The 57671-nt window shown below is 71.9% G+C and carries 50 protein-coding genes and 1 riboswitch (1 of these 51 running past the window's edge); of the genes, 32 read left to right on the forward strand and 18 right to left on the reverse strand.

The window, feature by feature from the left end; translation table 11 throughout:
* The 5 genes from K7787_RS20540 to K7787_RS20560 form a co-directional block, all read left to right on the forward strand.
* On the forward strand, positions 1-1011 hold a 1011-nt coding region (locus K7787_RS20540), incomplete at its 5' end, for a glutathionylspermidine synthase family protein (protein WP_223002487.1).
* Between the two features lie 259 nt (positions 1012-1270).
* Positions 1271-1468 (forward strand): hypothetical protein, encoded by a 198-nt coding sequence (locus K7787_RS20545; RefSeq protein ID WP_009190259.1) that lies wholly within the window; start codon positions 1271-1273, stop codon positions 1466-1468.
* Positions 1469-1525: 57 nt separating this feature from the next.
* Positions 1526-1636: riboswitch (ZMP/ZTP riboswitch) on the forward strand.
* A 34-nt stretch (positions 1637-1670) separates the two neighbouring features.
* On the forward strand, positions 1671-3116 hold the full coding sequence (locus tag K7787_RS20550) for a glycine hydroxymethyltransferase (protein WP_223002488.1): 1446 nt from the start codon (positions 1671-1673) through the stop codon (positions 3114-3116).
* Positions 3117-3532: 416 nt separating this feature from the next.
* Positions 3533-4546 (forward strand): tryptophan--tRNA ligase, encoded by a 1014-nt coding sequence (trpS, locus tag K7787_RS20555; RefSeq protein ID WP_223002489.1) that lies wholly within the window; start codon positions 3533-3535, stop codon positions 4544-4546.
* Positions 4547-4766: 220 nt separating this feature from the next.
* Positions 4767-5348, forward strand: coding sequence for a 2'-5' RNA ligase family protein (locus K7787_RS20560; protein ID WP_009190262.1), 582 nt, complete (start codon positions 4767-4769; stop codon positions 5346-5348).
* A 244-nt stretch (positions 5349-5592) separates the two neighbouring features.
* Here the strand turns inward: K7787_RS20560 and dprE2 are convergent, their stop codons facing one another.
* Positions 5593-6351, reverse strand: coding sequence for a decaprenylphospho-beta-D-erythro-pentofuranosid-2-ulose 2-reductase (gene dprE2, locus K7787_RS20565; protein ID WP_223002490.1), 759 nt, complete (start codon positions 6349-6351; stop codon positions 5593-5595).
* 85 nt (positions 6352-6436) lie between these two features.
* On the opposite strand from dprE2, the gene K7787_RS20570 reads away from it, so the two are divergent.
* Positions 6437-7360, forward strand: a complete 924-nt coding sequence (locus K7787_RS20570; protein ID WP_223002491.1) for a YihY/virulence factor BrkB family protein — start codon at positions 6437-6439, stop codon at positions 7358-7360.
* Here K7787_RS20570 and K7787_RS20575 read toward each other — a convergent pair.
* On the reverse strand, positions 7308-8591 hold the full coding sequence (locus K7787_RS20575) for a D-alanyl-D-alanine carboxypeptidase family protein (RefSeq protein ID WP_308036408.1): 1284 nt from the start codon (positions 8589-8591) through the stop codon (positions 7308-7310). The two genes, K7787_RS20570 and K7787_RS20575, sit on opposite strands and share 53 nt — an antisense overlap.
* Before the next feature lie 97 nt (positions 8592-8688).
* On the opposite strand from K7787_RS20575, the gene K7787_RS20580 reads away from it, so the two are divergent.
* Both K7787_RS20580 and K7787_RS20585 read left to right on the forward strand, forming a co-directional pair.
* Entirely contained in the window at positions 8689-8928 is a 240-nt protein-coding gene (locus K7787_RS20580; RefSeq protein WP_019981627.1) for an SCO4848 family membrane protein, read from the forward strand.
* A gap of 278 nt (positions 8929-9206) precedes the next feature.
* Positions 9207-10763, forward strand: a complete 1557-nt coding sequence (locus K7787_RS20585) for an ABC transporter substrate-binding protein (RefSeq protein WP_009190267.1) — start codon at positions 9207-9209, stop codon at positions 10761-10763.
* Here K7787_RS20585 and K7787_RS20590 read toward each other — a convergent pair.
* From K7787_RS20590 to K7787_RS20625, 8 genes are all read right to left on the reverse strand, one after another.
* Positions 10750-11490, reverse strand: coding sequence for a TetR family transcriptional regulator (locus tag K7787_RS20590; RefSeq protein WP_009190268.1), 741 nt, complete (start codon positions 11488-11490; stop codon positions 10750-10752). The genes K7787_RS20585 and K7787_RS20590 overlap by 14 nt on opposite strands.
* A gap of 30 nt (positions 11491-11520) precedes the next feature.
* Positions 11521-11931, reverse strand: coding sequence for a VOC family protein (locus tag K7787_RS20595; protein WP_009190269.1), 411 nt, complete (start codon positions 11929-11931; stop codon positions 11521-11523).
* A gap of 251 nt (positions 11932-12182) precedes the next feature.
* A complete protein-coding gene (locus tag K7787_RS20600) occupies positions 12183-12992 on the reverse strand; it encodes an alpha/beta fold hydrolase (RefSeq protein ID WP_043261202.1) in 810 nt (269 codons plus the stop codon).
* Positions 12993-13320: 328 nt separating this feature from the next.
* Entirely contained in the window at positions 13321-14100 is a 780-nt protein-coding gene (locus K7787_RS20605) for a succinate dehydrogenase iron-sulfur subunit (protein ID WP_009190272.1), read from the reverse strand.
* Entirely contained in the window at positions 14100-15854 is a 1755-nt protein-coding gene (gene sdhA / locus K7787_RS20610) for a succinate dehydrogenase flavoprotein subunit (protein ID WP_009190273.1), read from the reverse strand. Before sdhA ends, K7787_RS20605 begins: the two co-directional genes overlap by 1 nt.
* Positions 15855-15877: 23 nt before the next feature.
* On the reverse strand, positions 15878-16360 hold the full coding sequence (locus tag K7787_RS20615) for a succinate dehydrogenase hydrophobic membrane anchor subunit (RefSeq protein WP_009190274.1): 483 nt from the start codon (positions 16358-16360) through the stop codon (positions 15878-15880).
* Between the two features lie 5 nt (positions 16361-16365).
* Positions 16366-16746 carry a succinate dehydrogenase, cytochrome b556 subunit gene (gene sdhC, locus K7787_RS20620; RefSeq protein ID WP_009190275.1) on the reverse strand — a complete coding sequence of 127 codons (381 nt, stop codon included), beginning with the start codon at positions 16744-16746 and terminating at the stop codon, positions 16366-16368.
* Positions 16747-16914: 168 nt separating this feature from the next.
* Positions 16915-17502 carry a 2-oxo-4-hydroxy-4-carboxy-5-ureidoimidazoline decarboxylase gene (locus tag K7787_RS20625; protein ID WP_372456663.1) on the reverse strand — a complete coding sequence of 196 codons (588 nt, stop codon included), beginning with the start codon at positions 17500-17502 and terminating at the stop codon, positions 16915-16917.
* 199 nt (positions 17503-17701) lie between these two features.
* Here K7787_RS20625 and K7787_RS20630 point away from each other — a divergent pair, with 199 nt between their 5' ends.
* The 5 genes from K7787_RS20630 to K7787_RS20650 all read left to right on the forward strand — a co-directional run bounded on the left by K7787_RS20630 (position 17702) and on the right by K7787_RS20650 (position 23831).
* The gene (locus tag K7787_RS20630; RefSeq protein ID WP_308036409.1) at positions 17702-19324 is read left to right on the forward strand and encodes a beta-N-acetylhexosaminidase; all 1623 of its coding nucleotides are present in this window, start codon (positions 17702-17704) and stop codon (positions 19322-19324) included.
* Between the two features lie 235 nt (positions 19325-19559).
* Positions 19560-20165 carry a hypothetical protein gene (locus tag K7787_RS20635; RefSeq protein ID WP_223002493.1) on the forward strand — a complete coding sequence of 202 codons (606 nt, stop codon included), beginning with the start codon at positions 19560-19562 and terminating at the stop codon, positions 20163-20165.
* Positions 20166-20371: 206 nt separating this feature from the next.
* Positions 20372-20764, forward strand: a complete 393-nt coding sequence (locus K7787_RS20640) for a hypothetical protein (RefSeq protein ID WP_009190278.1) — start codon at positions 20372-20374, stop codon at positions 20762-20764.
* A 126-nt stretch (positions 20765-20890) separates the two neighbouring features.
* A complete protein-coding gene (locus tag K7787_RS20645) occupies positions 20891-21487 on the forward strand; it encodes an RNA polymerase sigma factor (protein WP_019981614.1) in 597 nt (198 codons plus the stop codon).
* Between the two features lie 838 nt (positions 21488-22325).
* Positions 22326-23831 (forward strand): ATP-binding protein, encoded by a 1506-nt coding sequence (locus K7787_RS20650; protein ID WP_019981613.1) that lies wholly within the window; start codon positions 22326-22328, stop codon positions 23829-23831.
* A 214-nt stretch (positions 23832-24045) separates the two neighbouring features.
* Here K7787_RS20650 and K7787_RS20655 read toward each other — a convergent pair whose 3' ends face one another.
* Positions 24046-25680: a UvrD-helicase domain-containing protein gene (locus K7787_RS20655; RefSeq protein WP_223002494.1), complete on the reverse strand. Its 1635-nt coding sequence runs from the start codon at positions 25678-25680 to the stop codon at positions 24046-24048.
* Positions 25668-27671 carry an ATP-dependent nuclease gene (locus tag K7787_RS20660; RefSeq protein ID WP_223002495.1) on the reverse strand — a complete coding sequence of 668 codons (2004 nt, stop codon included), beginning with the start codon at positions 27669-27671 and terminating at the stop codon, positions 25668-25670. Before K7787_RS20660 ends, K7787_RS20655 begins: the two co-directional genes overlap by 13 nt.
* A gap of 921 nt (positions 27672-28592) precedes the next feature.
* On the opposite strand from K7787_RS20660, the gene K7787_RS20665 reads away from it, so the two are divergent.
* Together K7787_RS20665 and K7787_RS20670 are read left to right on the forward strand one after the other, a co-directional pair.
* Entirely contained in the window at positions 28593-29255 is a 663-nt protein-coding gene (locus K7787_RS20665) for an RNA polymerase sigma factor (protein WP_164388606.1), read from the forward strand.
* On the forward strand, positions 29255-30406 hold the full coding sequence (locus K7787_RS20670; protein WP_223002496.1) for an extensin: 1152 nt from the start codon (positions 29255-29257) through the stop codon (positions 30404-30406). The genes K7787_RS20665 and K7787_RS20670 overlap by 1 nt, the downstream gene beginning before the upstream one ends.
* A gap of 280 nt (positions 30407-30686) precedes the next feature.
* On the opposite strand, the gene K7787_RS20675 is transcribed toward K7787_RS20670, so the two are convergent.
* Positions 30687-31583, reverse strand: a complete 897-nt coding sequence (locus K7787_RS20675) for a L,D-transpeptidase family protein (RefSeq protein WP_372456662.1) — start codon at positions 31581-31583, stop codon at positions 30687-30689.
* Between the two features lie 204 nt (positions 31584-31787).
* On the opposite strand from K7787_RS20675, the gene K7787_RS20680 reads away from it, so the two are divergent.
* From K7787_RS20680 to leuE, 3 genes are all read left to right on the forward strand, one after another.
* Positions 31788-33368 carry an acyl-CoA mutase large subunit family protein gene (locus K7787_RS20680; RefSeq protein WP_223002498.1) on the forward strand — a complete coding sequence of 527 codons (1581 nt, stop codon included), beginning with the start codon at positions 31788-31790 and terminating at the stop codon, positions 33366-33368.
* A 99-nt stretch (positions 33369-33467) separates the two neighbouring features.
* Positions 33468-34040 (forward strand): Uma2 family endonuclease, encoded by a 573-nt coding sequence (locus tag K7787_RS20685; RefSeq protein ID WP_247721124.1) that lies wholly within the window; start codon positions 33468-33470, stop codon positions 34038-34040.
* 77 nt (positions 34041-34117) lie between these two features.
* On the forward strand, positions 34118-34771 hold the full coding sequence (gene leuE, locus K7787_RS20690; protein ID WP_009190286.1) for a leucine efflux protein LeuE: 654 nt from the start codon (positions 34118-34120) through the stop codon (positions 34769-34771).
* A 171-nt stretch (positions 34772-34942) separates the two neighbouring features.
* Here the strand turns inward: leuE and K7787_RS20695 are convergent, their stop codons facing one another.
* Both K7787_RS20695 and K7787_RS20700 read right to left on the reverse strand, forming a co-directional pair.
* Positions 34943-36280, reverse strand: coding sequence for an alpha-2,8-polysialyltransferase family protein (locus tag K7787_RS20695; protein ID WP_223002500.1), 1338 nt, complete (start codon positions 36278-36280; stop codon positions 34943-34945).
* On the reverse strand, positions 36277-37254 hold the full coding sequence (locus tag K7787_RS20700) for a glycosyltransferase family 2 protein (RefSeq protein WP_223002501.1): 978 nt from the start codon (positions 37252-37254) through the stop codon (positions 36277-36279). Before K7787_RS20700 ends, K7787_RS20695 begins: the two co-directional genes overlap by 4 nt.
* 199 nt (positions 37255-37453) lie before the next feature.
* On the opposite strand from K7787_RS20700, the gene K7787_RS20705 reads away from it, so the two are divergent.
* From K7787_RS20705 to K7787_RS20760, 12 genes are all read left to right on the forward strand, one after another.
* A complete protein-coding gene (locus K7787_RS20705) occupies positions 37454-38857 on the forward strand; it encodes a DUF6716 putative glycosyltransferase (protein WP_223002502.1) in 1404 nt (467 codons plus the stop codon).
* Between the two features lie 503 nt (positions 38858-39360).
* A complete protein-coding gene (locus K7787_RS20710; protein WP_223002514.1) occupies positions 39361-40623 on the forward strand; it encodes an N-acylneuraminate cytidylyltransferase in 1263 nt (420 codons plus the stop codon).
* A gap of 10 nt (positions 40624-40633) precedes the next feature.
* Positions 40634-41572 (forward strand): N-acetylneuraminate synthase family protein, encoded by a 939-nt coding sequence (locus K7787_RS20715; RefSeq protein WP_223002503.1) that lies wholly within the window; start codon positions 40634-40636, stop codon positions 41570-41572.
* A gap of 425 nt (positions 41573-41997) precedes the next feature.
* The gene (locus K7787_RS20720; RefSeq protein WP_223002515.1) at positions 41998-43197 is read left to right on the forward strand and encodes a hypothetical protein; all 1200 of its coding nucleotides are present in this window, start codon (positions 41998-42000) and stop codon (positions 43195-43197) included.
* Positions 43198-43483: 286 nt separating this feature from the next.
* Positions 43484-44884, forward strand: a complete 1401-nt coding sequence (locus K7787_RS20725) for an amidohydrolase (RefSeq protein WP_223002516.1) — start codon at positions 43484-43486, stop codon at positions 44882-44884.
* A 557-nt stretch (positions 44885-45441) separates the two neighbouring features.
* On the forward strand, positions 45442-46500 hold the full coding sequence (locus K7787_RS20730; RefSeq protein ID WP_009190294.1) for a BMP family lipoprotein: 1059 nt from the start codon (positions 45442-45444) through the stop codon (positions 46498-46500).
* Positions 46501-46711: 211 nt separating this feature from the next.
* Entirely contained in the window at positions 46712-48238 is a 1527-nt protein-coding gene (locus K7787_RS20735) for an ABC transporter ATP-binding protein (RefSeq protein WP_199292928.1), read from the forward strand.
* Complete coding sequence (locus tag K7787_RS20740) at positions 48235-49365, forward strand: ABC transporter permease (RefSeq protein WP_019981594.1); 1131 nt, start codon at positions 48235-48237, stop codon at positions 49363-49365. The genes K7787_RS20735 and K7787_RS20740 overlap by 4 nt, the downstream gene beginning before the upstream one ends.
* On the forward strand, positions 49362-50648 hold the full coding sequence (locus tag K7787_RS20745; RefSeq protein WP_164388317.1) for an ABC transporter permease: 1287 nt from the start codon (positions 49362-49364) through the stop codon (positions 50646-50648). Before K7787_RS20740 ends, K7787_RS20745 begins: the two co-directional genes overlap by 4 nt.
* Positions 50645-51046, forward strand: coding sequence for a cytidine deaminase (locus tag K7787_RS20750; protein ID WP_164388318.1), 402 nt, complete (start codon positions 50645-50647; stop codon positions 51044-51046). Before K7787_RS20745 ends, K7787_RS20750 begins: the two co-directional genes overlap by 4 nt.
* A gap of 111 nt (positions 51047-51157) precedes the next feature.
* The gene (locus K7787_RS20755; protein ID WP_197073859.1) at positions 51158-52435 is read left to right on the forward strand and encodes a thymidine phosphorylase; all 1278 of its coding nucleotides are present in this window, start codon (positions 51158-51160) and stop codon (positions 52433-52435) included.
* 75 nt (positions 52436-52510) lie between these two features.
* Positions 52511-53101, forward strand: a complete 591-nt coding sequence (locus K7787_RS20760) for a Uma2 family endonuclease (protein WP_009190300.1) — start codon at positions 52511-52513, stop codon at positions 53099-53101.
* Positions 53102-53108: 7 nt separating this feature from the next.
* Here the strand turns inward: K7787_RS20760 and K7787_RS20765 are convergent, their stop codons facing one another.
* Positions 53109-54032: an AEC family transporter gene (locus tag K7787_RS20765; RefSeq protein WP_164388321.1), complete on the reverse strand. Its 924-nt coding sequence runs from the start codon at positions 54030-54032 to the stop codon at positions 53109-53111.
* Positions 54033-54357: 325 nt separating this feature from the next.
* Here K7787_RS20765 and K7787_RS20770 point away from each other — a divergent pair, with 325 nt between their 5' ends.
* Positions 54358-54741, forward strand: a complete 384-nt coding sequence (locus tag K7787_RS20770; RefSeq protein ID WP_308036410.1) for an STAS domain-containing protein — start codon at positions 54358-54360, stop codon at positions 54739-54741.
* On the opposite strand, the gene K7787_RS20775 is transcribed toward K7787_RS20770, so the two are convergent.
* Complete coding sequence (locus K7787_RS20775) at positions 54625-55641, reverse strand: sigma-70 family RNA polymerase sigma factor (RefSeq protein ID WP_009190302.1); 1017 nt, start codon at positions 55639-55641, stop codon at positions 54625-54627. The two genes, K7787_RS20770 and K7787_RS20775, sit on opposite strands and share 117 nt — an antisense overlap.
* Positions 55642-55773: 132 nt before the next feature.
* Complete coding sequence (locus K7787_RS20780) at positions 55774-57117, reverse strand: MFS transporter (RefSeq protein ID WP_223002504.1); 1344 nt, start codon at positions 57115-57117, stop codon at positions 55774-55776.
* Between the two features lie 63 nt (positions 57118-57180).
* Between K7787_RS20780 and K7787_RS20785 the strand changes: the two genes are divergently transcribed.
* Positions 57181-57671, forward strand: the 5' portion of a protein-coding gene (locus K7787_RS20785) for a LysR family transcriptional regulator (RefSeq protein ID WP_223002505.1). The gene runs 481 nt beyond the window's last position; the window shows 491 of its 972 coding nt (coding positions 1-491); its start codon is at positions 57181-57183; the stop codon falls past the right edge of the window.

The following is a 57671-nucleotide window of genomic DNA, read 5'->3' on the forward strand; positions in this document are numbered from 1 at the left end:
GAACTGCACCGCATGTGCCTGGCCGCGGCCGACCACATCGTCACCGCCGGCCGCTTCGCCGACCTCGGCATCACCGACCCGCACGTCGCCGGGGCGGTCGCCGAGGCCTGGCACCGCCGCGCCGAACTCCCCTCCGTCTACGGCAGGTTCGACCTGCGCTACGACGGCACGGGGCCGGCGAAGATGCTGGAGTACAACGCCGACACCCCCACCTCGCTGGTGGAGGCGGCCTCGCCGCAGTGGTTCTGGATGGAGGACCGCTTCCCCGGCGCCGACCAGTGGAACTCCCTGCACGAACGCCTCGTCGCCGCCTGGCGCAAGCAGGCCCCTCTCCTCCCGCCGGGCAGTCCGCTGCACTTCGCGCACTCCGCCGACGACGAACTCGGCGAGGATCTGATGACGGTCGCCTACCTCAAGGAGACCGCCGAGCAGGCCGGACTGGCCACCGACTGGATCTCCATGGAGGAGATCGGCTGGGACCCGCTGTCCGGCCGGTTCGTCGACAACGGCCTGCGGTTCATCCGGGCGATCTTCAAGCTCTACCCCTGGGAGTGGCTGACCACCGACCGCTTCGCCGACCACGTCCTGGACACCCTCGACAACGGCGGCGGCACCGGCTCCACCCTGTGGATCGAGCCCGCCTGGAAGATGCTGCTCAGCAACAAGGCGCTGCTGGCGATCCTGTGGGAGCTGTACCCGGGCCACCCCAACCTGCTCCCCGCCTATCTGGACGGCCCGCGCGAACTGGCGGCCGGCCCCGGCTACGTCGCCAAGCCGCTGCTCGGCCGGGAGGGCGCGGGAGTGACCGTGCACGAGCCGGGCGCCGGCCCGGCCGTGCGCGACGAGCCCTGCTGCTACCAGGCCCTCGCCCCGCTGCCCGCCTTCGACGGCAACCACGTCGTCCTCGGCGCCTGGGTCGTCGGGGACGAGTCCGCCGGGCTCGGCATCCGCGAGTCGTCCGGCCTGATCACCGACGAGTACGCGCGCTTCCTCCCGCACGTCATCCTCTGAGCCGTCCGGCCCTGCGCTCCCGCGAGGGGCGGTCTCCCACCGGGAGACCGCCCCTCGCCGCGCTTTGAGACTTCCGGGAGCCACTACGCGCCCACACCGGCCAAAGAACGACACAAAGTCTCAAAGGGCAGCTCAATGAAACAATGGAAACCCAGGCCGATGGAGGTCACAGCCTCCGCGACCCTGCCCGCCCGATGAGGCCTGATGAAGCCCGATGAGGCCTGATGGGGCTGATGGGGCCTGATGGGAGACGACGGACGTGAAGTTCCTGCTGGAGATCACCGTGGACGACGCGCGGCCCGCCGAGGAGAAGGCGGCCGAGCTGGGCCGGATCCTGCGCTACTGGGGCGGCAACCTGCACCACTACGCCCTGCGGCCCGGCGACGGCTCGGCGGTGTACGACTCCGCCTACCGGGAGGTCGGCCGGTGGCGTCTGACCGGGGACGACGGCGCCTGAGCAGGTGCTCGTATGGTGGACGGCCGCACCGGGCGGCGCGCGGCGCCCGGTAGGCTGGCGGCGGGCCGTGACTGGCGCGCTGGACCCCGACCAGGGGGTCCGAGGATGGGACGGACCATCGGGGAGCGGCCCGGCGAATGAACTGTGCCGTGCGCCTGGGCCGTACCGTGAACGCCGAACGCCACGTCCGGAGGTCCTAGAGATGTCTGCGCCCCTCTCCACCGAGTCCACCGCCTTCCGCGCCGCACTCGACGTGATCCGCGCCGTCGAGCCGCGCGTCGCCGACGCCATCGGCCAGGAGGTCGCCGACCAGCGCGAGATGCTCAAGCTGATCGCCTCGGAGAACTACGCCTCCCCGGCCACCCTCCTCGCGATGGGCAACTGGTTCAGCGACAAGTACGCCGAGGGCACCGTCGGCCGCCGCTTCTACGCCGGCTGCCGCAACGTGGACACCGTCGAGTCGCTGGCCGCCGAGCACGCCAAGGAGCTGTTCGGCGCCCGCCACGCCTACGTCCAGCCGCACTCGGGCATCGACGCCAACCTCGTCGCCTTCTGGGCCGTCCTCGCCGACCGCGTCGAGGCGCCCTTCCTGCGGAAGACCGGCGTCCGCCAGATCAACGACCTCTCCGAGGCCGACTGGGCCGAGCTGCGCCAGGCGTTCGGCAACCAGCGCATGCTGGGCATGTCCCTGGACGCCGGCGGCCACCTCACCCACGGCTTCCGCCCGAACATCTCCGGCAAGATGTTCGACCAGCGCTCCTACGGCACCGACCCGGCCACCGGCCTGATCGACTACGACGCGCTGCGCGCCCAGGCCCGCGAGTTCAAGCCGCTGATCCTCGTGGCGGGCTACTCGGCCTACCCCCGGCTGGTGAACTTCCGGATCATGCGCGAGATCGCCGACGAGGTCGGCGCCACGCTGATGGTGGACATGGCGCACTTCGCGGGCCTGGTCGCCGGCAAGGTCCTCACCGGCGACTTCGACCCGGTGCCGCACGCGCAGATCGTCACCACCACCACCCACAAGTCGCTGCGCGGCCCGCGCGGCGGCATGGTGCTGTGCGACGACTCGCTCAAGGACCAGGTGGACCGCGGCTGCCCGATGGTGCTCGGCGGTCCGCTGCCGCACGTCATGGCCGCCAAGGCCGTCGCCCTGGCCGAGGCCCGGCAGCCCGCCTTCCAGGACTACGCCCGGCGGATCGTGGACAACTCCCGCGCGCTCGCCGAGGGCCTGACGCGCCGTGGCGCCACTCTGGTCACCGGGGGCACGGACAACCACCTCAACCTGATCGACGTGGCCTCCTCCTACGGTCTCACCGGCCGCCAGGCCGAGGCCGCGCTGCTGGACTCCGGCATCGTCACCAACCGCAACGCCATCCCGGCCGACCCGAACGGCGCCTGGTACACCTCCGGCATCCGCGTCGGCACCCCGGCGCTGACCACCCGCGGCCTCGGCGCCGCCGAGATGGACGAGGTGGCCGGCCTGATCGACCGCGTCCTGACCACCACCGAGCCCGGCATCACCGGCAAGGGCGCGCCGTCCAAGGCGCAGCACGTCCTCGACCCGAAGATCGCGGACGAGATCTCCCAGCGGGCCACGGACCTGGTCGCCGCCTTCCCGCTCTACCCGGAGATCGACCTCGGCTGAGCCCCCGGCCCCGAACCCCCGGCCTCCGCGGCGACCGACCCGGGCCGAGTCCCCGCCCCCCGGAGACCGGCCCGGGGCCGACCCGCCCCGGCCTCCGCGCGCGGCGGTCCGCCACCCCGGCGGTCCGCCACCCCGGCGGACCGCCACCCCGGCGGTCAGCCGGGGCGCGCGGCGCGTCCGGCCGCGCGCCCCGGCTGCACGGTCCGGCCGCACCGGCCGCCCGGCCGCACCGGCCGCACCGGCCGCACCGGCCGCGCCGCCGCCCGGCGGCCTCGCTCGGCCGTACCGCCCGGCGGCACCACCCGGCGGCACCGCCTGGCCTCCCGCCCGGCGGCCGGCCCCGTCCCGTGCCCGTCCGCCTTCGCGGGCGGAAACCCGGCCCGGCGGGGGCGGCGGTCAATGAGAGAATGGTGAGCATGGCCACTGATCGACCTCGCGTGCTCTCCGGAATCCAGCCCACCGCAGGCTCGTTCCACCTCGGCAACTACCTCGGCGCCGTACGCCAGTGGGTGTCCCTGCAGGAGAGCCACGACGCGTTCTACATGCTCGCCGACCTGCACGCGATCACGGTCGCGCAGGACCCGGCCGAGCTGCGCGCCAACACCCGGGTGGCCGCCGCCCAGCTCTTGGCCGCCGGGCTGGACCCGGACCGCTGCACGCTGTTCGTCCAGAGCCATGTGCCCGAGCACGCCCAGCTCGCCTGGGTGATGAACTGCCTCACCGGCTTCGGCGAGGCCGGCCGGATGACCCAGTTCAAGGACAAGTCCGCCAAGCAGGGCGCCGACCGCACCTCCGTCGGCCTGTTCACGTACCCGATCCTGCAGGTCGCCGACATCCTGCTCTACCAGGCGCACGAGGTGCCGGTGGGCGAGGACCAGCGCCAGCACATCGAGCTGACCCGCGACCTGGCCGAGCGCTTCAACGGCCGCTACGGCGACACCTTCACCGTCCCCAAGGCGTACATCCTCAAGGAGACGGCGAAGATCTACGACCTCCAGGAGCCGACCGCCAAGATGAGCAAGTCGGCGTCCACGCCGAAGGGCCTCATCAACCTGCTGGACGACCCGAAGGCCACCGCGAAGAAGGTGAAGAGCGCGGTCACCGACACGGACACCGTGATCCGCTACGACCCGGAGACCAAGGCCGGCGTCAGCAACCTCCTCACGATCTACTCCACCCTCACGGGCACGGGTATCGGCGAACTGGAGGAGAAGTACGCCGGCAAGGGCTACGGTGCGCTCAAGACGGACCTTGCCGAGATCATGGTCGAGTTCGTGACGCCGTTCAGGGAGCAGACCCAGCAGTACCTGGACGACCCGGAGACGCTGGACTCGATCCTGGCCAAGGGCGCGGAGAAGGCGCGTACGGTCGCCGCGGAGACCCTCGCCCAGGCGTACGCGAAGGTGGGCTTCCTGCCCGCCAAGCACTGATCCGCCCGGGCGCACCACCGCTCGCCCGGCGGCCCGCGCAGAGCGCTGCACATCACTGCCGCCGCGCCTGCCGCCGGCGCGCCCGTGGCCGTACAGTCGGAAGCCGGACGGCCGGACGAAACGGCCGGGACCCGAACGGTCGGGGCGAAACGGCCGGGTGCGCGGCGGGAGACGGCGCCCGGTACGACGACAGACCATCGGTACGACGACAGGAGACGACGTGGGGACCGTAACGATCGGCGTGTCGATCGCGGTCCCGGAGCCTCACGGCAGCCTGCTCCAGGAGCGGCGCGCGGGCTTCGGTGACGCCGCGGCTCACAGCATCCCCACGCATGTCACGCTGCTGCCGCCGACCGAGGTGGAGGCCGCCGAGCTGCCCGCCGTCGAGGCCCATCTGACCGAGGTGGCCACCGCCGGACGGCCCTTCACGATGCGGCTGTCGGGCACGGACACCTTCCGGCCGCTGTCGCCGGTGGTGTACGTCCGGGTCGTCGCGGGCGCCGAGGAGTGCACCCGGCTCCAGCAGCGGGTCCGGGCCGCCTCCGGGCCGCTGGCGCGCGAACTCCAGTTCCCCTACCACCCGCACGTCACGGTGGCGCACGGCATCGACGAGGCGGCGATGGACCGCGCCCAGAAGGAGCTGGCCGGCTACCGGGCCGAGTGGCCCTGCACCGGCTTCGCCCTCCACCGGCAGGACGCGGCCGGGGTGTGGCACAAGCTGCGCGAGTTCGCCTTCGGCGGCCACGGCACGGTCCCGCCCCAGGCGGCCCCCGCCGACCACGGCACGCTCCCGGCCCGCTGAGCCCCCGCAGCCTCCCCGCCCGCCGAGGAACCCCCGCGCGGCAGGCGGCCCCCGGCCCGCACCCTCGCGACGGCAGCCCCGCCCCCACAGCGGCAGCCGCCTCCACAGTGGCTGTCGTCCTCACAGCGGCTGCCCCCTACAGCGGAAGCCGTCCCTGCAGCGGCAGCCGTCCCCACAGCGGCAGCCGCCTCCACAGCGGCTGTCGTCCTCGCAGCGGCTGCCGCCTCCACAGCGGCAGCCGTCCCTACAGCGGCAGCCGCCGGTACAGCGCCCGTGGCAGATGCCGCAGCGCCGCCGTCACCACGCGCAGCGCCCCCGGCACCCACACGCTCTCCGAGCGCCGCCGCAGCCCCAGCTCGACGGCCGTGGCGACCTCCTCCGGAGTGCAGGCGAGCAGCGGCGTCCGGCGGGCGGAGCCCGGGCGCACGATGTCGGGGCGGACGACCATGACGTGCACGCCCGTGCCGTACAGGGCGTCGCCGAGGCCCTGTGCGAACACGTCCAGGCCGGCCTTGCTGGAGCCGTAGAGGAAGTCGGAGCGGCGGGCCCGCTCGGCGGCGGCGGCCGACAGCACGACCAGCGAGCCGTAACCCTGCTGTTGCAGCAGCCGCCCCGCGATCAGCCCGGCGGAGACCGCCCCCGTGTAGTTGGTCTGCGCGAGGCGCACCGCGGCCGGCGGGTCGCGCTCGTCGTAGGCCTGGTCGCCGTGGATGCCGAAGGCCAGCAGGACCATGTCGATCCCGCCCTCGGCGAACACCTTGCCGAGCGCCCTCTCGTGGTCGCCGGTGTCCAGCGCGTCGAAGTCGACGGTGCGCACCTCGGCGCCGAGGGTGCGCAAGTGCGCGGCGGCCTCGGCCAGTTCGGGCGAGGCCCGGGCCGCCAGCCAGACCGTGCGGATGCGGCGCGCGATGAGCCGGCGGGCGGTGGCCAGCGCGATCTGGGACGTGCCGCCGAGGACGAGCAGGGACCGGGGGAGACGGGCGGGACCGGAGGCGTTCTTCACGGCAGCCGACTGTATCGTCCGGTTATGCGCGGTTTGTCGCAGAAACGCTGTGTTGACGCGTGCGTTGAGGGGGAACGGTCGGATCATGGACTGGCTGAAGAGGCTCCCGGTCGTCGGCCCCTGGCTGGCGCGGCTGATGCTCACGCACGCGTGGCGGTCGTACGAGCGCCTGGACCGGGTGAAGTGGACGCGGCTGGCCGCCGCCATGACGTTCGTCAGCTTCGTCGCGCTCTTCCCGCTGCTGACGGTGGCCGCCGCGGTCGGCGCCGCGACCCTCAGCGGGGCCCAGCAGCGCACCCTGGAGGGCAAGATCGCCCAGCAGTTCCCGGGGCTCGGCAACGAACTCGACATCGCCTCCCTGGCGCAGAACGCCGGCACGGTCGGGATCATCGCCGGCGCCGTGCTGCTGCTGACCGGCGTCAACTGGGTGGGCCAGGTGCGCGACTGCCTGCGCGCGGTGTGGGAGCTGGCCGACCCGGACGAGAACCCGATCCTGGCCCGGCTGAAGGACGCGGGCGTCCTCGTCGGCCTCGGCGGCGCGGTGCTGGTCACCTTCGCCGCCTCCGCCGTCGCCTCGGCCGCCGTGGGCTGGGTGTCGCGCCAGATCGGCCTGGACGAACACGGCTGGGGCAGCGTGGTGTTGCGCGTCGCCGCGTTCGTCGTCGCCGTCCTGGCGGACTTCCTGGTGCTTTTGTACGTCCTGACGCTGCTGCCCGGCGTCGAGCCGCCCCGCCGCCGGCTGCTGGTCGCCGCGCTGGTCGGCGCGGTCGGCTTCGAGCTGCTCAAGCTCCTGCTGAGCGGCTACATCCAGGGCGTGGCGGCGAAGAACATGTACGGCGCGTTCGGCGTCCCGGTCGCCCTGCTGCTGTGGATCAACTTCACCTGCAAGCTGGTGCTGTACTGCGCGGCCTGGACGGCGACCGGCAGCAAGGCGGACCCGGGCGGGGCGGGGGCGGTCAGGGACGGGGGCGGCGGCGCACCAGGTCCGGCAGTGGCCAGCGCCGGTTGACCAGGAAGGCGGCGGCCGCGAGCAGGACGACCGCACCGCCGGCGATGCCGAGGGCGGTGCCCATGCCGCGGGAGCCGCCGCCCGTCGTGGCGCTCGCCACCGGCCGGGCCGACGAACCGCCCTGGCCGCCGCCCGCCTGTCCGGCCGCGGCAGTCGCGCCCGGTGTGGCGCCGCCGGCCGGTCCGGCGCCCTTGGGCGGCACCAGTTCGCCGACCGGCCGCACCTTGCCGGCCGCCGTGAAGCCCCAGTCGAAGAGCTTGGCGGTCTCCCGGTAGACCTCGTTGTGGTCCTTCTTCTCCGGGTTCATCACGGTCACGAGCAGCACCCGGCCGCCGCGTTCGGCGACGCCCGTGAAGGTGGCGCCGGCGTTGGTGGTGTTGCCGTTCTTCACGCCCGCGATGCCCGGGTACACGGAGATGTCGTAGTCGCCGCTGAGCAGCCGGTCGGTGTTCTGGATCTCGAAGGACGTGCGGGTGCTCTTCCCCTTCTTGTCCTTCTTGGTCTCGCCGGGGAACTGGGCCCGCACGGTCGAGCAGTAGGTGCGGAAGTCCTTCTTCTGCAGCCCGGAGCGGGCGAACAGGGTGAGGTCGTAGGCGGAGGAGACCTGGTTCGGCGCGTCGTAGCCGTCGGGGCTGACCACCTGGGTGTCGAGCGCCTGGAGGTCCTGGGCGTGCGCGTTCATGTCCGCCACCGTCTGGGCGACGCCGCCGTTCATCGCGGACAGCACGTGCACGGCGTCGTTGCCCGAGCGCAGGAAGACGCCGAGCCACAGGTCGCGCACGGAGTAGCTCTCGTTCTCCTTTATGCCGACCATGCTGGAGTTCTCGCCGATCCCGGCCAGGTCGCTCGCCACCACCTTGTGCTGCTGGGTCGCCGGGAACTTCGGCAGGACGGTGTCGGCGAACAGCATCTTCAGGGTGCTGGCCGGGGGCAGCCGCCAGTGCGCGTTGTGCGCGGCGAGCACCTGCCCGGACTCGGCGTCGGCGACGATCCAGGAGCGCGCGGTGAGGTCCTTGGGCAGCACCGGCACTCCGGCCGCCAGGTTCACCTGGGTGCCGGCCTGGCCGAGGCGGGCGCCGCCCACGGTGGACATACGGGCCGGGGGAGCGGCCGGCTTGCTCGTCTTCGGGCTCGGCGCGGCGAGGGCGGCGGGCGCGGTCAGCGACACGGACAGCAGGGCGGCGGAGGCGACCAGCAGGGTGCGCCTGGCGGTCTTGTGGGGTGCGGGCACGCCCGGAAACGTACCTGCCGCGCCCGCCGGGGCCGCGCCCGAGTCCCCGGTTCCACCCCCGGCCCGGCCCCGGGCGCCCGGCAGCGATACTGAAGGCATGAAGCTCAGCCGCCCGGTCTCCTGGTTCCTGCTCGCCTTCGGGGTGTGGAGCTGGATCATCTGGATCACTTTCGTCAAGAATCTCGTCAAGGACGGCAGCGGGCTCGCGTTCGACGACGGGCACCCCACGGCGTACTTCTGGGTGCATCTCGCGCTGGCCGTCGTCTCCTTCGTATGGGGGACGGTCATCGGGGTCCTGGGGTTGCGCGGACTGCGCGCACTGCGCCGGACGTCATAGCCCGCAGGCCGTCAACTCCCCTCCGGGCGCGCGCAGGAGCGCACAGGACCGGGGACGAGAAGACTGACAAAAGCGATATTCCGCCCATTTCATCAAGTCCTCAGGGCTGCCTGGGGACTTCCTGTGAAACGAACTGGATACGCTTCTTCATAACGTCTTCTCATCCTCTCCAGAATCCTCTTCCCCCAGGCGAAACACGTGTGATTAGGTGGCCGCGCCACTCGCGTGTGTGGCATATGCACGGACGGCCCGGGGCGGGCCCGGGGAGGACATCACCGATGCGGTCGGTTCGCATACGGATTCTTTTGGCGCTGCTCGTACTGGCGATCGTGGGCGTGGGCGTCTGGCAACTGCTCCCCTCCGACGGCGACGACGACAAGGCGATCACCGTCGGCACCACGGACGCGGTCACCTCGCTCGACCCGGCCGGCGCCTACGACGCCGGTTCCTGGGCCCTGTACAGCAACGTCTTCCAGTCGCTGCTGACCTTCGAGTCCAGCGGCGCCACGCCCGTCCCGGACGCGGCCAAGAGCTGCGCCTTCACGGACACCGGACTGCGCACCTACCGCTGCCGGCTGCGCGAGGGCCTGAAGTTCCCGAGCGGGCAGACGATGACCGCCGAGGACGTGAAGTTCTCCTTCGACCGGGTCAAGAAGATCAACTCCGACGTCGGCCCGGCGTCCCTCTTCGAGACCCTCGGCTCGGTGGACGCGAGCGGCATGACCGTGACGTTCCACCTGACCACGCCGGACGCCACCTTCCCGTTCAAGGTGGCCACCGGCGCCGGCTCTATCGTCGACCACACCCGCTACCCCAAGGACGCGCTGCGCTCCGGCACCGACGTCGACGGCACCGGCCCCTACCGGCTCACCGGGTACACCAAGGGCAAGTCCGCCACGCTGGAGCCCAACGGCTCCTACGACGGGGCGGTCGGCGGCACCGGAAAGCCCGTCGAACTGCACTACTTCGACGACGGCACGGCGCTCGACGCGGCCTGGCAGAACAAGACCGTCGACGTCGCCACCCGCACCCTGACGCCCAAGGTCCTCGCCGGGCTCAACCCCAGCGACCCCGACCAGCGGGTCTCGGAGAGCGACAGCTCCGAGACCCGCAACCTCTACCTCAACACCCATGACTCCTCGCCGCTGCACGACGTGCGCGTCCGCCGCGCCATCGCCTGGCTGCTCAACCGCGAGGAACTGGCCTCCGACGTGTACGACGGGACCGTCGACCCGCTGTACTCGCTGATCCCGGCCGGACTCACCGGCCACACCACGTCGTTCTTCGACGCCTACCCCGCGCAGAACGCCAAGAAGGCCCGCGGCCTGCTCGAACAGGCCGGCGTCTCCCTCCCCGTGCACTTCACCTACGGCTACGGCGCCGGCCGCGGCGCGGGCGCCGAGGAAGCCGCGTTGATCAAGAAGCAGCTGGAGGCGAGCGGCCTGTTCAAGGTCGACGTCAAGGGCTACGAGTGGACCGACTTCCAGAAGCGGTACACGAGCGGCAAGCTGGACGCCTGGGCGGTCGGCTGGGTCGCCGACTACCCCGACCCGGACACCTTCGGCGCCCCGCTCGTCGGCACCGGCTCCAGCATGAACACCGGCTACAGCGACAAGGACGTCGACAGCCTCATCACCGACAGCCGCCGCTACGCCGACCGCAGCCGGGTCGCCGCCGACTTCCGCAGCCTCCAGGCGCACGTCGCCGACGACGTGCCGCTGATCCCGCTGTGGCAGCAGAAGGAGTACGTCGTCACCACCGAGGACGTCGGCGGCGGCCAGTACCTGTCGGACGGCACGGGCGTCTTCCGGCTGTGGAAGCTCACCTGGATCTGACCGGCGTCCCGCCCGGCGGCCGCCCCTTGGCCGCCGGGTCCGGCAGCGCCTTCGTCATCCCCGGCAGGAAGTCCGTGAACAGCTCGTGGACCTCCAGGACGAGCGGCCTGAGCACCCGGAAGCGGGCCAGCGAGACGCCCCGCGCGGTGAGGCGGGCGCCCCGCTCGGCCAGCCGGTAGCTGCGCTCACGGCCCTCGGTGCGGTCGAACACCCAGTACAGGACGAGTCCCATCTGGGCCAGCCACATCAACTCCGGCAGCACTTCGCGCAGTTCCGGCGCCACCTTCGTCCGCGCCCCGTGCAGCACCTCCCGGTGGACGCTGATCGCCTCCTCGCGGGCGTGCTCGGACTCCGGGGAGAACGGGCTGAGCGGGCTGTCGGGGTCGGCCGCGTTCTTGAAGAACTGCACCGCGAACTCGTGGTACGGCGTGGCGATGTCCAGCCAGGTCTTCAGCACCCCGGCCAGCCGCGCCTCCAGATCGGTCTCCCGGTCCAGGACCTCGCGCACCGCCGCCTGGTGCTCGGCGGCGATCCGGTCGTAGAACCCCTGGATCAGGTGTTCCTTGCCCTCGAAGTAGTAGTACGCGTTGCCGACCGAGACCCCGGCCTCCTTGGCGATGGCCCGCATGGTCGTCTTGTCGTAGCCGCGCTCCTGGAACAGCCGCATGGCCGTCTCCAGGATCAGGGCACGCGTCTGCTCGGACTTGCTGATGTTCTTCTCGGGCACGGGGAGAGCCTAGTCACTGGCCCTTCGGGCTCACGGCCGGCGGCCCAGCTCCGGGCGCTTGGTGTAGTCGGTGAAGCCGAGGACGTTGCCCCACGGGTCGGCGATCTCCACCGTCCAGCCGGTGGCCACCGCCGACGGCTCGTCCAGCAGCGCGATGCCGGCCCGGGTCAGCTCCCGCGCCGCCGCCCGCGCGTCCGGCACCTCCAGCCAGATCCGCGGCGAGGGCCACGGCGGCGTGCGGTGGCCGAGCGCCTCCTCCGTCCGCAGCAGGATGCCCGGCGTCTCGCCGCCGACCTTCAGCAGCGCGATCCGGGCCTCGTCCAGCCGGAACGCCACCTCGAACCCGGCCCGCCCGTAGAAGCGGACGGCCTCGTCGAGATCCCCGACGGGCAGCAGCACGTTGTCGAACCCGAGCAGCTCGTACGACTCGTCATCTGACATGCGATCAGATTAGGTACGGCCCGGGCCCCCGCCCCGGCGCACACCCCGCACGACCGCCCCCGGCGTCACCCGCCCGGCGCACCCGCCCCGCGCCCCCTTGGGGTGAGCCGCGCGCGCCGGAGCACGCTGGCGGAAGCCGGCCATGCCGACCCCCGGCAGCCGACCCGGTTGCCGGGGCACGACGACCTCCACCGACGCCCAGTCAGGCGGTGATTCGGTGGACTTCACAGCACCAGGCCGGGCGATGGGTGTCAACGGCCCGTCGCTGCGAAGCGCAGCAGCAGCTCGCTGGTCGCCTCCGGCGCTTCGAGCATGGGGAAGTGCCCGACATCGGGCAGCTGCTCGACTCGCGCGTTCGGCACCGTGTCGTAGTGGTGCGCCGAAGACGGATCCCAGCGGGGGTCGGCAGCGCCGAAGATCACCAGAACCGGGACGTCGAGTGCGGTCAGGCGCGCGGGTACGCTCCGCTCGGCGATGTACGCGCCGTTGTGGCGCAGCACCGTCCTGAACGTGCGGTAACCGATGCCCCGTACGTCGGCGACCAGGTCGTCCGGGACGTCCACCGGGCGGTTGCACACGGCGGTCACCCCCCGGCGGAGCATCGCGTCGGAACGGACTCGCCACAGAAGCGGGCCGATCGGCGGGTCGATCAGGACCCGAAGGAGGACGGGCTGCGGAAGGAGCGCGTCGGGACTCGGACCACTGCTGATCAGCGCGAGCGAACCCACCAGGTCCGGGCGCTGTTCGGCGAGGGCGGTGGCGATGTACCCGCCGCTGGAGTGCCCGGCCACGGTGACCGGACGAAGGCCGAGCTCATCGAGCGCCTCGGCCAGCCTGGCCGCCTGCTCAGGCACGTCGTACGACGGCGCGGGCGGGGACTGACCGTGGCCCGGGAGGTCGATCCGGACGACGTGATACCGGCTGGCCAGTGCCGGCGTCATCGGGCCCCAGGAGCTGCCCGAGGACCCCGATCCGTGGATGAGCACCAGCGGCGGCGCCTGACGCGGGCCGTCGTGGGCCACGTGCATCCCGTGCACATGCGTACCGTCGTAGAGAGCCATACTCGGGAGGATGCCGGGGCTGCCGGCCCTCGGTCTTGTACGAATGTCGTCCACGGGGCCGAGCATCGCCAGGCTTCCGTCTCCACGGCGAGCGGGACTCGGCGGCCCGCCAGTAACCCGACCACCCCAGTCGCACCGCTCGTTTGACAGACCCCCTCGACGCCCACCTCACCGGCACACCACGAGCCCGCACCCGCACCAGTCCCTTCGCAGCACTTCGCCCCGCCGACCAGACGATCGACGGGGCGAAGCAGCAAGGAGTCGGATCAACCGACAGCATCCACCAGGAGCGGGGCCCTTCGAGGACGTACCGGAGGCGGGACCGGGGTCAGAAGCGGCGCGTGATCAGCGCCCGCTTCACCTCCGCGATCGCCTTCGTCACCTCGATGCCGCGCGGGCAGGCGTCGGTGCAGTTGAAGGTGGTGCGGCAGCGCCAGACGCCGTCCTTGTCGTTCAGGATCTCCAGCCGCTGCTCACCGGCCTCGTCACGGCTGTCGAAGATGAAGCGGTGGGCGTTGACGATGGCGGCCGGACCGAAGTACTGGCCGTCGTTCCAGAACACCGGGCAGGACGAGGTGCAGGCCGCGCACAGGATGCACTTCGTCGTGTCGTCGAAGCGCGCCCGGTCCTCGGCCGACTGCAGCCGCTCCCGGGTGGGCTCGTTGGTGTCCTTCGTGATCAGGAAGGGCATCACGTCCCGGTACGCCTGGAAGAACGGCTCCATGTCGACGACCAGGTCCTTCAGGACCGTCAGGCCCTTGATGGGCTCGACCGTGATCGGCTTCTCGGGGTTGATGTCCTTGATCAGCGTCTTGCAGGCGAGGCGGTTCTTGCCGTTGATCCGCATGGCGTCCGAGCCGCAGATGCCGTGCGCGCAGGAGCGGCGGAACGTCAGCGTGCCGTCCAGGTCCCACTTGATCTTGTGCAGACCGTCGAGGACGCGCTCCTTGGGGTCGATCTCCAGCTGGAAGTCTTCCCAGACCGCGTCCGCCGAGACCTCCGGGTTGAACCGGCGGATGCGGAAGGTGACGGTGATGTAGGGGGAGTCGGCGAATCCCGGCTCGGGCTGCCCGGCCGCGTCCGCCTTGTCCAGAACAGGGGTTGCCATCAGTACTTACGCTCCATCGGCTGGTAGCGGGTCTGGACGACCGGCTTGTAGTCGAGACGGATGGATTCGGACCCGTCGGCGCCGACCTCGCGGTACGCCATGGTGTGGCGCATGAAGTTGACGTCGTCGCGGTTCGGGTAGTCCTCGCGGTAGTGACCGCCGCGGGACTCCTTGCGGGCCAGGGCGGAGACCGCCATGACCTCGGCCAGGTCCAGCAGGTTGCCCAGCTCGATGGCTTCCAGGAGGTCGGTGTTGAACCGCTTGCCCTTGTCCTGGATCGCCACGTTCTTGTAGCGCTCGCGCAGCTCGGCGATCTTCTCGACCGCCGTCTTGATCGTCTGCTCGGTGCGGAACACCATGACGTTGGCGTCCATGGTCTCCTGCAGCTCGCGGCGCAGCTCCGCCACCCGCTCGGTGCCCGTGGAGGACCGCAGCCGCTCGATCTGCTCGACGACCAGGGAGGCCGGGTCCTCGGGCAGCTCGACGAAGTCGGCGCGCTGCGCGTACTCGGCGGCGGCGATGCCGGCCCGCTTGCCGAAGACGTTGATGTCCAGCAGCGAGTTGGTGCCCAGGCGGTTGGCGCCGTGCACCGACACGCAGGCCACCTCGCCGGCCGCGTACAGACCCGGGACGACGGTGGTGTTGTCCGCCAGGACCTCGCCCTCGACGTTGGTCGGGATGCCGCCCATGGCGTAGTGCGCGGTGGGCTGGATCGGGATCGGGTCCGTGTAGGGCTCGATGCCGAGGTAGGTCCGCGCGAACTCGGTGATGTCGGGCAGCTTGGCGTCCAGCTGCTCCGGCGGCAGGTGCGTCAGGTCGAGGTACACGTGGTCGCCCTCGGGACCGCAGCCGCGGCCCTCGCGGATCTCCGTGTAGATCGAGCGGGACACGACGTCACGGGACGCCAGGTCCTTCATGACGGGAGCGTACTTCTCCATGAAGCGCTCGCCGTCCTTGTTGCGCAGGATGCCGCCCTCGCCGCGGGCGCCCTCGGTGAGCAGGATGCCCATGCGCCAGATGCCGGTCGGGTGGAACTGGAAGAACTCCATGTCCTCCAGCGGCAGCCCGCGCCGGTACACGGCGGCCTGGCCGTCGCCGGTCAGGGTGTGCGCGTTGGAGGTCACCTTGAAGAACTTGCCGCAGCCGCCGGAGGCGTAGATCACGGACTTCGCCTGGAAGACGTGGATCTCGCCGGTCGCCAGCTCGTAGGCCACCACGCCGGCGGACTTCTTGACGCCGTCGGTCTCGGTGATCAGCTGGTCCAGGACGTAGAACTCGTTGAAGAACTCCACGCCCTCCTTGACGCAGTTCTGGTACAGCGTCTGGAGGATCATGTGGCCGGTGCGGTCGGCCGCGTAGCAGGAGCGGCGGACCGGGGCCTCGCCGTGGTTGCGCGAGTGACCGCCGAAGCGGCGCTGGTCGATGGTGCCGTTCGGGGTGCGGTTGAACGGCAGGCCCATCTTCTCCAGGTCGAGGACGGAGTCGATGGCCTCCTTCGCCAGGATCTCGGCGGCGTCCTGGTCGACCAGGTAGTCACCGCCCTTGACCGTGTCGAAGGTGTGCCACTCCCAGTTGTCCTCCTCCACGTTGGCCAGCGCGGCGGCCATGCCGCCCTGCGCGGCGCCCGTGTGGGAGCGGGTGGGGTACAGCTTGGTCAGCACGGCGGTGCGGCTGCGCTTGGTCGACTCGATGGCGGCGCGCATACCGGCGCCGCCGGCGCCGACGATGACGGTGTCGTACTTGTGGATCTTCATCAGTGGATGCCTCAGCCCCGTGCCTATCGGATGTTCGGGTCGAAGGTGAAGATCACCAGCGTGCCCAGCAGGATGGTCCACACCGTGGCGGTGTAGAGCAGGCCCTTCAGCCACAGCCGCGTGTTGGCGCGTTCCGCGTAGTCGTTGATGACGGTACGCAGGCCGTTGCAGCCGTGCAGCATGGCCAGCCACAGCATCAGCAGGTCCCAGACCTGCCACCAGGGGGAGGCCCAGCGGCCGGCGACGAAGGCGAAGCCGACCTTGGAGACACCGCCGTCCAGCACGAGCTGGATCAGCAGGTGGCCGATGACGAGGACGACCAGTACGACGCCGGACAGCCGCATGAACAGCCAGCCGTACATCTCGAAGTTGCCCCGGGTCGACTTCGGGGTCTTCTTGGTGCGCTTGCGGGGGGCCTCGATGAACGGCGCCGGGTTGTCCACGGTGTAGACGGAGGCGCCCTCGACCGGGCCGATGCCGGAAGCGGGGGATTCAGTGGTGGACATGCGCGTCAGCTCCCGAAGACGACTCGAGCGGCGTGGCCGAGGACGGGGTAGATCGCCCCGATCATGAGCACGACCCAGACGCCTACGACGGTCCAGAGCATCTGCTTCTGGTAGCGGGCGCCCTTGGCCCAGAAGTCGACGGCGATGACACGAAGGCCGTTGAGCGCGTGGAAGAGGATGGCGGCGACGAGGCCGTATTCCAGGCACGCGACGATCGGGGTCTTGTACGTGGACACGACCTTGTCGTAGTCCTCGGGAGACACGCGGACGAGTGCGGTGTCCAGCACGTGGACGAACAGGAAGAAGAAGATGAGGACGCCGGTGACTCGGTGAGCCACCCAGGACCACATTCCTTCCCGTCCGCGGTACAGCGTTCCAGCCGGCACGGTAGAACCCTCCGGGAGCGGGGACTAGGGCCGTGCCGCCACGCGTAAGCAAAAAGGATGCGCACTGTCGGTCGGGCCCGGCCGGGTACGGTCCACCGGCCCCCAGCATCGTAGCGAGGCGCCGCCGCGCTGCTTACAGGGGGCCTGCCTGTGTGATCAAACTGGCACTCAAAGGTGCACGGACGGGTGAGTGGGCGCGGCTGCGGGGAGGGCGGGCCCGGTGTTCTGCCGGGCGCCGGCGCGTTGTGGCCGGTCGCGTCCCGCGGCGGGGCCGCCGAGGGGCGCGGCCCCGTGCCCCGTGAGCAACCGGCCCAGCCGTTGCCTGGCGAGGCGGCGGAGTTCGTCCGCCGTCGCCACCCGCTCGTCCTCCGGATCGTTCGTCAATCGTGACCGGATCGCGGCCAGGACCCGGTCCAGGGTCTCGGCGGGGGCGACGCCGTCGAGGCAGATGACGAACGTGTGTCCGAATCTGGCCTCGTAGGCCGCCGCTGCCGCGCTCAGGGCCATGGAGGCGGCCGCGTAGGTCCGCGCGGGCAGAGCGGGCAGGTGCTCCGCCGCCAGCGCCTCCGTCAGATCCTCCGGGCCCAGGTCGTAGGCCGCCTCGTCCGCCGCCGCCAGGAGGGCGGGCAGATCCGGGTAGGGGCGGTGGGCGGTGAGGCGGTGGGCCCAGCGGGTGCTGTGCAGGCAGGTCAGGAGGGAGCGGCGGGCCTCGTCGGGCGGGGCGGTGTTGAAGTGCTCCAGGGTCTGCGCGGGCAGCGTGGGTCCTCGGCTGGGATGGGCGCGCCCGGGAAGGGCGTTCCGTGGGTGTCGGCGGGGGGTGCGGGGGAGAGCTGTGCGGTTACGTTATCGGGAATGATCATGACGTGTCCGCCGCATTCCCGGATTTCACCCGGACGGCCGAGTTTGGGAACGTCCAGTGGACGCCGCCCCTCCGCACAGGCCTTAGGTTGGCGGAGTGAGTCAGCACAGGCGGCGCCGGTCTCCGGCGCGAAAGCCGCGGCGCGGGCGCGTCCTGGCCGGGGCGTTAGTGGTCACGGCCGGGCTCGGCGCCGGCCTCGGGGTGTGGGCCTTCGGCGGCGACGGGTCCCCGGCGGGACCGGCGCGCAGCGCCCCCGAGGCCCCCTCGTCCCCGGCCTCGGCGAGTCCGACCCGTACCTACCCCCTCTCCCAGGCGCCGCGCACCGTCCCGGCCGTGCGCGCGCACACCGCCGCCCGCGGCCCCGGCTGGCGGCCGGCCCGCGGCGAGCGGGTCGTGGTGACCGACGCGTCCCTGGCCGACGAGGGCCGGCTGACGGCGGGCGAGCTGGGCCTGACGTACGCGGGCGAGCAGCAGGACACCCGCCCCGGCGACGTACGGCTGACCCTGGGCGGCGAGGGCGGCCCCGAGTCGTACACCCTGACCGTGCGCGGCGGCGGCGTCACGATCAGCGGCCCCACGGACGCGGGCGTCTTCTACGGCACCCGCACCCTCAAGCAGGAGGTGCACGGCGGCGGGACCGCGCCCGAGGGCGTGGTGGAGGACGCGCCGGCCAAACCGCGCCGCGGCTTCACGCTGGACATCGCCCGCAAGCCGTTCACGGCCGACTGGATCGAGGACCGAATACGGGAACTGGGCGACCTCAAGTACAACGAGCTGGGGCTGCACTTCTCCGACGACCAGTCCTTCCGCATCCAGTCCGACACCCACCCCGAGATCGTCTCCGCGAACCACCTCACCAAGGCGCAGGTCAAGCGCATCGTGGACCTCGCCGCCGGCCGGCACATCACCGTCGTGCCGGAGATCGACTCGCCCGGCCACCTGGGCGCGGTCATCGCCGCCCACCCCGACCTCCAGCTGCGCAACGCGCAGGGCGTGGCCACCAAGGGCGCCGTGGACATCTCCGAACCGGCGGCGGCCGGGATCGTGGACGACCTGCTGAACGAGTTCGCGGACGTCTTCCCCGGCGGCTACTGGAACCTCGGCGGCGACGAGTACCAGGCGCTGACCGTGCGCGACCCCGAGGCGTCCTACCCGCAGCTGGCCGCCGCCGCGCGCGAGGCCTACGGCTCCGGCGGCACCGTCGCCGACCTCACCACCGGCTGGCTGAACGACCGCGCCGCCACCGTCCGGAAGCACGAACGCGCCCCGCGCGCCTGGAACGACGGCTTCTTCCGGAACACCTCCGTCCAGCCGGGCCGGGACATCGAGGTCGCGTACTGGACGGGCAAGGAGATCGGCGCCCGGCAGCCGGACGCCTATCTGAGCGCGGGCCGCAAGGTGATCAACTACAACGACGAGTTCCTGTACTACGTCCTCGGCGAGCCGCAGACCTTCGTCTACCCGACCGGCCAGCGCATCTACGAGCAGTGGACCCCGCGGGTGCTGCGCGGCACGGAGGCGGTCCCCGCCCGCTACGACGCGCAGATCCTCGGCGGCTCCTTCGCGGTCTGGTGCGACCTGGCGAACGCGCAGACCCAGGACCAGGTGGCCGCGGGCATCCGGATGCCGCTGCGGGCGACGGCGCAGAAGCTGTGGGACTCCCGGAAACCGGCCCTGTCCTGGCCGGACTTCAAGGCCCTGGCAGGCCGCCTGGGCTGACCCGGGGCCGCGAGCGCGGCGACCGCTTCCCCGACGCGCGGGCCACCCGGCCCGCGCGTCGTCCTGTGCCCGGCCGTCGGCCGCCGCGCCGGTCCGGCGCGCGGTTGGCCGGAATCTTTCTCCCGCCGCACCCTCGACTGGGTGTGATCGGCGTGTGACACTACGGGGCGGCCGCGCGTGCGGCACTGGTGACCGCGGCCCTCGCAGCGGCCGGGGCCCTGGCGGGGAGGCGTGCATGAGCCTGGTGGAACTGATCGCGCGGGCCGACGAGCGGAGCCTGGCCGCGAGCGGACTGGCTTGTTTGGATCGGTGCGTTCCGCTGCTCGGCGGCGACGACGAGGTGCTGCGCCCGCTGTGGGGCGCCCTGGCGGGCGGGGCCCGCGACGGCGGGTCCCGCGACGGATCCGGCGACGGGTCCGGCGACGGCTGGGCCGGCCGTCTGGAGCGGGTGCGCGCCGTGCTCGCGGCGGCCGGGCCGGACGGGGCCGCCGAGGACGAGGCCGCGCTGCTGGCCCGCCGGATGCTCGGCTCGGCCCCGGCCGCCCCGTCCGCCGCCGGGGTGCGCGAGTGGGCCGACGTCTGCTCGGTCGCCTCCCTGCGCATCCACCGGCTCCTCGACCCGGCCGAGGACCCCGCCCCGGTCGACTCCCGGCGCGAGGGCCGCACGGACGGCATGTCCCCGCTGGTCGCGGCGGAGCTGCGCCGCCAGATCGCCGTCCTGGAACTCCTCGCCGCCCCCGGCCCCGCGGACGCCGGACTGAGCCGGGCCCTCGCCGTCTCCACCGAGGGCCGCCGCGTCCTGCGCGCGGTGGTCTCCCGCCGGGCACGCGGCCGGGTGTGAGGCGCGCCCCGCGCGGCGGGCGCGGACGGCGGCCGGCCGACGCGCGGCCGGTGTGACCGCGGCGTGCCCGCGCCCCCGTACCGCGACGATCCTGTGTGCGTCCTGCGGGCATGGTGGGCGGGTCCTGGGCGGGTCGCCGAAAGCGGCCGGAACCGTGTGACGCGACGGGCCCGTACAGCGCTCACCCCTATGTGACAGCGCAGCAAGTGACGAACCGGCAGCAGACCAGGCCGCACGCCGCCGCCCGCCCGGCGCGCTGGGCGGCGGACACCGTGGCGGCGATGCGCGAGGGCGCGCGGCTGCGCCTGGACTACTCGGCGCGCAGCCTGTGGCGGGTGGACCGGGTGATCGAGGAGATACGCCGCGAACGCACGCCGTACGCCGCCGTGGAGAGCGCTCTGCGCGGCTTCGGCGCGTACGCCGGCGAGGTGATCGTCCGCGAGGGCGGCGCCCAGTGGTGGGCGACCGGCGGCGAGCACTGGGTGCGCACCGCGGACGGACGGTTCTGGGACCCCATCGACGAGGCCCGGCGCTGCTTCGGCGGCCACGGATCGCTGCGGCTGCTGTGCCGGGAGGCGCTCGGCCCGGGCCGCGGCTGACCGGCCGGGGCGGCCCCGCGAACTGTGACACTTCCGCCGGCCGTGGCGCTGATCGCCTTGGGGGCGTGCGCACGCCGGGCACCCGGCCGCGCCCACGCGAGGACTCGCTACGGACGAGGACGGTTCTTGGGCCAGGGAGGGGACGCCCGCCGCGCGCAGGCGTACGACGCCGAACTCGGCGCGGCCGTCGCGCGGGCCAAGGACGGCGACGAGGCCGCCTTCGCGGTGGCCTACCGGCTCGTCCACCCCGGCCTGCTGGCCTATCTGCGCACCCTCGTCGGCGACGACGCCGAGGATGTGGCCGCCGACGCCTGGCTGGAGACGGCACGCGACCTGGGGCGCTTCCAGGGCGACGGGGCGGGCTTCCGCGGCTGGACGGCGACCATCGCGCGGCACCGGGCGCTGGACCATCTGCGCCGCCGGCGCTCCCGGCCGCGCGGCGCGGCGCTGGAACCGGAGGAACTGGAGCTGCCCGGCCCGGACAGCACCCACGACCAGGCCATGGAGGCCATCACCACCGAACGCGCCCTCGCCCTGGTCCGCCGGCTGCCCCGCGACCAGGCGGAGGCCGTGCTGCTGCGGGTCGTCGTGGGCCTGGACGGCCCGTCCGCGGCCCGCGTCCTCGGCAAACGGCCGGGCGCGGTCCGCACCGCCGCCCACCGGGGCCTCAGACGACTGGCCGAGCACCTCGCCGCCGACGCGGAGCGGGAGGAGCACGAGTAGCGATCAGGGCACCGAGTCGCCCGAACGGAACCGAACCTTTCAATCCTGCTAGGCCGTGTCGTCAAATTCCCGCCGTCCGCCCGGAGGGCGCGCTCTGCGGCGTCAGGTGCGTGCTCTGGGGGTCCCCCCTGCTCGGAGAGCTTGGGGGAGTGCCGGATCCTGACCCTCGTACTGGACGTACTCGGGTCTGGGTCCGGTGCGGCGAGAGTGCGTGCATGGCGTCGCAGAGCAGGCGGGAATTTGACGACACGGCCTAGGGGCCGTAGCGGCCCTGAGGAAGGCCACCTGCTCGGCGGTGGTCGAGGAGGAGACGCGGTGTACGTCACCGGCCCGTCCGCCGCCCCGTCGCCTCGGGGCCCGGCCCACCAGAAGACGGACACCTGGGAGCCCGACTGGCAGTGCTGGGCGCAGGCTGGGGCGTTCGGGTCCGGGACGTCCTCCAGCCGCACGCCGCGCGCGGCCAACAGCCGCTCCACTTTCTGGAAGCGCGGACGGCGGTCGAAGCGGCCGTAGCGCCCGCGGATCACCCCGTTGACGACGGAGCCGCCCGAGGCCGCGAGCCGGTGCACCTGGAGGGTGAAGCGACGCCCCCGCCACGGGTGGTCGCGCGACTCGCGCTCCCAGACGAACTCGACCATGCCGTAGTCGCGCCACATGGTCCGGCCATCCGGGCGGTTTTCGGCGAAGTCGGGACCGAGGATGGCGGTGACCTCGTCGGGGCCGTCCGCGGACCCGGCACCGAGCACGGTCACGTGGAGTTGGACCGGATTCCGGAACCGTGGAAGATGTCGAAGTAGAGTTAGACGAAAAGTGTCACAGTGGATATGGCGGAGGTCGCGTGACGAAGAGCCTGCTGGTCAAGCCGGACGACGTGGTCGACCGGGACAGGGAGTGGGAGCTGCTCGCCGACTTCCTCATCGATCCCGATCCGGCGATGCGGCTCGGCATCGTGTCGGGGCGGCGGCGGTACGGGAAGTCGTACCTTCTGCAAGCCCTGTCCGAGCAGGTCGGCGGCCTGTACGTCACAGCGGTCCGGGAGGAAGGGCGGCTGCCCGCGATCCAGCGGTTCAGTGATGCGGTCGCCGCCCACGCCGGCCTGCGGCCGGGGAGCCTGCGGCTGACCGACTGGCGTGATGTCCTGTCCAGTGCTCTGGATGTGACCACCCGTTCCTCCCTGCCGCTGCTGGTGATCGACGAGTTGCCGTATCTGCTCCAGCACTCACCCGAAATCCCTGGGCTGCTGCAACAGCTCTACGACGAACGCCAGCGGGGCACCCGGCCCGGTGCCGGGCCGGGGCCGCGGCTGATTCTCTGCGGCTCCGCGATGAGCGTCATGCACGAACTGCTCTCGGGGACCAAGCCGCTCCGGGGGCGAGCCGTGGTCGATCTACGGCTGGGAGCCTTCGACTACCGTGCGAGCCGGGCCTTCTGGCAGATCGCCGACCCGCTGACCGCGCTGAAGGTGCACGCGGTCCTGGGCGGTGCTCCCGGCTACCGGCCGGTGGCCGGCCGGCCACATCCGGACGACGGCTTCGACACCTGGCTCACTCGGACGCTGCTCGACCCAGGGCGGGCCGTGTACTCGCGTACCGAGACCGAGTACCTGCTGCGCGAGGACCCGAGGATCACCCAGCACACGCTGTACTACGACATCCTCACCGCGATCGCGCAGGGTGCCACCACGCCCAGCAAGATCGGTGCCGCTCTGGAGCGCCCGCGCAACGCCGTCGCCCATCCGCTCGGAGTGCTGGAATCCACCGGCTACATTCGACGGGAACAGGACCTCCTGCGCGCCAGGCACCCCGTCATCACGCTCGCCGATCCCGTCATCCGCTTCAACCAGCTCATCACCCTCCCGCAGGCCGCCGCGGTGGAGCAGGGCTTCGCCGAGCAGGTATGGCAACAGGCCGGTCCGACTTTCCACTCCAAGATCCTCGGACCCCACTTCGAAGACCTGGCCCGCGACTTCACCCGCAGTTATGCCCACACCCTGCTGCCCGGTGGACTGCCCGGCCCGGTCGGTACCACCGAGGTCGCCGACCAGGCCGCCCGGACGAAGCACGAGGTCGATGTCATCGCCCTGGCCGCCGGCGAGCGCCCGCAGGCTCCCCGCGCCAGGATCGCGCTGCTGGGTGAGGCCAAGGCGACCGCAGCCCGCCGGGGGACCGGTGACCTGGAGCGCCTGGAACGCATCCGTGCTCTGCTGGCGGATCAGGGGTACGACACCGCTGCCACCACTCTGGCCCTGTACTCACTGCACGGCTTCTACCCCGACCTGATCGACCTGGCCCGACATCGCGACGACCTTCTCCTGGTCGATCTGCCCACTCTGTACGGCGGCTGACATCACGCCGACGCGAAGGACCTCGACCACGGCGCGGGTCAGGCCAGGAGAGCGCGTCCCAGGACCCAGCTCCCGGAGTGTGGAGGCGAGCGGGCTGGTAACCCTCGGACGAGTTAGCGAAGTCCGCAGGGCATGCGGATCAGTGCGGGGAGATGTTCATGGCCAGACCTCCCCATGCGCCCGCGCATCGGCTCGTAGACCTTTTCCGTCGCTTCTAGGGATGGATGACGCCAGAGGCGAACCAGGCGCGTGCGGTTGCCTCTGCCTCTACGGGTAGATCGTCGAGGAAAACCACTGCCAGGCCGTGCTGGGCTCGTGAGCAGCTGACGTAGAACAGGTTGCGCGAGCGCTGGGAGCGGTCCGCGGAATCGGTTCCCGCGAGCATTTTACTGATGCTGTACATGTTCCAGAGTCGATCGTCGATCACGACGACAACGTTTTCGAACTCGTCACCCTTAACGCCGTGTTGAGTCGAGAACGGCGTCTGCTCTTCGATAAAGCGTGTGACGCTGATAACCTCTTGGTATGGCAGTTCGCGAAGGCCGTTGGAAAAGTCGGCTCGCCGCTGGCCCCGCTCATCGAGGTTCGTTGCGTTCCTTCGGCGTTCGAGTTCCTTGAGTTTTCCCGGCATGACAAGGAGATGGTCGTCGCCCATGAGATCCAGTACGTCGCCGATTGTGCCGTTCTCACGGACGGTATTGAGCGTGCGGATCGCCTGGCGTATGCTTCGTTTGTGGCTGTGCTTGGTGATGTGATTTCTTCCTTCGCCCAGCAGACTGGTAACTTCCGCGAAGTTGTTTTTCTGGTACGCCGCACACAGGGTCTCGATACGGGTCAGATATTGAATGTATGGCTCGTTGCGAGCCATGAGGTCATCCGGTCCGTAACGGCTTACACGTCGATATTGCTCCAGCAGATTCGCGTACTCCAGCGTTCCAGCGATCCCGCGATGGGTGAGCATGAGGTACTTGGTGTTCTCCTGCGTCCATCCTCTCTCTAGGAGCACAGTTCGTGCCACTTCGAGCCGTTGATGGCCAGCTGTCGTGCCGGAGTTCAGAAACAGGTGCACCTCGCCCTTTTGCTGCTTCCCCACGGATTTCTGGATCAGCTCGGGCCGCATCTTGTTAAGAACTGCGACGACGGGTGGAGAACACCGATGGTTCTCGTGCTTGGTGATCAGCTTGAGCTTGGCGTGAGTCACCGCTCCCACACCTGATGGATAGATTTTCTGCATGGAGTCGCCGAAGAGACCGACGATGCACGCTTCCCTACCCCTGCCCGCCAGATGATCCAGTAGCAACTTGAGCGTCTTTGGTGACGTATCCTGGTACTCGTCGACGAATATGACAGGGAAACGGCTGACGATGATCCTCGCGAGCTTTGGATGAGCTTCGACGAGGCGGAGCGAAAGCGTTATCACCTCGTCGTGGGAGATGCGGCCCTCGCTCAGCTTCCGACCCCTGTCGGAGTACCTGACGGCAGGTGGCGAAATTAGCTCGCTCAGGTCTTCGGGATTCTTCAATGTCTCGTTATATGCGACGATCTGTTGCCAGAGTTCACGCTGGTACGGCTGGATGATACTCCAGAGGAATTCGTGAATAGTGCCTACGGTTGCCAGTGGGTCTGCCGAAATGCGCTCAAGGATTTCCCTCTTGGCGACGTTGGTGTACGTGATGCACGCGATGCGCCGACCATTCGCCTCCAACTGGGCGCGATGGCGACCGAGCAGAAACTGCAGGGCCTTGACGAGGGTGGTGGTCTTGCCTGCGCCGGCGCCAGCCTCTACGACGAAGCTCCTGCGGGCCTCCAGTTCTTGGATGACAACTTCAAGGGTGTCTACGCGAGCCACTGAAGTCCTTCGGCGATGTAGTGGGGAACGGTCCAACCGTCCAAGAGCATGACATCGAATGCGAAGTCAGTCTTGTGCTTGGAAAGCCGTTTGGCGATGGCGAACGCATTGGCTTCGACTTCCGCGGCGGCAGGGTCGGCCCCTACTACCTGAACGAAAGCTCTCTTCAATGTCAGATGCCTGAGATTTCGGGCGAGGACGGCTGCATTGGCGATGATAAAGGCGTCCTCAAAGCTCCGCGCGCAGACGCCTGACTCTTTCTCCGGGATCTGATAAGCCACGCGCACGTGACTGTGTTCCTTGCCCGCAGGGTCAACGGCGAGGAGTTTGGCGATGCTGGTTTGACCCGGGAGCCAGTTCTTTAGAGTTGAGTTCGAGGTGATGGCTTGCTCTGTGCGCGGCATGCAGGCTTTCTGGTCCTCGGGGCTGACGGAGTCGATATCGGTGATGACTAGTGTCTTCACACTGAGGAATTCCAGTAGCTCCCGGAATCGAATAGCGTAGGCGTCACCGACCTCGATCACAGACACGTACTGATGCAAGAGATCGGGGGCGCACCGGCGCACCATTTCCGGCAGGAGTAGTCGTTCTGCAGCGCCTTCGATCAGAATCACCTTGTCGGCGAAGAACATGTCGCACCGGTGCAACACCATGTATTGACGCAAAAATCGCAGAGTCTCGTCCCCTTTCACGGTTTTTTTCACCGCAGCCTCGAAGGTAGAGAGATCCTTCACCTTGCCATCCGGCTTGGAGCGGTCGAAGTACCGCACGGTGTGAAACCCGCCACTGGCGACGATGTGGGATGAGTGCGTGGTGATGACCACCTGGACATCCCAGGGTGCTTTACGCCTGATGAAGTCCTGGATATTCCTGATGAAGACCTCCTGCATCTGGGGATGCAGGTGTGCCTCTGGTTCCTCGATGAACAGCACCTGGACTGCCGGCTTCGGGGTCGCACGCTCATAGGCCTGATGGAAGCTGATGATCTGCAGGATGGTGAAGATCAGCTTGCTGTACCCCAGCCCGTTGTGGCCTTCAGGGAGATGGAAGTCCCCCTCGCCGGACGGATACTGCAGCCGTGTACTGCCTTTGAGGATGCCTGTGGCCTCCATGAGGGACACGATGCGGGGCTTCTCGACCGGTGTGATGGTCCCGACGCCGAAACTACGTAGATCCTCGAATACTGGGTCGAACAGCGCTTCGTAGCCGGTGTCGAGTTCCATTGATGCAGCAGCGAGAGCATCCTCGATGTGCTCGACGCTCTGGTGGCGTCCTTCCGGGCCGCTCTTGATCTTGTAGTAGGTCTCGAACGTCTTGGACAGCGTGCGCGCCTTGTCTCCCGGTGTGTCGTCAACCTTCGTCTGGGCATAGACGAATTTGACCGAGACGATCGCCTGCGCGGCACTGCGCTTTATTTCCCTCGTCACCGTCTCGTCCACCGGGCTGATTGCTCGGTAGACGGAGGTGAAGTAGTCCGAGAAGTTCTTGCGCAACCACTTCATGGGGTCGAATGTCTGCCTCTTGCTCGCGGTCCAGAAGTCCTTGAGGAAGTCGTGCGGCCGCGGTGCCTCCAGTGCGGCCTCGATTTTCACCGTGAAGCAGGCGTCGTCGAGGTCAAGGATCACATCGGTCAGCGGAGCGAGGTCGTCGTCCTCGTCGTACTCGATCGTGAGTCCCAGTCGGATCGACGGCACGAGTTCGTACGCCTTCGCCACCAGGCCGTCGCGCGTCTCCTGATCGCTTTCGGACGTATACGCCTGCGCCTCGCCGAAGATTCGCAGTGCCTGCTCTATGTCGGCGATGCGGCGAGTGGAGAAGTCCTCCAGAGTGAACCGTGAGTCGTCTTCGCCGAGGAATTTCTCGAAGAGATTGACGAATGACGTTTTGCCGCTGTTGTTGCGTCCCACGATGAGAGTGGTCTCGAGATCAATCCGTACATTCGCCTTGTCCAGGGCGCGGAAATTGATCACTTCGGCATGAGTCAGCCGCATTGTACTCCCGACATAGGTCTAAACCTCTGCCCACGGGGCGGCATGTGCCTGTAGCCACCGAGAGCCAACGCATTATCTGACACGGCAGGGACAGGCGCTTCTGTTTGGCCCATAGTGATCAACGATGTGCCGTGACACGTCCGCTCCGGTCAGACCCGATCAATGCCCTGGCGGTGCCCAACTGCTCGGTCGTGGTGCGATCAGCACGTGAGCACAACGGAGGGCGCAAGATCGGGCCTGACCTGTGTGCGCTCTTACCCCCTGCTTGGACAAGGGCAGGCATTATCAAGGCGTCCTCGCCGATGTGCCCATCACAAGCACCGCACCTCCGGCATCTGGAGGTCCGTCACTGCGCGCGCCCGTGTCAGAGAAGTGCATCGGCTGGGACATGCTGCCTGCTTCGGCGTCTTCCCGGCCCGGCGGCGCCGTCTGGCTGGAGCCATCCTCGGCTCCGGAGAATGCGGACACGGTACGGAGGAGTGATGAGGTGTTGGACCTGTCCGCCTGCCATTCAGCCGGGCACTGCCCACGTCACACGTCGGCCGTGGCTTGCCTGCATCGCCACGGGGCGGAGAACCGACACCGTGGCAACGGCCGGGGCCGCCACCCCCCACAGGAGAGGCCCCGGCCGTCGCGCGGCACGGGTCGCGCGGCGGCCCGTACTTCCTACAGCGCCGGGTGTGCGTTTTGCGTCACACCTCACCCCGGAAACGGTTAGTTGCACGTTGTACGGTCATGGACGTAAGACGGTTTCAGGTCGTAACGTGCGGTGGCGCCGGGGGCGCGGCGGGCCCATGTCCCCCCGATCACCTGCGGCGACTGCGGCCTCGAACACCGCGACCATCCATTGAGGAACCACGACGGCGAGAACCCGGTCCGCGCGAGCGGCGCCGGTCCAGGCGCAAGGAAGGGCACCACGGGGTGCTGGGGGACGACGCGGAGCTGACCGCCGCGGTGCTCGCGGCACAGGACGGGGACGAGACCGCGTTCCGGACTGTGTACCGTGCCGTGCACCCGCGACTGCTCGGATACACACGCACGCTGGTCGGGGAGCCGGACGCCGAGGACGTCGCGTCCGAGGCATGGCTCCAGATAGCCCGCGACCTGCCGCGCTTCAGCGGCGACGCCGACCGGTTCCGCGGCTGGGCCGCCCGGATAGCCCGCAACCGCGCCCTCGACCACATCCGCATGCGCGGCCGCCGCCCGGCCATCGGCGGCGACGAAACGGAACTCACCGGCAAAGCCGCCGACAGCGACACGGCGGGCGAGGCGTTCGAGTCCCTGGCCACCGGCCGCACCCTCTCGCTGATCGCCCGCCTCCCCCAGGACCAGGCCGAGGCCGTCGTGTTGCGCGTGGTCGTGGGCCTGGACGCCAAGACCGCCGCCGAGACGCTGGGCAAGCGGCCCGGCGCCGTCCGCACGGCGGCGCACCGGGGCCTGAAACGGCTCGCGGAACTCCTCGGCGACGATCCGGAATCCGTCGACGCGCTCGGCGCGATGCCGCCGCCGAGGCAACCGAGGGGCCGTGCGGTGACGTCCGCCGGTGTGACGCATACGCGCGCCCGGACGCAGAAGGACATGTGATGGCCGACGAGCAGGACAGGTGGCTGGACCCCGAGACGGCGGAGCGACTGCTGCGCGGGGAGTCCCTGGACACCGTCGACGCGACCGCCCGCGACCGGGCGGAACGACTCGCCCGGGCGCTGGACGCCCTGGCCGCCGAGCCGTACGCCGGCACCTCGTCCGCCGCCGAACTCCCCGGCGAGGCCGCCGCCCTGGCCGCCTTCCGCAAGGCGGCGGCGGAGCGCGCCGACGCCCGCGCCGCGGCCGCACCGGCTCCGGCGCACGGGGCCGACGCCGGGCTCGTCCGGATCGGCGCGTGGTCCCGGCCGCGCGGGCGGACCCGTCCGCAGCCCCGGCCCGGCGCGCCCCGCCGCACCCGCCGGTGGCGTCCCGTGCGGCTCGTCCTGTCCGCCGCGCTGGCCGCCGGCGCCGTGGGCGGCGTCGCCGCCGCGGCCACGACGGGCGTGCTGCCGACCCCGTTCGGCGGCGAGGACCCCGCACCCGCGGCCTCCGTCTCCACCGGCCCCACGCCCGGCCGCCCGGTCGCCACCCTCTCCGCGGACAGCACCCCGGACGGCGGCCCGGACGCACCGGCCACCGGCCCGGCCACGGCGGGCTCCTCCGGCGCCGATCACGACGACACGGCCCGCGGCGGCGCCGCGACCCCCGGCCACGACGCCGCCCCCGGCGCGACCGGCGGACCGGGCGACGGGTCCCGCGCGCGCCGCGACCCGCTGGCCCTGGCCTGCCGCGACCTGCGCGACGGCAAGAGCCTGAACACCGCCCGCAAGCGCGCCCTGGACGGGGCGGCCGGCGGATCGTCGCGCGTGTACACGTACTGCGACGGCATCCTCAAGGCGCTCCAGGACCGCGCCTCGGGCCGCGGCGGCGCCCTCGGCCGGGGCACGGACGAGGACGGCGACCGTACCGGACAGGGCGGCGGCGAGGACCGGGGGAGCGGCCGCGGCCGCCACGGCGGCGACGGCCGGGGCGGCGACGACGGGCAGAGCGGCGACGAGGAGGGACACTCCGCCGGCGATCACCGGCAAGACGGCCTGCCCCGCAGGGACGGCGTCACGGCCCCGCCCCTGAGCCGGCTGCTCCCGCAGCGGACCACCGGCGCCCGCTCGCCCGCGCCGCCGTCCGCGGCTCCCTCGAACGGCTCCCGGTGATCACCCCTGCGGCGTGTCAGGCGCACCCCGGCCCACCGCTCTGACCTGCGGTTTCCCGGCCGGTAAAAAATTCTTCGCGCGAGGTGTGACGTTTTCGCGCGGCGCGGCGCAGTAATGAGTGAGCCGACTGGTCATCGGCCCTCGCACAGAGCCGGGGTTCCCCCCGTACCCACGGCTCGTGCACCTGGCGCGGGCGGGACACGTTCCCCCGGTCCCGCCCGCGCCCCGAATCCACCCCCGCGCGAAGCGCCCCCCGACGCCGCGCCGGGCGCGTCGCCCCTCACCGGTGCACGACGACCTTGTCGCCCACCTTCACCTGCGCGAACAGCCGCGCGATCGCCGCCTCGTCCCGGACGTTGACGCAGCCGTGCGAGCCGCCCGCGTAGCCCCGGGCCGCGAAGTCGGAGGAGTAGTGCACGGCCTGCCCGCCGCTGAAGAACATCGCGTACGGCATCGCCGTGTGGTAGATCGTCGACACATGGTGGCGGGACTTCCAGTAGACCTGGAACTCGCCCTCCCGGGTCGGTGTGTACTGCGTGCCGAACCGCACCGCCATCGTGGACAGCGTCCGCCCGTCGATCATCCAGCGCAGCGTCCGGCTGGTCTTGTCGATGCACAGCACCCGGCCGGTCAGACAGCGCGCGTCCGGCGCGCCGGCCGGCTGACCGCCCATCGGATACAGCTCCCAGGTGCCGGGCGCGTGCGTCATGGCCACCAGCCGCCGCCAGGTCACCGTGTCCGTCCGGCCCGTCGCGGGCAGCCCGCGCTTGCTCTGGAAGCCCCGCACCGCCCGCTCGGTCAGCGGGCCGTACGTCCCGGTCGGGGCCTCGGACAGCCAGGCGATCTGCCGCAGCCGGGCCTGGAGTTCGCGGACGGACCGGCCGCTGTCGCCGCGCGACCACAGCACGCGCGCGGGTGGCGCGGCCGGCGCGGTGGTCCGGCCCGCCGCCGTGCCCGCCGCCGTGCCCTTCGCGCTCCCGCCGCCGTCCCCCGTCCCCGGCCGGTCGTCGCCGCCGGGCGCGTTCCGCGTGCCCGCCGGTGAGCGGTGCCGGCCGCCGGAACCGGCGCCCGTACCCGTCCCCGGCCCCGTCGTCCCCGCCCCGGTGTCCCGCACCTCGCAGCCGGCCACCGCCAGCAGCGCCAGCACCGCGGCCGCCGCGGCGCCCGCCCTCCCCACGCCCCCAACGATCCGCATACCGCCCCCGCAGTCTCCCCGGCGTCCGGCGCCCGCGCGCCGCGACCGCCGCCGCTTCGGTCGTCCCCCGGATTCCTCCCCATGCGTGAGCGGCGGTGAACCACGGGGAAAGGGGGGAATCGACAGAGAGACGGGAACCGGCCGGTGGGCGCAAGACCCCTCGACCCCAGGACGCGGAGGCACACCATGGCGCGCGAGTCGGAGTCGGGACTGCCCATCGAGCCGGTCTACGGCCCGGACGCCCTCGCCGACTGGGACCCGGCCGGGAAACTGGGCGAGCCCGGCGCGTACCCGTTCACCCGCGGGGTGTACCCGACGATGTACACCGGCCGCCCCTGGACCATGCGCCAGTACGCCGGCTTCGGCACGGCCGCCGAGTCCAACGCCCGCTACCGGCAGCTCATCGCGCACGGCACCACGGGCCTGTCCGTCGCCTTCGACCTGCCCACCCAGATGGGCCACGACTCCGACGCCCCCCTCGCGCACGGCGAGGTCGGCAAGGTGGGCGTGGCGATCGACTCGATCGACGACATGCGGGTGCTGTTCGACGGCATCCCGCTGGACCGGGTCTCCACGTCCATGACGATCAACGCGCCCGCCGCGCTGCTGCTCCTGCTGTACCAGCTGGTCGCCGAGGAGCAGGGCGTGAGCGCGGACAAGCTCACCGGCACGATCCAGAACGACGTGCTGAAGGAGTACATCGCGCGCGGGACGTACATCTTCCCGCCCAAGCCGTCGCTGCGGCTGACCGCGGACATCTTCAAGTACTGCAAGGCCGAGATCCCGAGGTGGAACACCATCTCGATCTCCGGCTACCACATGGCGGAGGCCGGCGCCTCGCCCGTGCAGGAGATCGCGTTCACGCTCGCCGACGGCGTCGAGTACGTGCGCACGGCGGTCGCGGCCGGCATGGACGTGGACGACTTCGCGCCCCGGCTGTCCTTCTTCTTCGTCGCCCGCACGACGATCCTGGAGGAAGTCGCCAAGTTCCGCGCGGCCCGCCGCATCTGGGCCCGCGTCATGAGGGAGGAGTTCGGCGCGCGGAACCCCAAGTCGTGGATGCTGCGCTTCCACACCCAGACGGCGGGCGTGCAGCTGACCGCGCAGCAGCCCGAGGTGAACCTGGTCCGCGTCGCCGTCCAGGCGCTGGCGGCCGTCCTCGGCGGCACTCAGTCGCTGCACACCAACTCCTTCGACGAGGCCATCGCCCTGCCCACCGACAAGAGCGCCCGGCTCGCCCTGCGCACCCAGCAGGTCCTCGCCCACGAGACGGACGTGACCGCCACCGTCGACCCGTTCGCCGGCTCCTACGCCGTCGAGACGCTGACCGACCGGGTCGAGGCCGCCGCGCTGGACCTGATGGGCAGGGTGGAGGACCTCGGGGGCGCGGTGGCCGCGATCGAGCGCGGCTTCCAGAAGGGCGAGATCGAGCGCAGCGCCTACCGCGTCGCCCGGGAGACCGACTCCGGCGAGCGGGTCGTCGTCGGCGTCAACCGCTTCCGGCTGGACGAGGAGGAGCCGTACGAGCCGCTGCGCGTCGATCCGGCGATCGAGGCCCGGCAGGCCGAGCGCCTGGCCGCCCTGCGCGCGGGCCGCGACGGCCGGGCGGTCGAGGCCGCCCTCGCCGCCCTGAAGAAGGCCGCCGGCGGCGAGGACAACGTCCTGTACCCCATGAAGGAAGCCCTGCGCGCCCGCGCCACGGTGGGCGAGGTGTGCGGGGCGCTGCGCGAGGTGTGGGGGAGTCACGTTCCTGCGGATGCCTTCTGAGCTGCGGTGATCCCTCGAATGAGTGATCGGGGGCGGAAACCGCCCGTTGCCGGTTACTCTCGTGGAGAGTGCTTCCGGAAGGAGGGTGCCGTGGCTGTGATGCTGCACGAGTCGTCGCTCGCCGATGCTGCCGACCGGCTCTGGGAGGAGCTGCCCGGTCACCGGGTGGAGATCCTCAACGGGAGCATTGTCGTGACACCGCCGCCGGATGGCTCGCATCAGGAAACGTTGACCTGGCTCATCGAGGAGTTCTCGAGGGCTCAGGCCAGAAAGGCGGGTCTCCTGTTTCTCCAGGGCGTCGGCCTGTGGCTGCCGAGCGGGCCCGAGGACTACGCGGTGCCGGACTTCTCACTCGTCGACGACGACTACAAGGGCGCGCTCGTCGAGAAGAACTGCTACGCGCCCCATGTCTTCCGCCTGGTCCTGGAAGTCACGTCGTCCAACTGGACCAACGACACGGCCACCAAGGTCGACACCTACGCGCGGGCGGGTGTGCCCGTCTACGTGATCGCCGACCGCAAGCACGACGAGGTCCTCCTCTACACCGACCCGGTCGACGGCGCGTATCCCGCCCCCGAGCGCTTCAAGCGCGGCCAGTTCGTGCCCGTCCCGGAGTCCGTCGGCGTCTCCGCGGAACTCTCCGTCGACGCCCTCCTCGACGGCGACGGCTGACCCGCCGCCCCCCGCACCCCGTCTCGCCTCGCGAAACCCCTCCCGCCGTGTCGTACTCGCGTGCGACACTCCCTGCCATGTTCGGCGTCATCGATCTCCCCACCTATCTGGCGGGCCTCGTCCTCATCGTCCTGCTCCCCGGCCCCAACTCGCTCTACGTGCTCTCCGTGGCCGCGCGGCGCGGCGTACGGGCCGGCTACACCGCCGCGGCCGGCGTCTGGTGCGGGGACACCGTGCTGATGACCCTCTCGGCCGCCGGGGTCGCCTCCCTGCTCCAGGCCAACGACGTGCTGTTCGGGATCGTGAAGTACGCCGGCGCCGGCTATCTCACCTGGCTCGCGATCGGGATGCTGCGGGCCGCCTGGTCGATGTGGCGGACGCGGCGCGAGCGGTCCGTGGAGGAGGCCGTCACCGCCCCCGCGGCCACCGACGAGCGGCCCTACCGCCGCGCCTTCGTGGTCAGCCTGTTCAATCCCAAGGCGATCCTGTTCTTCGTCGCCTTCTTCGTGCAGTTCGTGGACCCGGGCTACGCCTACCCGGCCGTGTCCTTCGTCGTCCTCGGCGCCTTCGCACAGGTCGCCAGCTTCCTCTACCTCACCGCCCTGATCTTCGGCGGCACCAAGCTCGCCGCCGCCTTCCGCCGCCGCAAGCGCCTGTCGGCGTGGGCGACCTCGGCGGCGGGCGCGCTGTTCCTCGGGTTCGCGGTCAAGCTGTCGCTGGCGAGCGCGTAGCGCCCAGTGGCGCGGGGCGGCCCGGATCGCCCGCGGGGGCCTTCCCGGACCGGCCCGCGCCGCCCGCGCGCCGGTCCGGGAAGTCTTCCGCCCGCCTGTAGCGGCTCCCGCCGACCCGGGAAGCTCCCGCGCCCCCGCCCGCCGAAGCTCCCGCGTCCGGCGCCCGCGCCGTCAGCGCCCCACCGCCCGCCCCAGGGCGCGGGCGCGCCGCGCCATCCGCCGTACCGTCGCGTTGCGCGGTATGAAGGCCAGCTGCGTCGGGACCCCGCCGGGCAGCGCCAGCGAGGTGAGGCGGCGGCGCTTGAAGTAGCGGCGGGTGTGCCCGTCCAGCTGCGCGGCCAGGTACCGTTCGGCGGCCGGGCGCAGGTCCGGGCGGATCTTCGGCTGCATCGCGAACGACACCGCCTCGACCAGTTCCGTCAGCTCCTCGACGGTCATGCCCCGCCGCTGCCCGGTCACCGCCTCGGCGTCGTCCAGGTCGGGCAGCAGCGCGTCCACGATCGTCACCGGGACGCGGTTGCTGTTCTCGTACGGCGTCAGCCGCTCCAGCAGCGTGCCGGTGCCGGTGCGGGCGACCGGCAGCCCGTAGAGCGCGGCGGCGGTGAACAGCCCGGTGGAGAAGCAGCCGGCGACCAGCGCCGGACGGACGCGCTGGTACAGCACCTCGGCGAGGACCGGGGCGTCCAGCACCGTCAGTTCGGCGCCGAGCCGCTCGGCCTCCCGCTCCAGCGCCCGCGACCAGCGGGCCGGTGCGGACGGGTGCGGTTTGAACACCACCCGGGTGTGGCCGAGTCCGACCACGCCGCGCAGCATCCGCACGTGCAGGTCCTCTTCCTCCTCGGCGGTGAGGATGTCGAGCGCGGCCAGGTACTGCCCGAGCAGCAGCGCCGGCTCCTCCGGCAGGCCGGGCGACTCGGGCGCGGTGTCGCCGAGATCGGCCAGCACCTTCAAGAAGGCGTCGGTGGGCACGAGTTCGGGCTCGACGCCGAACTCGGTGAGCAGCACCGGCCTGAGCCCCGGCACCAGGTCCAGGTGCAGCAGCCGGTCGATCCGGGTGCCGACCAGCGGGTCGATCTTGTTGCGGGTGGGGCCGTAGCTCATCAGGCCGTCGGCGTAGACCGTGACGGGCGCGCCGGTGAAGATCTGGCAGACGGCGAGCGCCGGATTGACCTGGATCGACTCGACGGCCAGCTCGACACGGTCGTCACCGAGACGCCACAGCAGCCGCAGATACCGCTCCCACAGCGGCACGTCGTCCGGGCGGGGCGCCCAGCCGGAGGGGTGGAAGGGCGAGATGGTCTCGTTCCACGACAGCACCTCGTCGAACCGGTCCCGCAGCCGCTCGAAGCCGGGCAGCTCGTCCAGCGGGGCCGTGGTCTCGGGCGTCGCCGCGTTGTTGCAGACGAGCAGGATCCGTCGGTCGGCCGCCGCGAAGCGGTCGGAGTCGAGGGCGGCGGCGAGCGTGGCGGCGCCGTACAGCGTCGACGCCAGGAAGATCTGCGTCCTCACGCGGCGGCCCCCGTCGCGACCGGGCGGCGGCGCAGCCGGCGCAGCCGGCTCGCCCGCTGTACGTCCATGGAGTCCAGCGCCGCGTCCAGGACGTCCTGCGGCATGCGCCGCAGGGCGGTCGCGCTCAGCGACTTCAGTTTCCGTGCCACCGCCGGTTCGAACCTCTCGATGGTGCCCAGATGATGGGAGATGATCGCGCAGTAGGTACGGACCGCCTTGGGCAGCAGCCGGTCCGCGTCCCGGTCCTCGGCGGTCTCCGCGACGACCTGGTCGAAGGCGCGGATGAAGTCCAGCTGGCGCACGTCGCCGATCTGCGTGAGCGAGGAGGCGACCCCGCGCCGGTAGTGCACGCCGAGCAGCCCCACCACGGCGAAGGACTCCGCCCGCCGGTGCAGCCGCCAGATCCACGGCCGGTCCTCGGCCGTGCGCAGGCCGTCCGTGAAGTGCAGCAGGCCCCGGTCGACCAGGCGGCGGTGGTAGATCCCCGCCCAGGCGTAGGGGTAGTCGACGGAGGTGGAGCGGTCGGCGGGCAGGATCGCCGAGCGCGGGTCCAGCACCACCGAGCGCCGGCCGTGCGGCACCCGGTGCACCGTGCGCGCCCGGCCGGTGCACTGGACGTGGTCGGTGCGCACGAAGTCGCAGCCCAGGTCCTCGATCGCCGCGAGGAGGCGCTCGTAGTAGCCCGGTGCGAGCCAGTCGTCGCCGTCCAGGAAGGTCAGGTACTCGCCGCGCGCCCGGTCGATCCCGGTGTTGCGCGCGGTCGCCAGCCCTCCGTTCCGTTCATGGCGGACGTACACCGCGCCCGGCAGTTCGCGTTCCGCGCGCGCGAGAATGTCCGGTGTCTCGTCACGTGAGCAGTCGTCGACGAGGATGAATTCGAAATCGTCGCGCGCGTTCGCCCGCAGGCTGCGCAAAGTGTCGGGCGCGTATTGCTGCACGTTGTAGCACGGCACGATGACGGAGAGTTTGACCACGTGGGCGACGCTATGACCTGGCTCCCGCCTGCGTCTTTACCCGCAGTTGGACCCGGGGTGAACGACGCGTGGCGATGCCGTGAACCGGTCCTCGCGCACCGCCGATCCGGGGCCGATTCGCCGTCCGGCGGTGTGCTGTTAACCGTTTGTTGCCGCCGGGTTGGGCCGGACCTAGAAATGCCTTCCTACGGTCTTCGACGTGCCAGCAAGAACGAAGAAGACCCGGCGGGTCGCCGTTCTCGCGGATTCCGACACCCGGTGGAAATGGGGCGCGCTCACCGCGTCCCGCGTCGTTTCCGCCCCGCCGGAGGGCCCGGCCGACACGGCCGGACCGTCCGCACCGGGTGAACCGGGCCTCCGCCTCGACGGATACCTCCTGCGGGGCCGAGCCACCCCCACCCCCCGCCAGCTGACGGAGGTCGGCGTCCGCGCCGACTCGCTGCGCGAGGTGACCGCCGTCGAGTTCCTGCACGCCATGGCGGCCGACGCCGACGGCGAGGAGCCGTACGACGTCCTCGTGCTCGCCCTGGTGGGCGGCGGTGTGCAGGCGATGCTGCACGGGCTGAAGCGGGTGTGGCGGGAGCGCGCGCGGCGGCCCGTCGTCGTCACCGGCTACGTCGGCGTCGTCTACGAGAAGCTCGCCGACGGTCTGCTGCTGCGCCACGGCGCGGACCTCGTCCTCGCCAACTCCCGCCAGGACGCGGAGCGGTTCCGGGCCGTGTACGAGGGGGTGGGCGCCGACGCCTCGGCGGTCACCGAGGTGGCGCTGCCGTTCCTCGGCGGCACGCCCTACGCCGGGCCGAACGACCCGTACACGGTGGTGTTCGCCGCGCAGCCCTCCGTCCCGGCCGGCCGCGCGGACCGCGCGTACCTGCTGGAGCGGCTGATCCGGCACGCCCGGCTGCACCCCGAGCGCGAGGTGCTGCTGAAGCTGCGCTCCCGGCCCGGCGAGCACACCACCCACATCGAGGAACTGCCCTACCAGAAGCTGGCGCAGAAGACCGACCTGCCGCCCAACCTGCGCCTCGTCTACGGCCACATGGGCACGGTCCTGGACCGCACCGACCTGCTGGTCACGGTCAGCTCCACGGCCGCGCTGGAGGCGCTGCACCGCCGTATCCCCACCGCCGTCCTCACCGACCTCGGGGTGCGCGAGGCGCTCGGCAACCACCACTTCACCGGCTCCGGCTGCCTCGCCTCCTGGGAACAGCTGGACGCCGGACACCGCCCGGTCCCCGACGAGCAGTGGCTGGCCCGGCAGGGCGTGGCCGCGGGCGGCTCCGACGGCGACTCCCCGGGTGAGGGAGAGGCGTACGCCACCGCCTTCGACGCGGCCCGCGAACGCATCGCGAAGCTGCTCGCGGCTCCCGGCGGGCTGGCGCCCCTCGACCCGTACTACACGGCGGCGACCGCGCCCGGCTATCTGCCCGGCATCCTCGCCCGCCACCACCTCGGCCCCGACGGCGCCCCGCTGCCGGGCGCCCCGGCCGCCGGGCGGGAGCCCGGCCCGGTCCGGCAGATCGTGCGCCGGGCCGCCCGCGGCGCCTACCGGCACGGCGTGCAGCGCGTCGCCCCCGTCATCCGGCGCATGGGCGAGCTGTGACCCGCCCCCCGGCCCCGCGGCGCACCGCGCACGGCACCCCGGCCCCACGACAAGGAGCAGCCCGCATGCCCCACCTGGAACCGAACCGCTCGACGGCGGACGAACCGGCAGCGGCCCACGCGAAGCCGGCCGCCCGGGAGCCGGCCGCCCGGGAGCCGGCCGTCCTGGAGACGGGCGTCGCGGCGGCGGGTCACCTGGTCGGGCCGCCTTCCGAGGCGTCGCGACCGGCGGCGGACACCCCGGCGGCAGGCGCTCCGGAGGCCGACGCCCTGGAGGCCGACGCTTCGGAGACGGGCGCCCCGGCTGCGGGCCGCCCGGCCGGGCCGCTCCCCGCCGCGGCGCGGCGGGCGGCGGACACCCCCTCCGCAGGCGCTCCGCAGACAGACGCCCCGGAGGCAGACGCCCCGGAGGCAGGCGCCCCGGTGGGCGGCTGTCCCGCGGCGGCGCTCTCCGCGGGGACGCGGCCGGAGCCCGTCGGACCGGCGGCCGGGCCGGGCGCCTCCGTGCCGCGGGTGCTCGCCGTCATACCCGCGCGCGGCGGCTCCAAGGGCGTGCCCGCCAAGAACCTCGCGCCCGTGGGCGGCGTGCCGCTGGTCGCCCGCGCCGTGCGCGAGTGCCGCGCCGCCCGCCTGGTGACCGACGTGGTCGTCTCCACCGACGACGCCGCCATCGCCGCGGCGGCCCGCGGGGCCGGCGCCGAAGTGGTGTCGCGCCCGGCGGCGATAGCCGGCGACACGGCCACCTCCGAGGCGGCCGTACTGCACGCCCTGGACGCCCACGAGGCGCTGCACGGCGCCCGCGTGGACGTCGTCCTCCTCGTCCAGTGCACCAGCCCGTTCCTCGCCCGCGAGGACGTCGACGGGGTCGCCCGCGCGATCGTCGAGGACGGCGCCGACACCGCCGTCACCGTCGCCCCCTTCCACGGCTTCGTCTGGCGCGACGCCGAGGACGAGGCCGCGGCCGGCGGCGTCCCGGAGGCCGCCGCGGCCGTCGGCGGCGGCTACGGCGTCAACCACGACAAGTCCGTCCGCCCCCGCCGCCAGGACCGCCCCCAGGACCTGCTGGAGACCGGCGCCGCCTACGCGATGACCGCCGAGGGCTTCCGCGCGCACCGCCACCGCTTCTTCGGCCGCACCGAACTCGTGCGCACCGACCCGGCCCGCGTCCTGGAGATCGACGACCCGCACGACCTGGCCCGCGCCCGCGCCCTCGCCCCCCTCCTCAACGCCGGCCGGCGCGGCGCCCTGCCGACGCTCGCAGACGTCGACGCGGTCGTCCTCGACTTCGACGGCACCCAGACCGACGACCGGGTGCTGATCGACTCCGACGGACGCGAGTTCGTCTCCGTCCACCGCGGCGACGGCCTCGGCATCGCCGCCCTGCGCAGAAGCGGCCTGCCGCTGCTGATCCTGTCCACCGAGCAGAACCCGGTCGTCGCCGCCCGCGCCCGCAAGCTGAAGCTGCCCGTGCTGCACGGCATCGACCGCAAGGACCTCGCGCTCAAGCAGTGGTGCGAGGAACAGGGCATCGCGCCCGAGCGCGTGCTCTACGTCGGCAACGACGTCAACGACCTGCCCTGCTTCGCCCTCGTCGGCTGGCCCGTGGCCGTCGCCGGCGCCCACGACGCCGTACGCGGCGCCGCCCGCGCCGTCACTACCGTCCCCGGCGGCGACGGAGCCGTCCGGGAGATCGCCGGCTGGCTCCTCGGCCCCTCGCTGACCCCGGCCGCACCCCCCCCCCCCCCCCACCCCCCCACCAGCAAGTAAGGCCCCCGCCATGAGCACCGCCTCCCGCATCCGCACCCTCGGCGCCCGCGAGGCCGGCCCCGGCCGCCCCGTCTACATCACCGGCGAGATCGGCATCAACCACAACGGCGACGTCGACAACGCCCTCAAGCTGATCGACGTGGCCGCCGCGGCCGGCTGCGACGCCGTGAAGTTCCAGAAGCGCACCCCCGAGATCTGCACCCCGCGCGACCAGTGGGACATCGAGCGCGACACCCCCTGGGGCCGGATGACGTACATCGACTACCGCCACCGCGTGGAGTTCGGCGAGGACGAGTACCGCCGGATCGACGCCCACTGCAAGCAGAAGGGGATCGACTGGTTCGCCTCCCCGTGGGACACCGAGGCCGTCGCCTTCCTGGAGAAGTTCGACGTGCCCGCCCACAAGGTGGCCTCCGCCTCCCTCACCGACGACGACCTGCTGCGCGCGCTGCGCGCCACCGGCCGCACGATCATCCTCTCCACCGGCATGTCCACCCCGCGCCAGATCCGCCACGCCGTCGAGGTCCTGGGCTCGGACAACATCCTGCTCTGCCACGCCACGTCCACCTACCCGGCCAAGGCCGAGGAGCTGAACCTGCGCGTGATCAACACGCTGGAGAAGGAGTACCCGAACGTCCCGATCGGCTACTCCGGCCACGAGACCGGCCTGCAGACCACGCTGGCCGCCGTCGCCCTCGGCGCGGTCTTCGTCGAGCGGCACATCACCCTGGACCGCGCGATGTGGGGCTCCGACCAGGCCGCCTCGGTGGAGCCGCAGGGCCTGGAGCGCCTGGTGCGCGACATCCGCGTGATCGAGGCCTCCCTGGGCGACGGCGTGAAGAAGGTCTACGACTCCGAGCTGGGCCCGATGAAGAAACTGCGCCGGGTGACCGGGGTCGTCGCCGAGGCGGAGATCGCCGCCGCGGCGGGCGAGCCGGTCGCGGTCTGAGCCCGGCCCGGCCGGTACCCCCACCCCCTTACGGCCCCTTACGACGGAACGGTCGTGCGTCGATGAGCTCCCACACCCTCGCCTTCGTCGAGAGCCCCGTCCAGCTCCTCAACGTCCTGGAGTGGGCCCACGCCCAGGGCCTGTCACGTGCCGCCCGCGCGCCACGGGACTCCCGCGGCGCGGGGGACGCCAGGGGCATACGGGCCCTGCGGGACGACGCGTCCGCCCCGGACGGGCCGCAGCCGCGGGACTCCGGCGCGGGGGCGGGGGCGCCGTCGGGCGCCGGGGAAAGGACGGCCGCCGGCGGTGCGGCCGGGGCGGGCCCCGGCGGCGGGGCGGCCGCGGGCGCCCCGGACGACGCGGGCGCCGAAGCTCTCGCCGCGGGCGCGGGCGGTGCCGCGGACGCGGCACCCGCGGCCCTCGGGATCGCTGCGGCCGAGGCGGCCTCCGCGGCCCGCCGTGTCCGGGACGCGGCCCCGGCGCCGGCCGCCGCCGGCCCCGACGCGTCCCGCACCGCCCCGGACGGCGCCGATCCCGTCGGGGCGGCCGTGCCGGTCGGCCGGGCGGGGCGCTTCGGCGGGCTGATCCCGGCGCAGTCGCGACGCCGGGCGGCCGGCCGCGCGGACGCGGACGACAAGGCGGCCCCCGCACCGCGCGTCACCTTCGTCGTGCTCTCCCCGACCGACCCGATGACCCGCGGGCAACTGCGGCGGATGGCCGAGCTGGCCCGGGAGGAGGGCCACGAGGTCCGCTGGGAGGAGGCGCGCGGCGGGGCCACCGCGCCGTTCCGGACCGTCGGCGGGCTGCGCCGCCTGCTGCGCCGGGCCGAGCGGGTGGTGATGGGCGACCCGTTCTCCCGCTACGTGCAGCTCCTGCTGACCATCACCCGCGCCCGCGACCTGGTGGTCGTGGACGACGGCACGGCGACGATGGAGTTCGTCGCCCAGCTCGCCCGCGGCGAGCGCCTGGTGCGCTGGCACCGCAAGGGCGGCCGGCTCAGCCCGCGGGACCTGCTGTTCGCCCCCGTCTCGGCCGCCGCCCGGCGCCGGCTCACCCCGGAGGGGAGCGGGAGCGGCCGGGGCCGCCGGGTGGAGGTCTTCTCCGCCATGCCGATCGACGAGATCCCGGACGGCGTCGTCGTCGGCGACAACGACTTCGCCTGGACCCGCGCCCGCTTCGGCCCGCCCCGCCTCACCTCCGGCGCCGACCTGGTCGGCACCTCCCTGGTCGAGACGGGCGTGGTGGACGGCGACCGCTACCTCGACGCCGTCCGCGCCCTCGCCGAGGCCCACGGCGCGACCCGGTACTTCGCCCACCGCCGCGAGAGCGCGGACAAACTGCACCGGCTGGCCGTGGAGACCGGTCTGGAGGTGGTACGCCCCGACCTTCCGCTGGAGCTGATCGCCCGGCGCGGCCCGATCGGCCGTACGGTCCTCAGCTTTCCCTCCACAGTCGTCCACACGCTGCCCCGCGCCCTGGCCGGCACCCCGGTGCGCGTCGCCGTCTGCGACATCGACCCGACCTGGCTCACCGCCACCGCCTCCCCTCGCGCCCAGGGCTTCCTGTCCGGGGTCACGGGCACGGCCCGGGACGTCCACCGCCTGGCGGTGGTGAGCCCGGCGTGACCCGGTTCGCGGGTGGTCCGGTTGCCGGACATCGCGCGCGTGGCGGTGGCGAAGCGTGGTATGCGTGGAGAAAAGAACAGTGGGGCGGGTGCCAAGGACGAGGCGGGTGCGCCGGTCCCGGGGATCCCGAGATCCGCTCGGCCACGCAAGGCGGACGAGTGTACCCAGCCCCGTAGACCGTCATGCGTCCGCGGCCGGTTTTTCTTCCCCTAACGGGCTGAACTTTTCTTGATCGAGGGTCAGTTGACCGCCCCGGCGTCATACCCTTCAGAGGGTGAAGCAACTGATGTCCCCAGAGTCCGAGGTCGATCTCCCCGCGGAAACCGTCCTTCCCGGCACGCTGCCGGAGGCGCTGTTCGCCGAACTCGTCGCGTTCCGTCGCGACCTGCACATGCATCCGGAACTCGGCAACCAGGAGTTCCGCACCACCGCCGCGATCAAGGCGCGCCTGGAGAAGGCCGGGCTGGCGCCGCGGGTGCTTCCCTCCGGGACGGGACTCGTCTGCGACATCGGTGACATCGACGGGACGGCCGGTCCCGCCGCGGGCGGCGACGGCACGGCCGCACCGGGCGACTCCGCCGCGCCCCCGGTGCCCGGCGAGCCCGGCGTGACCGGCGAGCCTCCCATGCCGCCCGTGACCGGCGTGACCGGCGTGACCGCCGCGTCCGCTGCGGGAGCCGGCGGCACGGCCGTGGACGCCTCCGCCCCGCTCGGCGTCCTCGCCCTGCGCGCCGACATCGACGCGCTGCCCATCCCGGACAGCAAGACCGAGTGCCCGTACCGCTCCACGGTCCCCGACCGGGCGCACGCCTGCGGCCACGACGTGCACACCACCGTCGTGCTCGGCGCCGGCCTCGTCCTGGCCGACCTGCACCGCAGGGGCTTGCTGCCCCGGCCGGTGCGGCTGGTGTTCCAGCCGGCCGAGGAGGTGCTGCCCGGCGGCGCGGCCGAGGCGATCAAGGCGGGCGTGCTGAAGGGCGTGGGCCGCATCCTCGCCGTGCACTGCGACCCGCGGGTGGACGCCGGGATGATCGGGCTGCGGCAGGGCGCGATCACCTCCGCCTGCGACCGGCTGGAGGTCTCGCTGGACGGCCCCGGCGGGCACAGCGCCCGACCGCACCTGACGACCGACCTCGTCACCGCCGCCGCCCGCGTCGTCACCGACGTGCCCGCCCTGGTCGGCCGCCGGATCGACACCCGCGCCGGGCTCGCCGTGACCTGGGGCCGGATCGAGTCCGGGCACGCCCCGAACGTCATCCCGCAGCACGCCGAGCTGGCCGGCACGGTGCGCTGCCTGGACATCAACGCCTGGCGGCACGCGCCGGACATCGTGGTCGCCGCGATCGACGAGGTCGCCAACCTGCACAAGGCCAAGTCGGAGATCAACTACGTGCGCGGGGTGCCGCCGGTCGTCAACGAGCCGGAGGCCACCGAACTGCTGCGCGCCGCCATGACGGTCCGGCGCGGCGCGGACTCCGTGGAGGGCACCGAGCAGAGCCTCGGCGGCGAGGACTTCTCCTGGTACCTCGAACACGTGCCCGGCGCGATGGCCCGCCTCGGCGTGCGCACCCCCGGCGAGCGCACCCTGCGCGACCTCCACCAGGGCGACTTCGACGCGGACGAGTCCGCGATCAGGGTGGGCGTGGAACTCTTCACGGCCGCGGCCCTCCTCCACCCGACCCACTGACGACCGCCCCCGCGGCCCACGAACGCCCCGGCCGCCGGGGGCACACCCTCCGAGCAGGCACCCCTGCGCCCGACCGGCCCGCGAAGCGGCAGACCACCACCCCCGGCCCGCCGCACCGGACGGCCCCCCGCCCCTGCCCCCGAGCCGGCGCGGCCCAGGCGCACCCGCCCGGGCCCAGATCCCGCCCGGTGCCGGACGCAGAGCGCACCCGCCCTGCATCCACAGCGCACCCGCCACGAATCCACAGGGCACCCGCCCTGCATCCACACCGCACCCGCCCCCGAAAGGGTCCGTTTCCGGCCAAGCCGCACCGCCCCCGCAGGCCGGGCGCGAGCGCTTCGCGCGGTGTGCGCAACCCGTGCCCCACAAGCACCGGACCCCGCGTTCAGACGCCGTTTGCCTCGAATCGATAACGGCTTTGGAAGAGGTCTTTTTCTGACATCTACGCGCGTTACGATGCCACGGCCGACGCCGCCAGGGCGCCTCGGTCAGAGCATCGCAACGGTGCTCACATCAAGCGCCGAAACGGCGCTCAGGTCAGGTGAAGGAGCCTTCCCGTGCGCCGGGTTGCCAAGCTTTCCGCTGCGTGTATCGCCTCCGCAGCACTCGCACTGACTGCCACCGCCTGTGGCAGCACCTCCTCCGACAACGACTCCAGCAGCTCGTCGTCCTCCGACGGCGGCAAGGGCGTCAAGATCGGTCTCGCCTACGACGTCGGCGGTCGTGGTGACCGGTCCTTCAACGACTCCGCCGCGCGCGGCGCTGACAAGGCCGAGAAGGAGTTCGGCGGTTCCGTCAAGGAGCTGACCGCGAAGACCTCCGACACCGAGGCCGACCGCGAGCAGCGGCTGTCGGACCTGGCGGACGCGGGCTACAACCCGATCGTCGCCATCGGTTACGCCTACGCCCCCTCGCTGACCAAGGTCGCCGCGAAGTACCCGAAGACCACCTTCGGCATCGTCGACTCGGTCGTGAACGGCAAGAACGTCGACAGCATCACCTTCACCGAGGAGCAGGGCTCCTACCTCGCCGGTGTCGCGGCGGCGCTGAAGACCAAGAAGGACCACGTCGGCTTCATCGGCGGCGTGGACGTCCCGCTGATCAAGAAGTTCGAGGCGGGTTACGTCCAGGGCGTCAAGGACACCAACCCGAAGATCAAGGTCGACACCCAGTACCTGTCCCACGGCTCGGACACCTCCGGCTTCGCCAGCCCCGACAAGGGCAAGGAAGCCGCGCAGGGCATGCTCGACAAGGGCGCCGACGTCATCTACTCGGCGGCCGGCTCCTCCGGCAACGGCGCGATCGAGGCCGTCAGCGGCGTCAAGGGCGCCTGGGCCATCGGCGTGGACTCCGACCAGTACAACGTCCCGGGTCTGGCGAAGTACAAGAACTCGATCCTGACCTCCGTGGTCAAGAACGTCGACGTCGGCGTCTACGACCTCATCAAGTCCGTGCACGACGGCAAGCCGGTGACCGGCAACAGCGTGTACTCGCTGGCCAAGGAGGGCGTCTCGCTGTCCACCAGCGGCGGCTTCCTGACCGACATCCAGTCCAAGCTGGACGCGGCGAAGAAGAAGATCGTCGACGGCTCGATCAAGGTCAAGACCACTCCGTGACCTGACGGTCCCGGACGTCGTCGGACCCAGGCTCGGCGCGGGGGGCGCCGGCTTCGAACGCCCCCCGCGCCGAGCCATAACAATGTGTCAACTCTACGCGTGTAGCATCGAGTTGCCGCGCTAGCGTCGCCGACGCCTGCCCTCCCCACGCAGCCCCTTTCCCCGAGGAGAGTGCGCCATCAACGCGTCCAGCCCTCCCGCTGCCGTCGAACTGCGCGGCATCACCAAGCGTTTCCCCGGCGTCGTCGCCAACCGCGACATCGACATCACCGTCCGCACCGGCACCGTCCACGCGCTGTGCGGCGAGAACGGCGCCGGCAAGTCCACCCTGATGAAGATCCTCTACGGCATGCAGCAGCCGGACGAGGGCACCATCACGGTGGGCGGCGAACAGGTCGTGCTCAACAACCCCGGCGACGCCATCGCCCGCGGCATCGGCATGGTCCACCAGCACTTCATGCTCGCCGACAACCTCACCGTCCTGGAGAACGTCGTCCTCGGCGCGGAGAAGGCGTACGGCATCGGCGGCAAGGCCCGCGCCCGGATCAAGGAGATCTCCGACGCCTACGGCCTGAACGTCCGCCCGGACGTCCTGGTGGAGGAGCTGGGCGTCGCCGACCGCCAGCGCGTGGAGATCCTCAAGGTCCTCTACCGCGGCGCCAAGACGCTCATCCTGGACGAGCCGACTGCCGTCCTCGTGCCGCAGGAGGTCGAGGCCCTCTTCGACAACCTGCGCGAGCTGAAGGCCGAAGGCCTCACCGTCATCTTCATCTCCCACAAGCTGGGCGAGGTCCTCTCCGTCGCCGACGACATCACCGTCATCCGGCGCGGCACCACCGTCGCCACCGTCGAGCCCCGCGGCACCACCCCCCGCCAGCTCGCCGAGCTGATGGTCGGCAGCGAACTGCCCACCCCGGAGACCGAGGAGTCCACCGTCACGGACGTCCCGATGCTCACGGTGGACGGCCTGCGCCTGACCCAGAGCGACCTGGACGGCGTCGAGCGGATCATCCTGGACGACGTCTCCTTCACCATCCGCAAGGGCGAGGTCCTCGGCATCGCCGGCGTGGAGGGCAACGGCCAGTCCGAACTGGTCGAGGCCATCATGGGCATCCGCCGGCCCGAGTCCGGCACCATCACGCTGGACGACGCCGACATCGCCCACGTCTCCACCCGCGACCGCCGCCAGGCCGGCATCGGCTACATCCCCGAGGACCGCCACCGCCACGGCCTCCTCCTGGAGGCGCCGCTGTGGGAGAACCGCATCCTCGGCCACGTCGCCGAGCGGCCCAACTCGCGCGGCCCGCTGCTGGACATCAAGGGAGCCCGCGCCGACACCCAGCGGATCGTCGAGGCGTACGACGTCCGCACCCCGGGCATCGACGTCACCGCGGCCTCGCTGTCCGGCGGCAACCAGCAGAAGCTGATCGTCGGCCGCGAGATGAGCCACCACCCCAAGCTGCTCATCGCCGCCCACCCCACCCGCGGTGTGGACGTCGGCGCGCAGGCCGCGATCTGGGACCACATCCGCGAGGCCCGCCGCGAGGGCCTGGCCGTGCTGCTGATCTCCGCGGACCTGGACGAGCTGATCGGGCTGTCCGACACCCTGCGGGTGATGTACCGCGGGCGTCTGGTCGCCGACGCCGACCCCGCCACGGTCACCCCCGAGGCGCTGGGCTCCGCCATGACGGGCGCCGCGACCGGCCACCTGGAGCAGACAGAGGACGACGAGCGATGAAGAAGCTGACCTCACGCATCGACAAGGAGCGGCTGCTCCTCGGGATCGCGGCGCCGCTGCTGGCGGTCGTGGCCGCGCTCGTCGTCACCACGCTGGTGATCCTCGCGACCGGCAAGAACCCGTTCGACGCCTTCAGCGACATGGTGACCTACGGCTCCGCCAGCGACAGCCAGGTCTACATCCTGAACAAGGCGACGACGTACTACCTCGCCGGCGTCGCCGTCGCCATCGGCTTCCGGATGAACCTGTTCAACATCGGCGTCGACGGCCAGTACCGGCTCGCCGCGTTCGTGGCCGCCGTCCTCGGCGGCGCGCTCACCGCGCCCGGCTGGATCGCCGTCCCGCTGATCATCCTGTGCGCCATGGCGACCGGCGCCCTGTGGGCGGCCGTCGCCGGCGTCCTGAAGGTGACCCGCGGCGTCAGCGAGGTCATCGCGACCATCATGCTGAACTCGATCGCCACCGCGATCATCGCCTACCTGCTCCAGCCCGGGAAGCTCGGCGAACTCCAGCAGGGCGGCACCCTGGTCTCCACCAAGCCGCTGCCCACGTCGTCGTACTTCTTCACCATCGACGCCGGTCCGGCCGGTGAGCTGTGGGGCTTCATCGTGATCGCCGCGATCGTCGGCGTCGCCTACTGGTTCCTGCTCGGCCGCACCCGCTTCGGCTTCGACCTGCGCACCGTGGGCCAGTCCGAGAGCGCGGCCGCCGCCAGCGGTGTGTCGGTGAAGAAGATGATCGCCACCAGCATGGTCATCTCGGGCGCGGTGGCCGGTCTGATCGGCATGCCGACCCTGCTCAACGACAGCCACCAGTTCAGCAACGACTTCCCGGCGGGCATCGGCTTCACCGGCATCGCCATCGCGCTGCTCGGCCGCAACCACCCGATCGGCATCGCGCTCGGCGCCCTGCTGTGGGGCTTCCTGGAGCGCACCACGAACCACCTGGAGTTCCAGGGCTACGACAAGGAGATCCTCGGCGTGATCCAGGGCGTCATCGTCCTGTGCGTCGTGATCGCCTACGAGGTCGTCCGCCGCTACGGCCTCAAGCGCCAGCAGCAGCGGGTCGGCGCCGAACTCGCCGCCCAGGCCCGTGCTCCTCAGACGAAGCAGGAGGTGGCGGGATGACTGCCACGATGACCGACGCGCCGCCGCCCGTGGCCCCCAAGGCCGGCGCCGGAAACCAGCGTTCGGGGCGCTCGTTCGGCCAGATCCTGATGATCGTCGCCGGCGCCCTGCTGCTCGTCGCCGCCGTCCGCGTGATCACCGGCGCCGACCAGCTCGACTCGGCCGGCCAGATCAGCGCCGCGCTCGGCCTCGCCGTCCCGATCGGCCTCGCCGGTCTCGCCGGTCTGTGGTCCGAGCGGTCCGGCGTGGTCAACATCGGCCTCGAGGGCATGATGATCCTCGGCACCTTCGGGGCCGGCTGGATCGGCTGGCAGTCCAGCCCCTGGCTCGGCCTGCTGTGCGGCATCGGCTTCGGCGTCCTCGGCGGCCTCGTGCACGCCGTCGCCACCGTCACCTTCGGCGTCGACCACATCGTCTCCGGCGTCGCCATCAACCTGCTCGCGCTCGGCGCCACCCAGTACCTCGCCAAGCTGTTCTTCGCCGACGGCGACGCGGCCGAGGCGGGCGGCAACCCCAAGCAGTCGCCGCCCGCGGACACCCTGCCGCACGTCACCGTGCCCGGCCTGTCCGACGGTCTCGCGTCGCTGGAGAAGCACCACTGGTTCCTGGTCTCCGACCTCGCCGGCATCCTCGGCGGCCTGGTCACCAACCTGTCCGTGGTGACGATCCTCGCCGTGGTGCTGTTCGTCGGCAGCTGGTGGCTGCTGTGGCGCACCCCGTTCGGACTGCGGCTGCGCTCCTGCGGCGAGAACCCGGTCGCCGCCGAGTCCCTCGGCGTCAACGTCTACACCTACAAGTACGCGGCCGTGGCCGTCTCCGGCGGTCTGGCCGGACTCGGCGGCGCCTTCCTCGCCCTGGTCACCTCGCACACCTACCTGGAGGGCCAGACCGGCGGCCGCGGCTACATCGGCCTCGCGGCGATGATCTTCGGCAACTGGCGTCCGGGCGGCCTGGCGATGGGCGCGGGCCTGTTCGGCTTCTCCGACGCCCTCCAGCTGCGCAACGGCGGCGAGACCGTGCACGCGCTGCTGCTCCTGCTGGTCGTGCTGCTGGCCGCGCTGGCCGGCTGGAAGCTCTACCGCAAGGCGCTGTGGCAGGGTGTGATCAGCGCCGTCATGGCCGCGCTCGTCCTGGTCTGGTACCTGCTCACCGACGAGGTCCCCAGCGACTTCGTGGGCGCCACCCCGTACGTCGTCACCCTGCTGGTGCTGTCGCTGTCCGCGCAGCGGCTGCGGATGCCCAAGGCGGACGGACTGCGCTACCGGAAGGGACAGGGCAAGTGACACAGGAGACGACGGTCGACTGGGCGGCACTGCGCGAGGAGGCGCGCGCGGCGATGTCCCGCGCCTACGCCCCCTACTCGGGCTACCCGGTCGGCGTCGCCGCCCTGGTCGACGACGGCCGCACCGTCACCGGCTGCAACGTCGAGAACGCCTCCTACGGGATCGGCCTGTGCGCCGAGTGCGGTCTCGTCTCCCAGCTGCAGAACAGCGGCGGCGGCCGGCTGACCCACTTCACCTGCGTGGACGGCCGCGGCGAGATCCTGGTGCCGTGCGGGCGCTGCCGCCAACTGCTGTACGAGTTCGGCGGGCCGCGGATGCTGCTGGAGACCCCCGAGGGCATCCTGCCGCTGTCCGCGATGCTGCCGCAGGCCTTCGGCCCGGACCACCTCGCCAAGTGAGACCGTGCGGCCCCTCCGCGCCCGTCCCGGCCGGAGGGGCCGCACTCTTTTCCCCGGCCTCACCCTTTTCTCCCCCCTTCGCACCACCGGAAGGAACCGAACCCCATGGCCATGGACGCCATCTCCGTCATCCGCACCAAGCGGGACCGCGGCGCGCTCAGCGACGAGCAGATCGACTGGGTCATCGACGCGTACACCCGCGGGGAGGTCGCCGACGAGCAGATGTCCGCGCTCGCCATGGCCATCCTGCTCAACGGCATGGACCGCCGGGAGATCGCCCGCTGGACCGCCGCGATGATCGCCTCCGGCGAGCGCATGGACTTCTCCGCGCTGTCCCGCCCCACCGCCGACAAGCACTCCACCGGCGGCGTCGGCGACAAGATCACCCTGCCGCTGGCCCCGCTGGTCGCCGCCTGCGGCGCGGCCGTCCCGCAGCTGTCCGGCCGCGGCCTCGGCCACACCGGCGGCACCCTCGACAAGCTGGAGTCGATCCCCGGCTGGCGCGCGCTGCTGTCCAACGAGGAGATGCTGTCGGTGCTCGACGGCGTCGGCGCGGTCATCTGCGCGGCGGGCGACGGCCTCGCCCCCGCCGACAAGAAGCTCTACGCCCTGCGCGACGTGACCGGCACGGTCGAGGCGATCCCGCTGATCGCCTCCTCCATCATGTCCAAGAAGATCGCGGAGGGCACCGGCTCGCTGGTCCTGGACGTCAAGGTCGGCTCCGGCGCCTTCATGAAGACCATCGAGGACGCCCGTGAGCTGGCCGCCACGATGGTCGGCCTCGGCACCGACCACGGCGTGCGGACGGTCGCCCTGCTGACCGACATGTCCACCCCGCTGGGTCTGACGGCGGGCAACGCGCTGGAGGTCCGCGAGTCCGTGGAGGTCCTGGCCGGCGGCGGCCCGGCCGACGTGGTCGAACTGACCCTGGCCCTGGCCCGGGAGATGCTCGACGCGGCCGGCCTGAAGGACGCCGACCCGGCGAAGGCCCTGGCCGACGGCTCCGCCATGGACGTCTGGCGCCGGATGATCGCGGCCCAGGGCGGCGACCCGGACGCGGCCCTGCCCACCGCGAAGGAACAGCACGTCATCACGGCCCCGTCCTCCGGGGTCCTGACCCGCCTGGACGCCTACGACATCGGCGTCGCCGCCTGGCGGCTCGGCGCGGGCCGGGCCCGCAAGGAGGACCCGGTGCAGGCGGGCGCGGGCGTCGAACTCCACGCCAAGCCCGGCGACACGGTCACGGCGGGCCGGCCCCTGATGACCCTCCACACCGACACCCCGGACCGCTTCGACTACGCCCTGCAGGCCACGGAGGGCTCCTATGACATCGCCCCGGCGGGCACGCCCTTCACGGCGAACCCGGTGGTGCTGGAGCGCATCGCCTGACCAGGTGCTTTCTCCTTTCGAGTGAACGGGACCGGTGGACCGCCACCGGTCCCGTTCGGCATGTTGGATGAGCCCATGGGCGTGTACGACGGTGATCACCTGAGGGCCGACGGCGACTGGGACGAACTCGTGTGGATCTGGACGCGGACGCACGTCCCGGAGGGCTGTCGGGTGGAGATCGTCGACGGACTTGTCACCGTGACGCCTCTGGCCACCGTCTCCCATCACAGGGTCGCGGACCGCGTCCACCGGCGCCTGTGCCGGGGGGCTCCGGAATTTCGGGGCGTCTATCAGCGCATGGCCGTGGCTGTGCCCTCCCGGCTCGGGCTGTACATGCCCGATCTCGTCATAGTGCCGGAAGCTGTGCCATGGAACGAACAGGGCGACTTCATCGAAGCCGCCGCCGCGCACCTCGTCATGGAGATCACCTCGCGGTCCACGGCCCGACAGGACCGGACGGTCAAACCCGCCGCCTACGCCACCGCAGGCATCCCGCTCTACCTCCTGGTCGACCGCTGGGCCCCCGACGGCCCCGCCACAACGCTCTACGGAGAGCCGAAGGGCGACGTCTACCGCCCCTTGGCGACGGCCAAGTTCGGTGAGCCCATCAAGCTCCCCGCCCCCTTCGACCTCGTCATCGACACCAGCGAGTTCCCGGTCGACTGACCGCCCCTCACCCCAGCAGCGCCGCGATCGTCACCAGGACCGGGACCGAGAGCAGGGTGGACAGGAGGATGGACTCGCGGGCCAGGGTCTCGCCCACCTGGTAGCGGCCGGCGTAGGTGAAGAGGTTCTGGGCGGCGGGCAGGGCCGAGGTGACCACCACGTCCAGCAGGGGCGCGCCGTGCAGGCCGAAGACGCCGGCCGCCAGCGCCCACGCGGCCAGCGGCTGGCCCACCGACTTCAGGGCGACCGACAGCAGCACCGGGTGGCGGTCCCGGCCGCGGCCGGGGGCCGCGCTGCCGTGCAGGGCGATGCCGAAGGCCAGCAGGACCGCCGGGACGGACATGCCCGCGATCAGGGTCAGCGGCTCCATGACCGGCCCCGGCACCCTCCAGCCCGCCGCCGAGACCAGCACCCCGCTCAGCGCGCCCACCGCGATCGGATTGCGCAGCGGGGTCAGCACCTGCCGCCACAGCGGGCCGCCCTTCTCGCCCGCGCCCGTCAGGTCCAGCACCGTCAGCGCGACGGGCGTCACCACGATCTGCTGGAACAGCAGCACCGGCGCCACCAGCGAGGCGTCGCCCAGGACGTACGCGGCGATGGGGATGCCGAGGTTGCCCGAGTTGACGTAGCTGGAGCACAGGGCGCCGATGGTGGTCCGGCCCACGCCCCAGTGCCGTACGACGCCCACCGCCACGAAGACGCCCGCGGCGGCCGCCGTGCTCAGCGCCGTCACCAGCAGCCGGCTGGAGAACACCACCGCGAGGTCCGCGCGGGCCAGCGTCGTGAACAGCAGCGCCGGGGTGGCCACATGGAACGCCAGCCTGGTCAGCACCTCCCCGCCCCGCTCGCCGAGCGAGCCGCGCCGCCCGATCGCGTAGCCGACGCCGATCACCACCGCGATGACCGCGAACCCGGTCAGCACCCCCCGCACTCGGCCCCCTCCCGGAGTGGGCGGAGGCCGTCGGGTATCCGGGGCGGTGCTGATCCATGGGCCATGCGGTCACCCTCGGGCCGGCGCGGCCGACGGGTCAACGTGATCTCCGCCCCTCCGCCCCTCCACCCCTCGCCGCCTCCGCTCCCTCCGCCCCTCCGCTCCTCGCCGCCTCCGCCCCTCGCCGCCTCCGCCCCTTCCGCGTCTCCGCCCTGCCGGCCCCGCTCGCCGCGATCCGCGCCGCCGCCCGCCCCTCACCCACCGCCGATGCCCCGCGCCTCAGCCGCCCCCGATGAGTTGTGACCCGGCCCGCGGTCTGTAGACCGTGGACGCCAAGACACCCGCCGTACCCGCAGCCCTGCCCGCACCCCCGCCCGTGCTCGTGCTCGCCGGGCCCGTCACCCGGGAGGAGGTGCGGGGGCTGTGCGGCGATGTGCGGCGGCTGCTGGCCGCGAGCCGGGCCCGGGTCGTGGTGTGCGACGTGGGCGGGCTGGGGCCGCCCGGACTCGGCGCCGTGGAACTGCTGGCCCGGCTGCGGCTCGCCGCCGTGCGCGCCGGGGGAGGGATACGCCTGCGCGATCCCGCCCCCGCGCTACTGGCCCTGCTCGACCTGGTCGGCCTCCCCTTCGAGACGGAGCGGCAGCCCGAACAGCGGGAACCACCGGCTCGTGTCCAGGAAGCAGTGGAACCCGGCGATCCGCCCCTGTGATATCTCCAGCACCTGCACCGCCCACGGAGTGAAGCCGCCCTTGTCCGGGTCCGGCTTGTAGTGGGCGAAGCCGGGCAGCCCGTTGGCCCGCACCGGCAGCAGCCGGGAGTTCGCGCAGGAGGCGCCCAGGGTCGACATGAAGCCGGTGATGTCGGCGGAGCCGGTCAGCCACAGGTCGAACGGCGGCATCGTCATCACCGCGTCCTCGTGCAGCAGCGCGGTCAGCGCCGCCATGTCGTACCCCTCGAAGGCGCGCACATAGCGCTCCAGGAGCCGCTGCTGCTCCTCGTCCAGCGGGTCGGACACCTCGGCCCGCACGCCCTGGTCCTCGCGCTCGGCGAGGGTGGCCCGCGCCCGCTGGAGGGCGCTGTTGACGGAGGCGACCGTCGTGCCGAGCAGTTCGGCGACCTCGCTCGCCTTCCAGGCCAGCACCTCGCGCAGGATCAGCACCGCCCGCTGCTTGGGCGGCAACTGCTGGAGCGCGGCCATGAAGGCGAGCCGTACCGACTCCTTGGCGACCGCCGCCTGCGCCGGGTCCTCCACCGACGGCAGCACCCGGCCGTCCGGCATCGGCTCCAGCCAGGTGCTGTCCGGGCGGGGCGCCAGCGCGGCCTGCGCCAGCGGCGTCGACTCGGTCAGGTCCATCGGCCGCGCCCGCTTGTTGCCCGCCGACAGCAGGTCCAGGCACACATTGGTCGCGATCCGGTACAGCCAGGACCGCAGACTGGACCGGCCCTCGAACTTGTCGTGGCTGCGCCAGGCCCGCACCAGGGTGTCCTGGACCGCGTCCTCCGCCTCGAAGGACGAGCCGAGCATGCGGTAGCAGTAACCGGTCAGCTCGACCCGGTACTTCTCCAGCTCCGTCCCGAGATCGGTCGCCGTCGCCGTACCGTCGCCCATCGTCGTCCACCCGCCCCCGTAGCCGTTCCCGTCCCGGACGCCTCGTCGCGCCCGGCACTTCGAAAAGCTAGCGCAGGCCACTGACAACGGCCCCCGGAGCGGACGAACCAGCAGGTCAGCGACGGATGCGGGTCACGCGGACACCGGCGTACGGCGTGCCGCCACCCGGGCCGCCCGCGAACCGAGGACGGTGATCGCCACCACGCCCAGCACCGCCAGCAGCCCCACGCCGACCGTCCCCGGCCAGCCCTCGGAGTGGAAGGCGGTCGCCCCGACCGTGCTGCCCGCGCTGGAGCCGATGTAGTACGCCGACTGGTACAGCGCCGAGGCCTGCGCCCGGCCGTGGGTGGCCGTCCGGCTGACCGCCGAGGAGGCCACCGCGTGACCGGCGAAGAAGCCCGCCGTGATCAGCACCAGGCCGAGCAGCACCGGCGCCACCGAGTCCAGCAGCGACAGCAGCAGCCCCGCCGCCGTCGTCGCACCCGCCAGGTACAGGGCGCCCCGGCGGCCCAGCCGGCCCACCAGCCGCCCCGCCGTGGACGCCGACACCGTGCCCACCAGATACACCAGGAAGATCGAGCCGACGATGCCCTGCGGCAGCGAGAAGGGCGCCTCGGTCAGGCGGTAGCCGATCACCGTGTACACGCCGCCGAACACCGTCATGAACAGCGCGCCGATCGCGTACAGCCGCCGCAGCAGCGGGTCCGACAGATGGTCGCGGACCGTGCCCGCCAGCACCCGCGGCCGCAGCGATCCCGGCGTGAAGTGCTCCGGCGCCGGCAGCAGCATCCGGAACGCCACCGCGCACAGCACCGCCACCACGCCGACCACCCCGACGGCGGCCCGCCAGCCCCACTCCTGCGCCACCCAGCCGGTGACGACCCGGCCGCTCATACCGCCCACGCTGTTGCCGGCCACGAACAGACCGATCGCCGTGACCAGGGCCTTGGGCCGGACCTCCTCCGCGAGATACGCCTGCGCCGAGGCCGGCAGCCCCGCCAGCGCGGCGCCCTGCAACGCCCGCAGCACCACCAGCGCGCCCAGCGACGGCGCGAACGGCACCAGCAGCCCGACGACCACCGCGACCGCCAGCGAGGCCGTCATCACCGTACGGCGGCCGAAACGTTCCGACAGGGCGCTCATCGGCAGCACGAACAGCGCCAGCCCCCCGGTCGCCGCCGCCACGGTCCAGCTCGCCTCGCTCGCCGCCACCCCGTACTCGGCGGAGATCAGCGGCAGCAGCGCCTGCGTGGAGTACAGCAGCGCGAAGGTCGCGACCCCGGCGAGGAACAGGGCGAGGCTCATCCGGCGGTAGCCGGGGCCGCCCGGCGTCATCCGGGAGTCGGCGCAGGACCGGGATTCGGCAGGGGTCTGGAGCTCGGCGGGGGGCTGGGACTCGGCAGGGGGCTGAGGCTCGGCGGGGGCGTGCGGTGCGGCGCCCACGACGGTGGACGCCCCGGTATCGGCGGGAGACATGACTCGACCGTAGGGACGACGTCCGTCATCCGTCCAATGCACGAACTCGCCATAATCGTTCCCATGGCGCATCAGCACAGCTCACAGGTTCGTCTGTCACCGTCCGGTGACACAGAAGTCATCCAGAAGAACGGTGAGGAGGTCGCCCTGCTGCTCGCGCCGCGCCTCGCCCACTTCGCCGGCGTCGCCCGCACCGAGCACGTCACCCGGGCCGCGCAGGAGATGCGGGTCCCGCAGTCCACCCTGTCGCGCGCCATGGTCCGGCTCGAACAGGACCTCGGCGTCGACCTCTTCGCCCGCCGCGGCCGCACCGTCGCCCTCACCCCCGCCGGCCGCACCTTCCTCGCCTCCGTCGAACGCGCCCTCGCCGAGATCGAACGCGCCGCCGAGGAGGTGCGCGCGGACGCCGACCCGGCCACCGGCAAGGTCGCCTTCGGCTTCCTGCACACCATGGGCGCCGAGACCGTGCCCGGCCTTATTCACGCCTTCCGCGCCGACCATCCCCGCGTCCGCTTCAGCCTGGTGCAGAACTACGGCGAGGCCATGCTGGAGCG

Origin of the sequence: Streptomyces sennicomposti, assembly GCF_019890635.1 — a bacterium.
In the GTDB taxonomy this organism is placed as follows: domain Bacteria; phylum Actinomycetota; class Actinomycetes; order Streptomycetales; family Streptomycetaceae; genus Streptomyces; species Streptomyces sennicomposti.

What these genes read in the sequence shown, in the direction of transcription:
- K7787_RS20580 (WP_019981627.1), top strand. Translation starts at nt 8,689, where the DNA reads ATGAAGCTCAGCCGCCCGGTCTCCTGGTTCCTGCTCGCCTTCGGGGTG.
- K7787_RS20615 (WP_009190274.1), bottom strand. Translation starts at nt 16,360, where the DNA reads ATGTCCACCACTGAATCCCCCGCTTCCGGCATCGGCCCGGTCGAGGGC.
- K7787_RS20755 (WP_197073859.1), top strand. Translation starts at nt 51,158, where the DNA reads ATGGACGCCATCTCCGTCATCCGCACCAAGCGGGACCGCGGCGCGCTC.
- K7787_RS20635 (WP_223002493.1), top strand. Translation starts at nt 19,560, where the DNA reads ATGAGCCTGGTGGAACTGATCGCGCGGGCCGACGAGCGGAGCCTGGCC.
- trpS (WP_223002489.1), top strand. Translation starts at nt 3,533, where the DNA reads ATGGCCACTGATCGACCTCGCGTGCTCTCCGGAATCCAGCCCACCGCA.
- leuE (WP_009190286.1), top strand. Translation starts at nt 34,118, where the DNA reads ATGTTCGGCGTCATCGATCTCCCCACCTATCTGGCGGGCCTCGTCCTC.
- K7787_RS20670 (WP_223002496.1), top strand. Translation starts at nt 29,255, where the DNA reads ATGGCCGACGAGCAGGACAGGTGGCTGGACCCCGAGACGGCGGAGCGA.
- K7787_RS20685 (WP_247721124.1), top strand. Translation starts at nt 33,468, where the DNA reads ATGCTGCACGAGTCGTCGCTCGCCGATGCTGCCGACCGGCTCTGGGAG.
- K7787_RS20740 (WP_019981594.1), top strand. Translation starts at nt 48,235, where the DNA reads ATGAAGAAGCTGACCTCACGCATCGACAAGGAGCGGCTGCTCCTCGGG.
- K7787_RS20595 (WP_009190269.1), bottom strand. Translation starts at nt 11,931, where the DNA reads ATGTCAGATGACGAGTCGTACGAGCTGCTCGGGTTCGACAACGTGCTG.
- K7787_RS20780 (WP_223002504.1), bottom strand. Translation starts at nt 57,117, where the DNA reads ATGTCTCCCGCCGATACCGGGGCGTCCACCGTCGTGGGCGCCGCACCG.
- K7787_RS20760 (WP_009190300.1), top strand. Translation starts at nt 52,511, where the DNA reads ATGGGCGTGTACGACGGTGATCACCTGAGGGCCGACGGCGACTGGGAC.
- sdhA (WP_009190273.1), bottom strand. Translation starts at nt 15,854, where the DNA reads ATGAAGATCCACAAGTACGACACCGTCATCGTCGGCGCCGGCGGCGCC.
- K7787_RS20660 (WP_223002495.1), bottom strand. Translation starts at nt 27,671, where the DNA reads ATGCGGCTGACTCATGCCGAAGTGATCAATTTCCGCGCCCTGGACAAG.
- K7787_RS20570 (WP_223002491.1), top strand. Translation starts at nt 6,437, where the DNA reads ATGGACTGGCTGAAGAGGCTCCCGGTCGTCGGCCCCTGGCTGGCGCGG.
- K7787_RS20715 (WP_223002503.1), top strand. Translation starts at nt 40,634, where the DNA reads ATGAGCACCGCCTCCCGCATCCGCACCCTCGGCGCCCGCGAGGCCGGC.
- K7787_RS20775 (WP_009190302.1), bottom strand. Translation starts at nt 55,641, where the DNA reads ATGGGCGACGGTACGGCGACGGCGACCGATCTCGGGACGGAGCTGGAG.
- K7787_RS20745 (WP_164388317.1), top strand. Translation starts at nt 49,362, where the DNA reads ATGACTGCCACGATGACCGACGCGCCGCCGCCCGTGGCCCCCAAGGCC.
- K7787_RS20605 (WP_009190272.1), bottom strand. Translation starts at nt 14,100, where the DNA reads ATGGCAACCCCTGTTCTGGACAAGGCGGACGCGGCCGGGCAGCCCGAG.
- K7787_RS20725 (WP_223002516.1), top strand. Translation starts at nt 43,484, where the DNA reads ATGTCCCCAGAGTCCGAGGTCGATCTCCCCGCGGAAACCGTCCTTCCC.
- K7787_RS20550 (WP_223002488.1), top strand. Translation starts at nt 1,671, where the DNA reads ATGTCTGCGCCCCTCTCCACCGAGTCCACCGCCTTCCGCGCCGCACTC.
- K7787_RS20680 (WP_223002498.1), top strand. Translation starts at nt 31,788, where the DNA reads ATGGCGCGCGAGTCGGAGTCGGGACTGCCCATCGAGCCGGTCTACGGC.
- K7787_RS20585 (WP_009190267.1), top strand. Translation starts at nt 9,207, where the DNA reads ATGCGGTCGGTTCGCATACGGATTCTTTTGGCGCTGCTCGTACTGGCG.
- K7787_RS20600 (WP_043261202.1), bottom strand. Translation starts at nt 12,992, where the DNA reads ATGGCTCTCTACGACGGTACGCATGTGCACGGGATGCACGTGGCCCAC.